Annotated in this window: 45 protein-coding genes; 33 read left to right on the forward strand and 12 right to left on the reverse strand. The window is 35.1% G+C overall.

What is annotated here, in order from left to right:
• Positions 1 to 229: 229 nt before the first annotated feature.
• Complete coding sequence (locus ACIQ1E_RS05190) at positions 230 to 466, forward strand: addiction module protein (protein WP_396169329.1); 237 nt, start codon at positions 230 to 232, stop codon at positions 464 to 466.
• Complete coding sequence (locus tag ACIQ1E_RS05195) at positions 463 to 762, forward strand: type II toxin-antitoxin system RelE/ParE family toxin (RefSeq protein ID WP_396169331.1); 300 nt, start codon at positions 463 to 465, stop codon at positions 760 to 762. The genes ACIQ1E_RS05190 and ACIQ1E_RS05195 overlap by 4 nt, the downstream gene beginning before the upstream one ends.
• Before the next feature lie 161 nt (positions 763 to 923).
• On the opposite strand, the gene pheT is transcribed toward ACIQ1E_RS05195, so the two are convergent.
• The 7 genes from pheT to recG form a co-directional block, all read right to left on the reverse strand.
• Entirely contained in the window at positions 924 to 3,344 is a 2,421-nt protein-coding gene (gene pheT, locus ACIQ1E_RS05200) for a phenylalanine--tRNA ligase subunit beta (protein WP_396169333.1), read from the reverse strand.
• A gap of 107 nt (positions 3,345 to 3,451) precedes the next feature.
• Entirely contained in the window at positions 3,452 to 3,973 is a 522-nt protein-coding gene (locus tag ACIQ1E_RS05205; protein ID WP_396169335.1) for a MepB family protein, read from the reverse strand.
• The gene (locus ACIQ1E_RS05210) at positions 3,973 to 4,836 is read right to left on the reverse strand and encodes a bestrophin family protein (RefSeq protein WP_396169337.1); all 864 of its coding nucleotides are present in this window, start codon (positions 4,834 to 4,836) and stop codon (positions 3,973 to 3,975) included. The genes ACIQ1E_RS05205 and ACIQ1E_RS05210 overlap by 1 nt, the downstream gene beginning before the upstream one ends.
• 24 nt (positions 4,837 to 4,860) lie before the next feature.
• A complete protein-coding gene (locus tag ACIQ1E_RS05215) occupies positions 4,861 to 6,171 on the reverse strand; it encodes a TolC family protein (protein WP_396169339.1) in 1,311 nt (436 codons plus the stop codon).
• Positions 6,172 to 6,312: 141 nt separating this feature from the next.
• Entirely contained in the window at positions 6,313 to 9,411 is a 3,099-nt protein-coding gene (locus tag ACIQ1E_RS05220; protein WP_396169340.1) for an efflux RND transporter permease subunit, read from the reverse strand.
• Between the two features lie 73 nt (positions 9,412 to 9,484).
• Positions 9,485 to 10,543, reverse strand: a complete 1,059-nt coding sequence (locus tag ACIQ1E_RS05225) for an efflux RND transporter periplasmic adaptor subunit (protein ID WP_396169342.1) — start codon at positions 10,541 to 10,543, stop codon at positions 9,485 to 9,487.
• Between the two features lie 218 nt (positions 10,544 to 10,761).
• A complete protein-coding gene (recG, locus tag ACIQ1E_RS05230; protein WP_396169344.1) occupies positions 10,762 to 12,897 on the reverse strand; it encodes an ATP-dependent DNA helicase RecG in 2,136 nt (711 codons plus the stop codon).
• Between the two features lie 182 nt (positions 12,898 to 13,079).
• On the opposite strand from recG, the gene ACIQ1E_RS05235 reads away from it, so the two are divergent.
• A complete protein-coding gene (locus tag ACIQ1E_RS05235) occupies positions 13,080 to 13,631 on the forward strand; it encodes a DUF1697 domain-containing protein (RefSeq protein ID WP_396169346.1) in 552 nt (183 codons plus the stop codon).
• A gap of 25 nt (positions 13,632 to 13,656) precedes the next feature.
• Here the strand turns inward: ACIQ1E_RS05235 and ACIQ1E_RS05240 are convergent, their stop codons facing one another.
• On the reverse strand, positions 13,657 to 14,178 hold the full coding sequence (locus tag ACIQ1E_RS05240; RefSeq protein ID WP_396169348.1) for a hypothetical protein: 522 nt from the start codon (positions 14,176 to 14,178) through the stop codon (positions 13,657 to 13,659).
• A gap of 94 nt (positions 14,179 to 14,272) precedes the next feature.
• On the opposite strand from ACIQ1E_RS05240, the gene ACIQ1E_RS05245 reads away from it, so the two are divergent.
• Both ACIQ1E_RS05245 and ACIQ1E_RS05250 read left to right on the forward strand, forming a co-directional pair.
• Positions 14,273 to 15,079 carry a sulfite exporter TauE/SafE family protein gene (locus ACIQ1E_RS05245; RefSeq protein WP_396169349.1) on the forward strand — a complete coding sequence of 269 codons (807 nt, stop codon included), beginning with the start codon at positions 14,273 to 14,275 and terminating at the stop codon, positions 15,077 to 15,079.
• A 31-nt stretch (positions 15,080 to 15,110) separates the two neighbouring features.
• Positions 15,111 to 16,316: a carboxypeptidase-like regulatory domain-containing protein gene (locus ACIQ1E_RS05250; protein WP_396169351.1), complete on the forward strand. Its 1,206-nt coding sequence runs from the start codon at positions 15,111 to 15,113 to the stop codon at positions 16,314 to 16,316.
• Between the two features lie 134 nt (positions 16,317 to 16,450).
• Here the strand turns inward: ACIQ1E_RS05250 and ACIQ1E_RS05255 are convergent, their stop codons facing one another.
• From ACIQ1E_RS05255 to ACIQ1E_RS05270, 4 genes are all read right to left on the reverse strand, one after another.
• Positions 16,451 to 16,825, reverse strand: a complete 375-nt coding sequence (locus ACIQ1E_RS05255; RefSeq protein WP_396169352.1) for a DUF4258 domain-containing protein — start codon at positions 16,823 to 16,825, stop codon at positions 16,451 to 16,453.
• Positions 16,826 to 16,861: 36 nt separating this feature from the next.
• Positions 16,862 to 18,055 (reverse strand): alanine dehydrogenase, encoded by a 1,194-nt coding sequence (locus ACIQ1E_RS05260; protein ID WP_396169354.1) that lies wholly within the window; start codon positions 18,053 to 18,055, stop codon positions 16,862 to 16,864.
• Positions 18,056 to 18,118: 63 nt separating this feature from the next.
• Positions 18,119 to 18,526 carry a tRNA (adenosine(37)-N6)-threonylcarbamoyltransferase complex ATPase subunit type 1 TsaE gene (tsaE, locus tag ACIQ1E_RS05265; protein ID WP_396169356.1) on the reverse strand — a complete coding sequence of 136 codons (408 nt, stop codon included), beginning with the start codon at positions 18,524 to 18,526 and terminating at the stop codon, positions 18,119 to 18,121.
• 72 nt (positions 18,527 to 18,598) lie between these two features.
• On the reverse strand, positions 18,599 to 20,209 hold the full coding sequence (locus ACIQ1E_RS05270; RefSeq protein WP_396169358.1) for a response regulator: 1,611 nt from the start codon (positions 20,207 to 20,209) through the stop codon (positions 18,599 to 18,601).
• A gap of 202 nt (positions 20,210 to 20,411) precedes the next feature.
• Between ACIQ1E_RS05270 and ACIQ1E_RS05275 the strand changes: the two genes are divergently transcribed.
• From ACIQ1E_RS05275 to ACIQ1E_RS05410, 28 genes are all read left to right on the forward strand, one after another.
• Positions 20,412 to 20,798, forward strand: a complete 387-nt coding sequence (locus tag ACIQ1E_RS05275) for a hypothetical protein (protein WP_396169360.1) — start codon at positions 20,412 to 20,414, stop codon at positions 20,796 to 20,798.
• Positions 20,773 to 20,997, forward strand: coding sequence for a hypothetical protein (locus tag ACIQ1E_RS05280; protein WP_396169361.1), 225 nt, complete (start codon positions 20,773 to 20,775; stop codon positions 20,995 to 20,997). The genes ACIQ1E_RS05275 and ACIQ1E_RS05280 overlap by 26 nt, the downstream gene beginning before the upstream one ends.
• 12 nt (positions 20,998 to 21,009) lie before the next feature.
• On the forward strand, positions 21,010 to 21,450 hold the full coding sequence (locus ACIQ1E_RS05285) for a DUF2147 domain-containing protein (protein WP_396169363.1): 441 nt from the start codon (positions 21,010 to 21,012) through the stop codon (positions 21,448 to 21,450).
• A 351-nt stretch (positions 21,451 to 21,801) separates the two neighbouring features.
• Positions 21,802 to 22,239 (forward strand): VOC family protein, encoded by a 438-nt coding sequence (locus ACIQ1E_RS05290; protein ID WP_396169365.1) that lies wholly within the window; start codon positions 21,802 to 21,804, stop codon positions 22,237 to 22,239.
• A 230-nt stretch (positions 22,240 to 22,469) separates the two neighbouring features.
• Positions 22,470 to 23,042 (forward strand): Crp/Fnr family transcriptional regulator, encoded by a 573-nt coding sequence (locus ACIQ1E_RS05295; protein WP_396169366.1) that lies wholly within the window; start codon positions 22,470 to 22,472, stop codon positions 23,040 to 23,042.
• Between the two features lie 74 nt (positions 23,043 to 23,116).
• Entirely contained in the window at positions 23,117 to 23,884 is a 768-nt protein-coding gene (locus ACIQ1E_RS05300; RefSeq protein ID WP_396169367.1) for an MBL fold metallo-hydrolase, read from the forward strand.
• Positions 23,885 to 24,054: 170 nt separating this feature from the next.
• Positions 24,055 to 24,630 (forward strand): Crp/Fnr family transcriptional regulator, encoded by a 576-nt coding sequence (locus ACIQ1E_RS05305; RefSeq protein WP_396169369.1) that lies wholly within the window; start codon positions 24,055 to 24,057, stop codon positions 24,628 to 24,630.
• Between the two features lie 76 nt (positions 24,631 to 24,706).
• Positions 24,707 to 25,315, forward strand: a complete 609-nt coding sequence (locus tag ACIQ1E_RS05310) for a short chain dehydrogenase (RefSeq protein ID WP_153209445.1) — start codon at positions 24,707 to 24,709, stop codon at positions 25,313 to 25,315.
• 77 nt (positions 25,316 to 25,392) lie between these two features.
• A complete protein-coding gene (locus tag ACIQ1E_RS05315) occupies positions 25,393 to 26,181 on the forward strand; it encodes a PhzF family phenazine biosynthesis protein (RefSeq protein WP_086455204.1) in 789 nt (262 codons plus the stop codon).
• A gap of 55 nt (positions 26,182 to 26,236) precedes the next feature.
• A complete protein-coding gene (locus tag ACIQ1E_RS05320) occupies positions 26,237 to 26,809 on the forward strand; it encodes a DUF1349 domain-containing protein (RefSeq protein ID WP_396169372.1) in 573 nt (190 codons plus the stop codon).
• Between the two features lie 72 nt (positions 26,810 to 26,881).
• Positions 26,882 to 27,403 carry a GNAT family N-acetyltransferase gene (locus ACIQ1E_RS05325; protein ID WP_396169374.1) on the forward strand — a complete coding sequence of 174 codons (522 nt, stop codon included), beginning with the start codon at positions 26,882 to 26,884 and terminating at the stop codon, positions 27,401 to 27,403.
• Positions 27,404 to 27,711: 308 nt separating this feature from the next.
• Entirely contained in the window at positions 27,712 to 28,941 is a 1,230-nt protein-coding gene (locus ACIQ1E_RS05330; RefSeq protein ID WP_396169375.1) for an HD domain-containing protein, read from the forward strand.
• Between the two features lie 131 nt (positions 28,942 to 29,072).
• Complete coding sequence (gene lpxD / locus ACIQ1E_RS05335; protein ID WP_396169377.1) at positions 29,073 to 30,119, forward strand: UDP-3-O-(3-hydroxymyristoyl)glucosamine N-acyltransferase; 1,047 nt, start codon at positions 29,073 to 29,075, stop codon at positions 30,117 to 30,119.
• A complete protein-coding gene (locus ACIQ1E_RS05340; protein ID WP_396169379.1) occupies positions 30,112 to 31,500 on the forward strand; it encodes a bifunctional UDP-3-O-[3-hydroxymyristoyl] N-acetylglucosamine deacetylase/3-hydroxyacyl-ACP dehydratase in 1,389 nt (462 codons plus the stop codon). Before lpxD ends, ACIQ1E_RS05340 begins: the two co-directional genes overlap by 8 nt.
• A 24-nt stretch (positions 31,501 to 31,524) precedes the next feature.
• The gene (gene lpxA, locus ACIQ1E_RS05345; protein ID WP_396169381.1) at positions 31,525 to 32,310 is read left to right on the forward strand and encodes an acyl-ACP--UDP-N-acetylglucosamine O-acyltransferase; all 786 of its coding nucleotides are present in this window, start codon (positions 31,525 to 31,527) and stop codon (positions 32,308 to 32,310) included.
• 87 nt (positions 32,311 to 32,397) lie between these two features.
• Positions 32,398 to 32,964, forward strand: coding sequence for an elongation factor P (efp, locus tag ACIQ1E_RS05350; protein WP_396169383.1), 567 nt, complete (start codon positions 32,398 to 32,400; stop codon positions 32,962 to 32,964).
• 97 nt (positions 32,965 to 33,061) lie between these two features.
• Positions 33,062 to 33,997 carry a UDP-3-O-(3-hydroxymyristoyl)glucosamine N-acyltransferase gene (locus tag ACIQ1E_RS05355; RefSeq protein ID WP_396169385.1) on the forward strand — a complete coding sequence of 312 codons (936 nt, stop codon included), beginning with the start codon at positions 33,062 to 33,064 and terminating at the stop codon, positions 33,995 to 33,997.
• Between the two features lie 76 nt (positions 33,998 to 34,073).
• On the forward strand, positions 34,074 to 34,436 hold the full coding sequence (locus ACIQ1E_RS05360; protein ID WP_396169387.1) for a nuclear transport factor 2 family protein: 363 nt from the start codon (positions 34,074 to 34,076) through the stop codon (positions 34,434 to 34,436).
• A gap of 74 nt (positions 34,437 to 34,510) precedes the next feature.
• Entirely contained in the window at positions 34,511 to 35,383 is an 873-nt protein-coding gene (sucD, locus tag ACIQ1E_RS05365) for a succinate--CoA ligase subunit alpha (RefSeq protein ID WP_396169389.1), read from the forward strand.
• Between the two features lie 118 nt (positions 35,384 to 35,501).
• Positions 35,502 to 35,930, forward strand: a complete 429-nt coding sequence (locus ACIQ1E_RS05370; RefSeq protein WP_396169391.1) for a hypothetical protein — start codon at positions 35,502 to 35,504, stop codon at positions 35,928 to 35,930.
• Positions 35,931 to 36,045: 115 nt separating this feature from the next.
• Positions 36,046 to 36,792, forward strand: a complete 747-nt coding sequence (gene fabG, locus ACIQ1E_RS05375) for a 3-oxoacyl-[acyl-carrier-protein] reductase (RefSeq protein WP_396169393.1) — start codon at positions 36,046 to 36,048, stop codon at positions 36,790 to 36,792.
• Between the two features lie 99 nt (positions 36,793 to 36,891).
• Entirely contained in the window at positions 36,892 to 38,934 is a 2,043-nt protein-coding gene (locus ACIQ1E_RS05380) for a hypothetical protein (protein ID WP_396169395.1), read from the forward strand.
• Positions 38,935 to 39,076: 142 nt separating this feature from the next.
• Positions 39,077 to 39,514: a thioredoxin family protein gene (locus tag ACIQ1E_RS05385; RefSeq protein WP_396169397.1), complete on the forward strand. Its 438-nt coding sequence runs from the start codon at positions 39,077 to 39,079 to the stop codon at positions 39,512 to 39,514.
• Positions 39,511 to 40,494 carry an FAD:protein FMN transferase gene (locus ACIQ1E_RS05390; RefSeq protein ID WP_396169399.1) on the forward strand — a complete coding sequence of 328 codons (984 nt, stop codon included), beginning with the start codon at positions 39,511 to 39,513 and terminating at the stop codon, positions 40,492 to 40,494. Before ACIQ1E_RS05385 ends, ACIQ1E_RS05390 begins: the two co-directional genes overlap by 4 nt.
• 1 nt (position 40,495) lies before the next feature.
• Positions 40,496 to 40,708 carry a DUF4266 domain-containing protein gene (locus tag ACIQ1E_RS05395; RefSeq protein ID WP_396169401.1) on the forward strand — a complete coding sequence of 71 codons (213 nt, stop codon included), beginning with the start codon at positions 40,496 to 40,498 and terminating at the stop codon, positions 40,706 to 40,708.
• 47 nt (positions 40,709 to 40,755) lie between these two features.
• A complete protein-coding gene (locus tag ACIQ1E_RS05400) occupies positions 40,756 to 42,117 on the forward strand; it encodes a DUF3570 domain-containing protein (protein ID WP_396169403.1) in 1,362 nt (453 codons plus the stop codon).
• Positions 42,118 to 42,119: 2 nt separating this feature from the next.
• Entirely contained in the window at positions 42,120 to 42,788 is a 669-nt protein-coding gene (locus tag ACIQ1E_RS05405; protein WP_396169405.1) for a response regulator transcription factor, read from the forward strand.
• 4 nt (positions 42,789 to 42,792) lie between these two features.
• The gene (locus ACIQ1E_RS05410) at positions 42,793 to 44,172 is read left to right on the forward strand and encodes a sensor histidine kinase (RefSeq protein ID WP_396169407.1); all 1,380 of its coding nucleotides are present in this window, start codon (positions 42,793 to 42,795) and stop codon (positions 44,170 to 44,172) included.
• Positions 44,173 to 44,354: the final 182 nt, after the last annotated feature.

Raw genomic sequence — 44,354 nt, forward strand, 5'->3', positions numbered from 1 at the left:
ACAAAATATAAAAAGATTCACCTAATAAATCCAATGACTATGTGGCATGAATTCGAATTTTATTTCACGTCATTTTGACATGAAATAAAATCCCTATATTTGAGACTGATTAGTTACAATTTTTTCTATGTGGTTTAAAATTTTAACTCTTACTTCAACAGAAAAGCTGTAGAACCATTTTTGTTATTGATAGTACTTATTTTTGTACTTTTGTTTAAAATCAGATAATATGAAAGCTATAAAACAAATTATTGATGTTGAAAATCATACGTTTAGCGTTGTACTTCCAAAAGATTTTACTGCAAAAAGAGTAGAAGTCATCATTTTGCCTTCAAATCCGGAAGATGATATTCCGCAATGGCACAAAGAGATTATAGATAAAAGACTGAAAGACTACAAACAAAATCCAGACGATGTTACTGATTTTGATGTTTTTTGTGATGAGCTGGAAAAAGAAAATCTATGAAGTTTAAATCTGTAATTCAAAATACTGCGAAGAACGATTTGAGAGAAGCTGTAAAATGGTACAATATTCAGAAAAAAGGATTAGGAAATGAGTTTTTAAGTACTGTTAAACAAACTATTTCTAGATTACGATCGTATCCAAATCTGGCTCAAATTAGATATTTTGAAGTTCATACAGCAGTGATGGAAACTTTTCCTTATCTGATTCATTATTATATCGATTCGAATAAAAAAGAAATTATTGTAATAGGTATTTTGCACACCTCAAAAAATCCTGAAAATTGGTATGAGAGATAAAAATATTTCGATAAAGAAAAAGATTTTTTTCAATTCCTAATTAGCCGAAAAAACGAGAAGATTATATTAAAATAAAAATGCCAATCCTAAATTCAGGATTGGCATTTTACATTTATAACGATTTTAAAGTCTGACTTAAATGACTTATATGGTTAATTAAATTACCTTAAACTAGCACCCAATTCGGTTTCTAGATTCTTTTGTAATTTGCCCATAATTTTGTCAATTTGAACATCGGTCAAGGTTTTGGTATTGTCTTGAATCGTGAAACTTACTGCATAGGATTTCTTGCCTTCAGGAAGATTTTTGCCTTGGTACACATCGAATAAATTGATGTCTTTCAACAATGATTTCTCGGTTTGTCTGGCCAAATTATAAATAGTATCGAAAGAAATGTTTTCATCCAATAACAAAGACAAATCTCTGCGAACCTCAGGATATTTAGGGATTTCGGTGAATTTGATTTTATTCGAAAGCAGTTTCAAAATCAACGCCCAATTGAAATCGGCGAATAAAACTTCTTGCTTGATGTCAAAATGTTTTAGAATTGATTTTTTCACCACTCCATATTCTACCAAAATATCATTACCCAAACCAATAGCAATTCCTTCTGAAAATACATCCGAAGTCATCGGTAGGTTTTGAGTTTTATTAATTCCCAATCGTTCCAAAACAGCATTCACATAGCCTTTGAATAAGAAGAAATCGGTTGGTTTTTGTACGTTGGTCCAGCTTTCTTGATTGCGATTTCCGGTGATGAACATCGTTAAATGTTTGTGTTCTTCGTAACCGGATTCGAATTTGTGGTAGGTTTTTCCGAATTCAAAGAATTTCAAATCTGAATTTCTACGGTTGATGTTATACGATAAAGCTTCAAGTCCAGAAAACAATAAAGATTGACGCATCGCTGCCAAATCACTACTCAATGGATTTAACATCATCACATTGTGTTCCTCTTTCAACATATCCGACAATTGAACGTAAGATGAAGTTGTCAAGGAATTGGCCATCATTTCGTGAAAACCTTGAGAGTTCAATTGCGCTGCCACAACGTTTTGCACTTTATAATCTTCGGTTCGGGGTGCGTTAGAAACCGTAGCATTCAATTTATCCGAAAATTTGATATTGTTGTAGCCATAAACACGAAGAATTTCCTCGATAACATCTATTTCTCTTTGCACATCCACACGATAGGAGGGAATCACTAGACCTAAACCAGCATCAGAAACACTGTTAACTTTGATTTCTAATGAAGCCAAAATGTTTTTTATGATTTCTTTTGGCAATTCTTGTCCAATAATTCTTTTAACATTATTAAAGTTCAAGACCACAGGAAAGTCCTCAATTTTCTTTGGATACAAATCAACAATATCCGAAGTGATTTCACCACCAGCCACTTCTTGAATCAACAAAGCGGCACGTTTCAAGGCATATGCGGTTATACTTGGATCGATTCCTCTTTCGAAACGGAAAGAAGCATCTGTATTCAATTGGTGTCTTTTGGCACTTTTGCGTATGCTTACCGGATTAAAATAAGCACTTTCTAGGAAAATAGCAGTCGTGTTTTCGTTAACACCAGAACCTTTGCCTCCAAAAACTCCCGCAATGCATAAAGGTTCGTCACCATCACAAATCATCAAATCTTCCTCGTGTAAGGTTCTTTCGATGTCATCAAGGGTTGTGAATTTGGTTCCAGAAGGAAGTGTTTTTACGTTTATTTTTCCATTGATCTTAGCCGCATCAAAAGCATGAAGCGGTTGACCTAATTCGTGCAAAACATAATTAGTAACATCGACAATATTATTTTTAGGATTTATACCAATCGCTTTCAAACGGTCTTTCAACCATCTCGGTGATTCTTTAACTTTGACACCCGAAATGGTAACTCCACAATATCTTGGGGCTAATTTACCATCTTTGACAACAACGTCTATTTTCAATGTTCTTTTATCCACTCTAAAGTTACTTACTGAAGGGGTAATAAATTCAACATTAATACCGGTTTGCATCAAACCTGCTCTCAAATCACGAGCTGTTCCAAGATGACTCATTGCATCTGCACGGTTTGGTGTCAATCCGATTTCGAATACCTCGTCGTTTTCTACATTGAAAAGTCCAGCGGCTTTTATCCCAGCATTTACGGCATTGTCTAAAACCATAATGCCATCATGGCTATTACCAAGTCCTAATTCGTCTTCGGCACAAATCATTCCGTGGCTTTCCTGGCCTCTTATTTTTCCTTTTTTTATTTGAAAAGCTTCACCGTCTTTATCGTACAAAGTAGTTCCAATAGTTGCCACCAATACTTTTTGGCCTGCTGCAACATTAGGTGCGCCGCAAACAATCTGAAGCGGAACACCATCGCCTAAATCTACAGTGGTCACTTTTAATCGGTCGGCATCAGGATGTTGAACGCAAGTTAGAACCTTGCCTACGACGATTCCTTCTAATCCGCCTTTTATCGATTGGTACTTTTCGACCATCTCAACTTCTAAACCTAAGTCTGTTAGTAAAGCCGCTGTTTCTTCGGATTGCCAATCTATTTTGATGAATTGTTTTAACCAGTTGTATGATATTTTCATGTTGTGTAAAGTAAATTTTCAAAGACGCAAATATAAGGATTGCAGATTGGACAAAGAAACAAATGAATGGGTTTTTTGAATAGAATTTACTTATTTAAAGTAGCGTTCTATTGGTTCGATTGTAATAATTTCTTAGCCAAAAACAGATTGGTCGAATCGTCTTCTTTAATAGTCAAAAAATAATTGAGTTGCCAATTTTGGGTTCTCTCGGCTTGTTTGCTGTTGGGAATCTCCCAAGGTGGATAAATTCGAATGCCTCGTTTTCCTATTTTGCCCTTTTGTGTTATAATTTCTTTGTTGGCTAAAACACTTTTTGGGAAAATAAATTGTCCAAAGTGTTCGCCACTTCTTGCAGTAATAATAATAAAATCTATTTCGTCTTGGACACCAAAAGGCTCGGTTATTCCATTTTTATTTCTTTTCCAAATGCTCACAAATTGACCGTTTTTAGTAGGAGTTATTTTAGCGTTGCGATACAGAATTTTGGAGCCGTGAAGTTCAAATGTGCAAGCTCCATATTCCTGACTTTCAGTTTCCCATTGAAGATTAGTAAATTCGAAAGCACAGGCGTCATAAACCTTTGCTTTGGCTATATGCAAGTCGTCGTGAAAGCTCGTGATATTGCTCATTAAATCAATTCCTCCACGTGTTTTTTGATGTTTTCCGCGATTTTTTTGGTTGGCAAATCGTTGTCATCTGTACCAAATGGGTCCTCGATTTCCTCTGCTATCAACTCTAAACTTGCCAGTACATAAAAGATGAAAACCACTACCGGAATTACGAAATAGCCTAGAATAAATACATAAGCAAAAGGCAATGTCAGCACGTATATAAAAATGAATTTCTTGATAAATGCACTGTAGGAGTAGGGAATAGGGGTGTTCTTGATTCGTTCGCAAGCGCCACAAATATCAGTGAAAGATTGTAGTTCATTATTCAAAATAATAAGTTGGTCACCCGTGATTTTATTTGAAGTATATAAGTCACTTATTTTTTGAAATAGTATTTTGGCCACTTGGTTGGGTCTGTGTTTGTGGTGGTCAAATTCCAAATCGACATCGTCAAACAATTGTTTTGCAGTATCGCTGTCGCTCAAATGTTTCTGCAAGATGGAGGCATAACCCGGAATCATTTTCCTGAAATAGGTACGATCACTTTCGTCCTTTAAAATCACCGATAATTTTATGGCTAAATTTCGGCTGCTGTTAACCAATCCGCCCCACATTCTTCGTCCTTCCCACCAGCGATCATAAGCCGTATTAGTTCGATAAGCTAATAATAATGAAATTACGAAACCCAACAAACTGTGCATGACAGAGATGTTCTTAACATAACTATCTTCTGGTAAATGCCAATAAATCATTTCCAAATAGCCAATAATTCCAGAATAAATCCCGATAATGATCATCATTGGAATTAATTTTTGAAAAGTATCTGCTTTACTTGCACTAAAAATAAAGCTGATCCATTCTTTTGGGTTATAGGAAGTCATTTTTAATTTTTTAACAAAAGTATATTAAAAACTCATATTTCCTGCCAATTCTCGAAGAGCAATTTCAGATAATTTGGCTTGAAATTGGGCATTGCTGTACCGCACTTTGGCATTGATGTAATTTAGTTGTGCAGCTCTAAATTCTAAGGTAGTTATGGTTCCAATTCGGAATTTATCCACGGTGATGTTTAAGTTTTGTTTGGCTATTGCTTCGTTCGTTTCTTCCAAATCAATCAATTCTAAATTGGTCAAATAGGTCTGAAAAGCAATGGATAATTCTGATGTTAACAAAAGACTTTGCTGTTCGATAGCAATTTTAGAATTATCCAATTGGATTTTTGCGATTTTTTCGTTTCTATTTTGTGCAAAACCGTCAAATACATTCAAGGATGCCCTAAGTCCATAATTGAATCCACGGGCTGAAAATGCAGCGGTAAAACCTAAACTCGATTCGGTATCTAAAAAGTTGTAACCAGTGGTCAAGTTGATTCGCGGGTAGCGATCTCCTTTGATTTGTTTCAATTGTAATTCAGCAACTCTTTTGTTGATAATTTCGGATTCTAATTGTGGATTTTGTTTTTCTGCCAATGCAATTAATTCTGCCAGAATTAATTTGTCGTCCACCTTTACATTATCCACAACTTTAAAATCTACTTTCGAATCTCTGGCAAGAATTTGGTTTAGAACAATTTTTCGGTTTGCATAGGATTCTTTCTGTCTTAGCAGCGCTACTTTGTCAGTGTTTAAATCTACCTGCGCATTCAAAACTTCTAATTTGGAAGCTTTCCCAATTTTAAATCTATTTTGAGCCAATTCTAATCGTTTGGTCGAAATCATTATGGTGGTATCTAAAGCTGTTAATTGTTGCTGCTGCTGCACCAAATCGAAATAAACCGCATTGACCTCGCTAATTTTTAGTATTATCGTTCGTTTTAATTGAGCTTCACCTAATTTCTGTAGTTCTTTCAGTTGATCTAATCTGGCAAACATTTTGAACCCATCAAAAACAGTCCAATCGAGTCCTACACCGTAATTCAAAGAATTATTTTTGGCGTTATCGAGTGTGTTAACTGTCCCGTTTTGTAGCGTTTGGGTGCTGTTTTCAATCCTATTGGCATCGACAAGGCTTGCTGTTACCCTAGGCAGCATTCCTGCATTTCCAGTAGAAACATTCGTTTTGTCAATATCTAAATTGTTGGAAGCAATTTTTATTTCAAAATTATTTTCCAATGCAATTTTCATTGCGTCTTTGATGGTCAATACTTCTTGGGCACTAGTTTTAGCTGCGCATAGCAAGAATAAAATTAGACTACGGATTATTATTTTAGTGTGCATTTTTTATTGTTTTTTACCACCAATTTACTTAAAAATTTAACCACAAATCACTCAAATTATCACAAATTTTTCTTCTAAAAAATGTAGAAGTTCCTATTTTAATGCGTGCTAATTTGTGCAATTTGCGGTAAAAAAAAATATTTATTTACTTTCTTTTTCATATTCTTCAATATGATCAAATTCTGGATAGTGCTTTCTAGCTTTCGACCACAGCAAATACAATGCTGGGATGACGAATAAGGTTAATACCAAAGAAAAAATAGTACCTCCAACAATGACAACTCCCATTCCAATTCTACTTTTTGAGGCGGCTCCAATCGACAAGGCGATTGGTAAAGCTCCTAGTGCAATGGTTAAGCTTGTCATTAAAATAGGGCGAAGTCGTGACTCAGATGCTTGTAGAATGGCATCCAATTTTGATTTCCCTTGCTCACGCAATTGATTGGCAAACTCCACTATTAGAATTCCGTTTTTAGTAACGAGACCAATTAGCATTATGGTTCCAATTTGACTAAAAATATTCCAAGTTTGATCAAACAACCAAAGTGAAAATAAAGCACCTGCCACTGCCATTGGTACAGTTAAGATAATGATAAATGGGTCGATAAAACTTTCGAATTGTGCTGCTAGAATCAAAAATATCAACAGCAAAGCCAAGCCAAATGCGAAAGAAGTATTCGAACTACTTTCGACAAAATCTCGCGATTCACCACCCAAATCAGTTGTAAAAGTATCATCCAAAACTTTGTCTTTGATTTCATTCATAGCATTAATTCCATCTTCTATACTTTTGCCAGGAGCCAGACCTGCCGAAACGGTTGCAGACATGTATCGATTGTTGTGATACAATTGTGGCGGATTGCTTTTCTCATCAATGCGCACTACATTGTCCATTTGAATAAGCTCTCCTTTATTGTTTTTGACAAACATAGAAGTAAGGTCTAAAGGTTTCGAACGGTCCTCCTGTTCAAACTGTCCTATCACTTGGTATTGTCTTCCGTTTTTCATAAAATAGCCAAATCGCTGACCGCTTAAGGAAAGTTGCAAGGTTTGAGCAATATCAATTACTGAAATTCCTAGACTTTCTGCTTTCTCTCGATCGATAGTAACATTGATTTCGGGTTTGTTGAATTTTAGATTCACATCGGTGGTTGAAAAAGTATCGTTGTTTGCTGCTTGTTCCATAAACAAGGGAATCTTTTCTTGTAGTTTTTCGAAATTTTCAGACTGGATAATATACTGAACGGGCAGTCCTCCACGACGGCTAACTGCAATAGTTGGCTGCTGTGTAACTGAAGTTTTCGCATTGGGATATTTCTTTACAATCTTAGACATTTGATCGGCAATTTCCATTTGAGATCGAGATCTATCACTTGGTTCTTTCAGTGATATTCTAATAAAACCGCTATTGACAGAACCACTACCGCTAAATCCAGGAGAAGTATACACAAGACTCACTTTCTTTTCGGGTATTGAATCGTCTACTAATTTGGATATTTCTTGCATAAAACGATCGGTATATTCGTAGCTGGAACCTTCCGGTGTTGACATTCTCATTATAAATCCGCTGCGGTCGTCTAGTGGTGACGTTTCCTTTTGAATAATACTAAAAAATAAATAAATAAATCCGAAACAAGCTAAAATGATTGGGAAACTTAACCATTTACGGGCCATAAACTTTTCTAAATAAAAAGCATAGGTTGCATTTAATTCTTGAAAGTAAGGCTCCGTTTTAATATAAAATTTCGATTTAGTTTGCTCTCCACTTTTCATTAAATAGGCATTCAACATTGGAGTTAAAGTCAATGACACAAAGGCCGATACCAAAACGGCTGCTCCAATGACGACTCCAAATTCCCGAAACAATCTGCCTACAAATCCTTCAAGGAAAATTACGGGAAGAAATACAGCTGCCAAAGTGATGGAAATAGAAATTACGGCAAAAAATATTTCGTTCGAGCCCTTAATCGCGGCTTCAATGGGCGTCATTCCTTCTTCCACTTTTTTGAAAATATTCTCCGTGACTACAATTCCATCGTCGACCACTAATCCGGTGGCGAGCACAATAGCCAATAGTGTCAAAACATTAATTGAAAATCCGAAAAGCCACATTATGAAGAATGTTGCAATCAATGAAACAGGAATATCTATCAATGGGCGAAAGGCTATAGCCCAATCTCTGAAAAACAAGTAGATGATTAGTATCACTAAAAGTATCGAAATACCCAAGGTTTCCGCAACTTCTGTTATCGATTTCCGCACAAAAACCGTATTATCAATAACAATGTTTAGCTTGATATCTTTGGGTAAATCTTTCTTGAATTTTTCGAACTCTTTATAAAATTTATTTGAAATATCGATATAATTGGCTCCAGGAAGAGGCACAATAGCGACAGCTACCATCGGCCTTCCAGACTGACTCATATTGCTTTCGATATTTTCTGTATCCAGCGTGGCTCGACCAATATCATTCAGTCTGACGATTCTATCGCCATCTGTTCGAATAATAATATTGTTGAAATCGGCTGCCGAAGATAAATTCCCAATGGTTTTTACAGTCAGTTCGGTATTGCTTCCAGTTATTTTTCCTGAAGGCAATTCTACATTTTGTTTGTTTAAGGCCGCTCGGACTTCGGATACGGTAATGCTATAGGAGGCTAATTTTTTAGGATCGAGCCACAACCGCATAGCATAGCGCTTTTCGCCCCAAATTTGAACGCCACTCACTCCTGGAATGGTCTCTAATCGTTGACCAATAACATTCTCAGCAAAATCTGTTAATTCCAATTGACTTCGAGAATCACTTTGAACGGTCATCGAAATGATAGATTCACTGTTCGCATCTGCTTTAGAAACGATGGGTTGTGAATCGATATCTTCTGGTAATTCACGGATGGTTCGAGAAACTTTATCCCGTACATCGTTCGCAGCGGCTTCTAAATCTTTATCCAAATTAAATTCCACTGTAATCGAACTAGATCCTTGACTACTTGATGAAGTGATATTTCTGATTCCATCGATAGAATTTATTGCTTTCTCAAGCGGTTCGGTGATTTGCGATTCGATGATATCTGCGTTCGCACCGGTATAATTAGTTCGAATAGAAATTTGTGCCGGATCTATCGAAGGAAATTCTCTTATTCCTAAAAAAGTATAACCAATAATTCCAAACAAAACGATAGTCAAGTTGAGAACAATAGTTAATACGGGTCTTTTTATGCTGATCGTGGATAAACTCATTGAGATTGCAGATTTTAGATTTTAGATTGCAGATTTTAGATTTCACTGAACACTCAAAACTGAACACTGAACACTATTTAAGTTTTACTTTCACAGCATCATCTTCTTTCAAAGACATTACTCCGCCAGTGATAAGCGTATCTCCCGCTTTGATACCTGATAAAACCAAAACTGACGCGTCTGTTCTGGTAGTCGTTTCTATCATTGTTTCTTTGGCTTTTCCCTCTTTCATTATAAAGACTTTTTTACCATTTTGCACAGGTACAATAGCTTCCGACGGAATGACAACCGCATCTTTGATGATAGCTAATGGCAATTCGACATTAGCAAAAGTGCCTGGCAACAATTTCCCATCTCTATTTTCGGCAATGGCACGAACTTGTAATGTTCTTGTTGCAATTTCCACTTCAGGTTCAATGGCATAAATTGTAGCCGTATATTTTTTGGTTGAACCAGCAACTGTAAAACTCAAATCGGTATTTGATTTTATCTGATTGGCATATTTTTCAGGAATAGAAAATGAGATTTTCAATTGATTGATGTTGACTAATTTGGCAACCAAAAGGCTAGGAGTGATGTAAGTTCCCTGCGAAATAGAACGCAAGCCAATCGTTCCAGAAAATGGAGCTCGTACGGAAGTCTTGCCAATTTGCGCTTGAATTAACTGAGTTTGTGCTTTTGCGAGTTTGAAATCAGCTTTTGCTACATCATACTCTTCCTGACTGATGGCTTCTTTCTCAAGCAATAATTTTGCTCTTCTCTCATTTTCCGAAGCCAATCCCTCTTTTGTTTTGGCTTGAGCCAATTGTGCTCTTAATTCCACATCGTTTACTTTGAAAAGTAATTGACCTTTAGATACGGTAGTACCTTCTCTAAAATTGATGCTTTCCACAATTCCAGAAACTTCGGAACGAATTTCAACTTGCTCATTGGCTTCGATTGAACCTGAAAGTGATAGATTATTGTCGAAAGTTTGGGTTTGTACAACAATCCCACTGAGAGTCATTACTTTGTTTTTGCCGTCTTTTCCTTTTGAATCGTTATTTTTATTTTTGTTGGAAACAATTCTATAGGTAATAAATGCTCCAAATGCTATAATTAATACAGTAAAAACAAGGTGTTTAAGTTTCATAATTGATAAAAAAATGAGATTAGATTGGTCCTATTTAGGGTAAGGACAAATTTAGTATTTGGAAAAAAGAGATTTTAATCAATTATTTAGTGATTTATAAATAGAAAATAATTATCAAAAGAAAGAAAAAAACTTTAGGAACCGGCACTAAACTATAGGTCAAATTAGTAAAGAAAAAACTGTAAAATTGGTGTTACCTTCGTTCCAATCGATTTGTTTTAGCTTATATAATTCCAAATATTCTTTTTCTTGGTCAATTCGATATAAGTGGCTCTCAAGATTCTATTTTCTGGTTGTTGTATAGACGGGTCTTCTTTTAGTATTTTTAGCGCATAATTGCGTGCCATCTGCAAAATATCTTTGTCTTTAACAATATCAGCAATTTGAAGATTCAAAACCCCACTTTGTTGGGTTCCCATCAAATCACCTGGTCCCCGAAGTTTAAGATCTACTTCTGCAATTTCGAATCCATCATTTGTGCCCACCATAGTTTCCATTCGCGTTTTGCTGTCGGCACTCAATTTATGACTGGTCATCAAAATGCAATAACTTTGTTCCGCGCCGCGACCCACACGACCTCGAAGCTGATGGAGTTGTGACAATCCAAAACGTTCCGCACTTTCGATAATCATCACGCTGGCGTTTGGAATATTTACACCGACTTCAATCACGGTCGTAGCGACCATGAAGTTGGTTTTTCCCTCAGCGAAACGTTTCATTTCTGCGTCCTTATCCGCGGGTTTCATTTTTCCGTGAAGAATAGAAATAGCGTATTGTGGTAATGGAAAATCCCGAGAAATACTTTCGTAGCCATCCATTAAATCTTTGAAATCCATAGTTTTCGATTCTTCAATCAACGGATAGACAATGTAAATCTGTCGGCCCAAAGCAATTTCATCCCGAATGAATTTCCAAACTTTCAACCTATTGCTGTCAAAACGATGCACGGTTTGAATGGGTTTTCGGCCTGGTGGCAATTCGTCAATCACAGAAATATCCAAGTCACCATACAAACTCATCGCCAAAGTTCGTGGAATAGGAGTGGCGGTCATTACCAAAACGTGGGGTGGAATAGCCCCACCAACCTCCCCAGAAGGGAGGCTTCCTTTCTTCCACAATTTCGAGCGTTGTTCTACACCAAAACGATGTTGCTCGTCAATAACGGCTAAGCCCAAGTTGTGGAATTTTACCTTGTCTTCCAACAAAGCGTGTGTACCAATCAGAATGTGTAAACTGCCGTTTTCGAGTTCTTCGTGGATGATTTTTCTAGCTGTAGTTTTGGTTGAACCAGTTAGTATTTTTATGTTGATTTTTAAATCTTTGGCTAATTCTGATAATCCGTTAAAATGCTGGTTGGCCAAAATTTCTGTTGGCGCCATCAAGCAGGATTGAAAGCCGTTGTCTAAAGCGATAAGCATACTCATCAAAGCGACGATTGTTTTTCCGGAACCCACATCGCCTTGCAGTAATCGGTTCATTTGGGCGTTACTTCCCATATCGATTCGGATTTCCTTGATAACTCTTTTTTGCGCATTAGTGAGTTCGAAAGGCAAATGGTTTTGGTAAAAATCATTAAAAAAAGCGCCAACTTTGGTAAACGGATGTCCTTTGATTTTGTGCTTTCGAATCAAATTTTGTGTAATGAGTTGTACTTGAATATAGAATAATTCTTCAAACTTCAATCGGAATTGGGCTTTCGCCAAAGCTTCGGCGCTTTTAGGAAAATGAATATTGAATAAAGCCGCATTTTTAGGAATCAATTTTAATTCGGCAATTAAATAATCCGGCAAGGTTTCAGCGAATTTGGCTTGGGTTTCCAAGAACAATTGCTGCATCATTTTGTTGATGGCACGATTCGAAACACCGCGATTGGCCAAAGTTTCAGTCGAGGGATAAACGGGCTGCATCGCCGAACGCAGACTTTGTTCGTGTTCTTTCAGCAGCTCAATTTCAGGATGCGCCATGTTGAATACATTCGCGAAGGAAGTACATTTTCCGAAAACCACACACATTTCATTGAGTTTCAAACTTTCTCGAATCCATTTATGACCCTGAAACCAAACCAATTCCATTTGTCCGGTATCATCTACGAAAGTAGCCACCAATCTTTTTTGGTTTTTGCCAAATTCAACCGTTTTGATATTGATGATTTTGCCAATGATTTGAACTTCGGCCACATTGTTTTGTAATTCGTTGATTTTATAATAACGCGTCCGATCAATGTAGCGATTGGGAAAAAAATTGAGCAAATGTCCGTACTTATGAATTCCCAATTCCTTGCGCAGTAGTGCACCGCGGTTAGGTCCGACGCCTTTGAGGTATTCGATTTGGGTTTCTAATAGGTTTTGCTGCATAGTTTTTAAATAGAAAATAGAATAAAGAGAATAGAATATAGATTTTCCGAGTCTTTACTCTTTATTCTATGCTCTTTTCTCTATTTAAAGCGAAGATAGTTTTTTGTTTGGAAAATAGGAAATAGAATTGTTTGGTATTGGATTAGGAAAAAGTATATTTGAATTCTTAAAAATACCGCAAAATGATAACTCATCTCGCATTGCTTCGTGGCATCAACGTTTCTGGTCACAATATGATAAAAATGGAGGCTTTGAAAACTACTTTGGAAGCTGTGGGTTTTCAAAATGTGGAAACGTATATTCAATCGGGAAATGTTTTTGTGGATACAGAAGAAGAAAATGCAGCTGCCGTTGGTTTCAAAATCAAGCAAGAAATCTTCAAGGCTTTTGGTCACGAAGTACCGGTTGTGGTCATTTGCAAAACCGATTTAGAAGCTTGTTTAAAAAATAATCCTTTTTTTAAAGAGGCAGCAGCTGATACTAAAAAACTCTATGTTGCTTTTGTTTCTAGCACTTTGAGAAGCGACAGTATCAATGATTTGAAAATGAGTCAGGTAAAGCCAGACGAAGCCAGTATTGACTCCAATAGAATTTACATTAAATATGCGGTAGGAGCAGGAAAAACCAGATTTGACCAAAAATACATTGAGAAAAAATTAAACGTTACTGCAACGATTCGAAATTGGAATACCGTAACGCAATTGTTGAAAATGTATGAGGATAAATCTGTTTAATCTGTGCAATCTGTGGCAAAAAAATCTACCACAACTCGCTCACTTCATTTTTTAAAAAAGAAAGGGCTGAACTGCTTGGTGAGGCTTTTTCTAATAAATCGCGTAAAATCACTTCTCTTAACTGATTGGCATCGAAAATAGTTTCGTTTTTTGTTGCCACTAAAATCATTTGAATGGTCGCGTTTTTTGCAGTAGTAATCGTCGACCAACATTCATCAGAAACGTAAATTTGTTGCGACAAATTATGTTCGTATTCTTGCTCGATTTGTGCAATTACAAAGTTTTGATAATCTATTTTATTTTCTGAGATCGGTGTAATTCGAACCAACAATTGCGATGGATTAATGCGTTCCAAAAATAAGGTCATACGTTCGTATGCCTGCAAACGGATGGATAAAGTATCAGGTTTTGTGTCTTTTTTTAACAAATACATGCGTTTCGCATTCTCGTTTTTGGTGTAAAGCTCATAAAAACTGTAGGCTACAAAAGCCATAATTAATGTTGGCAGAGAGTAGCTGATCAATTCTATAATTTGGGTGTTCTCCATTTGAAATTTGAAAAAATAATAATTTTTAATTGTCGATGACAAATTAACGAATAAACCAATAAACTTAAAGTGTACTTTTGGAAAAATTTTTGCAATGGAAACCTACATCATCATTTTGCTTTGTTTAGCCTCTTTTGTGGCTGGATTTATTGATGCTATAGTCGGAGGAGGAGGGTTGATTCAAACGCCTGTTGGATTGGTGTTATTGCCTAATTTACCGGTCTCTACAGTTATTGGATCGCTCAAAATCCCTGCTTTCAGCGGAACCTCTTTCGCCGCCTACCAATACCTAAAGAAAGTAGATATGAACTGGCGTTTGCTTGGTATTATGATGCTTTTGGCCTTTCCATCTGCCTTTTTAGGCTCGACCTTATTGACCTATGTGAGCAATGATTTTATGAAACCTTTATTGCTAGTGGTGCTGTCGTTATTGGTAGTTTATACGTATACGCAAAAGAATTTTGGTCAACACATAGTTAAATCGCATTCAGCCCGAACGCAGATTTTTTACGCTGTGCTTATTAGTTTTGTGGTAGGTTTTTATGATGGATTTATTGGACCCGGAACCGGAAGTTTTTTGGTTTTAGCCTTTATTGCCTTGATGGGATTCGATTTTTTGCACGCTTCGGCCAATGCCAAAATGGTCAATCTGGCAACTAATTTTGGTTCAATTTGTTTGTTTATGCTCAAAGGAAAAATCATTTGGGCCATTGCGATTCCAATGGCTTTTAGTAATGCATTTGGTGGCTGGTTGGGTGCTAAATTAGCGATCAACAAAGGCAATAAGTTCATCCGAATATTCTTTTTGGTCGTGGTTATCGGTACTTTGATTCGGTTTGCTTATGATGTGTTTGTAGGAAAAAAAAATATTTTGTGTTTTTATTGTATTTTTTTTATCTAAAATATTATATTTGTTTATTAATATAGTAGGTATGAAAATTTTTTTCGCTCCATTTCTTCTTTTCTTTTGTTTTTCAACTTTTGCGCAACAAATAGATATTCGAGGCATACTAAAAGATGTCACTACAAAAGAATCTATTATCAGTGCTTCTGTTGGAATAAAAAACTCGGCCGTTGGTACAATTACAAATGAAGAAGGTGTTTTTCAATTGACGGTTTCGAACACGGCAGAAATCATTATTTCTTGTCTCGGTTATAAATCTTTAGTCCTTAATGTTAGTGATTTTTCGGACGAATCAAAGGTTGTATTTATGGAACCTAATGTGGAAGTTTTGGAAGAAGTCATCGTAAGCACAACTCCGATACCTCAAATTTTAGAAGAAATCATTCTTGTATCTAAAGCAAGATTTGACAAACCTATCGTATTGAATACCTATTATCGTGAATTTGTTAAAGCCAACGGAAAACATATTCGATTTTCAGACGGTTTATTAGATTATCATATTAGTGGTAATTCCCAGAAAACAAAATCAGATTTGATAGTCAAGCAAAATCGATCTGTTTTACTACCGATTTCTAAGGATGAAGAAGATGTTTTTGAACTGGGATCTGTTCTAGATATTCAAAAAAGCTATGGCTATAGTTTTGGTGCTATAAGCGAATATATTATTGACGATAGGAAGTATGAAGATTATGATTTCGCTCTGAAATCAAAGAAAACTGAAGATGGCACATCACTTTTAATCATCACTATCGATCCTAAAACTGATATTGAAAAGGCATTGTTTAAAGGTACAATTGCGTACGACCCTCAGACCAAGTTGATTTACGATTATGATTTATTCTATGCGCCCTCGCACTTAAAATACGCCAAAGAGATAAATTTACTGATAGCTCGATTATCTCTTTTGGATATTAAGTTGAAAGCTTCATACAAGATGCTCAACGATATTTATGTGGTTTCGAGCACTAATCGCTATGTTAAATTTAAAGTTTGGACTAAAAAACATAACGTATTATCAGAATCTAAAAGCGATTTGATAGTGACTGATTTCAAAAAAGATGATTTGACATATAATAAAAAAGAAGTGTATGATAAGAAATATCTTTTTAAGAAGGCAAGTCAATACAATGACAAATTTTGGCAAAAAAATAATGCGATTGTTTTAACTGTTGAGGAAGAAAAAATCATCGATGATTTAGAAAAAGAAAACAAAGCCTTACCAAAAAGCGATTAAGTATTAAAAAGGATTGTAAGTCTTTTTTTTTGATCTAAAAATTAATTCGTTTCCTGATTCATAAACCTTTATTATTGCTTTCAACAGAAATTTTTGATGTAGAAATAAGTCGCACTTAGCAATAAATCAAAACGCTATTGCTTAATAATTTTATCCAGCACAGCTTTATCAGGATAATTGATGACTTGAAGAGTGATTTTTTGTTTCTGAACAGTTTGTCCTTCAATTACATAGGTTTTTCCGTTTCCTTTTTTAATATTGCTGTTATCAAAATCTACATCTCCATATTTCAGGGTATTTTTGATGTCAATAGTATCTATCCATTTCTCCGCTAGAACTTGTGAAGCTGCATCGGAATAATGAAATGGTTTGGTTCGTAAATCATTCAAAACTCGGGCATTTGGAAAATAATTGCAACGCGTATCTTTTCCGCTGTAAATGGCTGCAACCACAAAAGATCCCATTATCAATCCTAGTAAATAGTAAGCAAAACGATGAGCAAACTTCATAAATTAAATTTTCGGCAAAGATAAAATAAAGTTTAGTTAAAATACGATTAAATTAATATCGCTGTACGGAAGGTCAAACCAATCACTAATGGCATTGTTTGTAAGGATTCCGTGGTACAGATAGACTCCATTTTTTAGACCGTGATTGCATCGGATGGCACTTTCGATGCCGCCATCTTCGGCGATTTGCAATAAATAAGGAGTGATGATATTGCTAATAGAAAGGGATGCGGTTTTAGAATATCGAGAAGGTATATTGGGCACACAATAATGCAAAACATCATTTTTGATAAAGGTCGGTTTTTCGTGCGAAGTCACTTCCGAAGTTTCAAAACAACCTCCGGTATCGATACTAACATCGACAATTACAGCGCCTTTTTTCATATGTTCGACCATCGTTTCGGTTACAATAACAGGGCAACGTTCCTTACCTCGCATGGCACCAATAGCCACATCACATCTTCTCAAGGCCTTCAATAAGGACTTGGGTTGAATGGTAGACGTAAAAATCCGTTGATTCAAGTTGTTTTGCAAACGGCGTAGTTTCCGAATCGAATTGTCAAAAACTTTGACATTGGCGCCCAGGCCAATAGCCGTTTTTGCAGCAAATTCTCCCACAGTTCCAGCACCTAGAATAACAACATCGGTAGGAGGAACCCCAGTGATATTGCCTAATAAGAGACCTTTTCCAAATTCATTGGTAATCATTAATTCGGCAGCAATCAAAACGGATGCTGTTCCTGCAATCTCGCTCAGGGATTTCACAGCAGGGTAGGAGCCATCTTCATCTTTGATGTATTCCAAAGCAAAAGCGGTAATTTTTTTCTTGGCTAAAGCTTCAAAATAGGTCTTCTTCCTAGTTTTGAGTTGAATTGCAGAAATGATTATAGATTTTGGGCTAATCATTTCGATTTCTGCAAGACTAGGCGGTTCTACTTTCAAAATCATCGGACAACCAAATACTTTCTTGGTGTCATTCGTGATTTCGGCTCCTGCATTGGCGTATTCTTTATCCGAATAACTTGCACTTTCTCCGGCACCGGCTTCAATCATAACACGATGGCCTTGGTAGGTCAACGAATTCACTGCATCAGGGGTTAAACAGATGCGACGTTCTTGGTAACTAGTTTCCTTCGGGATACCAATGAAAAGTTCGCTTTTGTGTCTGGCTATTTCCAACTTCTCTTCTTGAGGAAGTAACTGTTGCTTGGTAAATGGGGATGTCGACATTATTTGAATAAATTAGAGGTACAATTTACGGAAAAAGTTTGAGATATAGTTATGCTACTGAATTTACGACAAGCTTAAGTGGCGCTTTCCATCTGGAAGTAAACTGATTCTAATTACAGAATGGGGTTCTGGAACAAGATTAGGTATTTTTTCGGCCCATTCAATAAAGCAATAATGACCAGAATAAAAATACTCATCAGCGCCCATATCCAAGGCTTCTGTTTCAATTTTTAATCTATAAAAATCAAAATGGTAAACTATTTTATTGTCATTAGTTTGGTATTCATTAACTAAAGAGAAAGTTGGACTACTTGTCGCGCCATCAACCCCTAGGTTTTTTGCCAAAGCTTTAATTAATGTAGTTTTTCCAACGCCCATTTCTCCGTGAAAAAGGATTACTTTATGGGGTTTTTGTTTTATGATTTGCTCTGCAACAGCATTGATTTCATCTAATGAAAAAGTGATTTCCATTGTTTAAATTTGTTTAAAGTTTAAAGTTTAAGGTTCTTCCCTGCAAACTGAAAACTGAGACTGAATACTATTTTATTTCGGGTTAAAAATCATAAACGGAATAATCATTTCTTCGAGCGAAATTCCTCCGTGCTGATAGGTATTTTTATAATAACTAACGTAATGATTGTAATTGTTGACATAAGCCAAAAATAAATCATTTTTTGCAAAAATATAAGAACTACTCATATTTATTGTAGGTAAACCAATATTTTTAGGCTCCTTTACGGCATAAACATCTTTAGTTTCATAAGACAAACTTCGCCCCGTTTTATAGCGAAGATTCAAGCTTGTATTTTTGTCTCCTATCACTTTCGAAGGATTTTTCACATTGATGGTGCCGTGGTCAGTGGTCAAAATCAATTTGAAACCTAACCTTTGGGCTTGCTGAATGATTTCTAAAAGAGGGGAATTCTTGAACCAACTCAAAGTCAACGAACGATACGCTTTATCATCTGAAGCAAGTTCTTTTACCACATCCATTTCAGTTTTGGCGTGCGAAAGCATATCTACGAAATTGTAAACGACTGTTACCAGATCGTTGTTTTTTAATGATCTGAAACTTTCAACTAGTTTTTTACCACCTGCAAGATTTGTGATTTTAAAATAATCTTGAACAATATTCAAACCCAATCGTTTGAGTTGGGCAGTCAAGAATTCAGCTTCGTACAAGTTTTTGCCGCCTTCTTCGGGGTCATTTTTCCAATATTTAGGAAACTGTTTTTCCATTTCGAGTGGCGTCAAACCCGAGAATATGGCATTTCTTGCATACTGAGTTGCTGTTGGCAAAATAGAGTAGTAGGGAACTTCTTTCTCTAATTTGTAATGATTTCCAATCACGCTTTCAAATACTTTCCATTGGTCGTAACGCAAGTTGTCGATAACAACAAATAAAATTGGTTTAGCTTTGTTCTGTTCGGCTCCGCCTCGGGTGTCTTTTTTGACAATTTCAGGAACCACCAATTCTCGGAATAAATTATGCGACAGTGTTGGACTATCGATTGCAGATTTGCTAGAGCCTTTTTGAGAAGGAGCGGCGAACCAATCTTCGTAATTACGCTCGATAAACTTCCCGAATTGCGAATTGGCTTCTGCTTTCTGCGATTCCAGAATTTCAATCATCGCTTGATCGTCGATGTTTTCGAGTTCTAGTTCCCAGAAAATCAATTTTTTGTAAAACTCTATCCAATCTTCGTGGGAATTCACCATCGCCATTTCCATCGAAATTTTGCGAAATTCTTTCTGATAATCCAAGGTTGTTTTTTGTGAAATCAATCTCGAGTGATCCAAATTCTTTTTTAAGCTCAATAAAATCTGATTCGGATTGACTGGTTTTATCAAATAATCGGCAATTTTGGAGCCAATGGCCTCCTCCATAATGTACTCTTCTTCGCTCTTGGTAATCATAATCATCGGAATCGAAGATTTCTTTTCTTTCATTTCCGCAAGAGTTTCTAACCCACTCATACCAGGCATATTTTCGTCCAGAAAAACAATGTCAAAATTGTTATTTTCAAAAATATCAATAGCGTCACGGCCGTTGTTGCAGGTGGTGACACTATAATTTTTCTTTTCGAGAAATAAAATATGCGGTTTCAAATAGTCGATTTCGTCATCGACCCAAAGTATTTTGATCTTATCCATAATTATATAAGTAAATAGCAAATGTAATAAATCAATTGACCAAATTACTACTTTTCGACCTGCTTATATGCTAATATTATGATAATTTTTCGTGCAATATTTATAAATATACATTTAAGATTTAGGCTTTAGATTACTAAAAAAAATATATAGCTATTGTTTTCTTTTTTTACTATTTTTAAAAACTAAAAATTAATAAAATATGAAGTCATTAGTTCAATTTGTAAAAACATCCATTAAGGGTGGAGTTTTTATGTTTCTTCCTTTATTCTTTACTTTTTACTTACTGAAAAAAGTATTTGATATGTTAATTAAAGTAGCAAAACCTTTTATGAAATGGTTAAAAATTGATACCCTACTTGGTGAAGTTGGATTGAGTTTGTTAATTATTTTTATGCTGCTTTTTTTGTGTTTCCTTGGAGGAGTTTTGATGCGTTTTCGATTTTTCAAATCATTTAATGAAAAAGCAGAATCGATTATATCGACCATTTTTCCGCAGTACGATGTAATCAAAGGTAAAGTTGATGAAAAGATTCAAACTATAAATGAGGATCCTAAAAAGTTTGTTAAAGATAAAATTCATAAATAATTGTAGTAAAAAGTTCATCTGCTTTTTCTCAGATTTTGGGATACCCTTAGGAGTGGCTTTTGGTTTAGGGATGAAGAATATGGGTCTTTTGAGTATTGGCTTGCCCATAGGAATGGGCGTTGGCGCTGGTTTTGGCTCCTATCTTGATATAAAAGCTTTGAATGACGGCCGACAATTGAATGTTGAAATAAAATATTAAAACAAGTATATTATGGAAAAAATCAATATAACCCTGATGGTTTTCTGCGTTTCGTTTTTAATGCAAGCACAAAACAAAAGTATAAGTGGCATTTGGTGGAACCAAGAAAAAACCAGTCGAGTAGAAGTTTTCGAAGAAAACAATAAAATTTTCGGAAAAATAGTTTGGTTAGCCGACAATAAAAATAAAGATGGCAGCACACCACGTACAGACTATAATAATCCTAAACCAGAACTGCAGAAAAATAAACTTATTGGTACACGTATTCTTAAAAATTTAACTTGGAATGCTGACGAGGCGGAGTGGAGCAAAGGTGAAATTTATGATCCAAAATCAGGTAAAACATATAGTTGCTATGCCGTAATACAAAAAGACGGCAAACTCTTTATCAAAGGCTTTGTTTTAGGAATGACATTTATAGGTAAAAGCACTTTGTGGACAAGATATCAATAAAATTTAATTCTTACTTTGAGTATAGATTTTTTCGCGACTAGTTCAAGATAATACTACCATAAAACACCTTTTGTTAGTACACAAATTGTATAATAGAAACCACCAAAAAATAGTAATACTATAGAGGTGCGGACTGAATCGTGCCTCGCTCGGCAAAGTCTCCGACTTTGAGGATATGTTTGTCAGTCTCTGACTGACTTAAAAATAAAATCATTTACACCAAAATCGGTTAAAAATCGAAAATTGTTAACTCAAGGCAGGAGACTTTATGGGCGGGGCATTAAAGTTGGTTTTGTATCTTTGATATTAGAGTAAACCTTTTAGTTATAAGCAATATAAGTTAAAATAGTTATGGCACTTATCAATCCTCACATTAACTTCAACGGAAATGCCGAAGAAGCTTTTACCTTTTACAAATCCGTTTTTGGCGGAGAATTCGCAAAAGTTATGCGTTTCAAAGACTTGTCTAGCCCCGAATTTCCTGTAGCAGAAAAGGAAGCCAATAAAATAATGCACATTGCTTTGCCTATTGGTAAAAACATTTTGATGGGCAATGATGTTCCCGAATTTATGGGACAAGTAAACGAAAACGAAAACAGATCCAAAATAGCAATTAGCGCAGAAACTCGTGAAGAGGCCGAAAAACTATTTAATGGGCTTTCTGAAGGCGGAAATATCGAAATGCCTTTCGAAGACAGCCCTTGGGGCTCCTATTTTGGAATGTTTAGAGATAAATTTGGTATCGAATGGATGGTAGATTTTGATCCAAAATATAAAGGGCAAATTTAAATATATACCAATTTTTTATATAATCGCCCCCCCCCCCTAGTTCTCGTTTGCGACGATTTCCTACTTAGATTAATAGCCAAATTGGAGTGTTTACAACGCGGTTTATCACACAGTACCTCTCGGGTGTCTAATCCGAAAATACGGCTTAATTTGGTTCCAAACCAGTTGTAGTACTAGAACTTTGGTGGCAATTTCTAGAAACGAAACACATAATCAACCTTAAAATAAAAATGAAAGAAGCAGACAAATTATATTTATTTTTTAGCAATGAATTTCCTTTTAATAAAGAAGGTTTAGAAGAATTTGTAAATACTTTTGTTATTAAATCATACAAAAAAGGGCAAATCATTTTAGAAAATGGAGCTATAGAAAATGAACTTCGTTTTTTAGATCAAGGCATTATTAGGGAATATTATGCAACTAACGACAGGGAAAAAAATATTAATTTTTACACTAGTTCAGGTTTTATAACCGACTTTTCTTCGTTTACTCATTCCACAGTAACAAGAAAGTATCAAGAATGTTTGACCGATGTAGATTTGAGAATTTTATCCAAAGAAAAATTCTTGACTTTTACTAACCAATACAAATGTGGCAAACTATTTATTGAAACTATTTTCCAAAGAATAGTTGTTAAAAAGGAAAGTGAAGAGTTTAACCATTTTGTAAATACTGCTGAAGAATTATATCTCGATATTATGAAGACAAAACCTGACTGGTTACTGCAAATTCCACAATATCATATTGCTTCTTATTTGGGAATTACGCCCGAAACATTGAGCAGAATTAGAAAAAGAATTTAATTTCTTGATTTCAATCAATGGAATCTATTTTAACATTGGGCAACTTTGTACTTTCAATTTAAAACTATTTAATAATGAAAGTACATCATTTAAGAAACGCCACTTTAGTCATAGAATCTGGAGCTAATTTTATATTAGTAGACCCAATGCTTGGAAAAAAAGGAACAGCAGGACCAACTTTTACACTTTTCCGATTCAAGCCACAACGAAATCCTATTGTAGATTTACCAAGCAATGCAATGGATATCGTTGAAAAAACTACACATTGTTTACTAACGCATTTGCATCCAGACCATTTGGACAAGGAAGCCGAACATTTTCTTCGCACAAAACAAATTCCTGTTATTTGTAGTATAAAAGATGAAGCGACATTAAGAAAAAAAGGATTAAACGTTTCCCAAACAGTTGATTATTGGAAAGAAAGCCCTTTTTTAGGTGGAAAAATTCAGGGTATCCCAGCAGTACACGGTTACGGATTTGTTGCCAAACCAATGGGAAATGTAATGGGTTTTTACATTGAATTACCAAATGAAAAATCGATTTATTTAAGTGCAGATACCATTTATACTGATGATGTTCACAAAGTTTTGACACAATTAAAACCTGAAATTTCAGTTGTGGCTTGTGGAACGGCTCAATTAGATATTTTTCAACCTTTATTAATGCGAATGGATGATGTTTTAAAATTCGTAAAAAACGCACCAAATCAAGTAATCGCAAATCATCTAGAAGCTGTAAATCATTGCCCTACAACCAGAAATCAATTAAAAGTAGAAGTTTCAAAAATTGGACTTTCTGACAAGGTTTTTATTCCAAATGATGGAGAAAGTAAAGTCTTTTAATAAACTAAGTACAAATGATTTTATAGAAAAACAGCCAGTAAATCAATGTCATATTTTTTATATCATCAATGATTTGAAAGGGATTTAAAATTCTACACTTGTAATTGCTAACTTTGCAAAGCAGCAAAATATAAATACGAATTATAGAATTAAAGCTTAAAACAAGTACTATGTTTAAGAAAAATCAACTGTTGGAATACTTAAAACAATACAATTTATTTACAGATAGTGAAATAAATGAATTTATAAGTTTAGCGACTATTTCTACGATAAAAAAAGGAGATTTTTTCATTAAACAAGATGAAATGTGTACCACGCTTTCCTTCGTGAATTTTGGTATTTTTCGATCATTCTATTATTCTAATAATGACGAAGAAATAACATATTGTTTTACCTTTCCCAATACATTATTAGTGGCTTATTCTTCATTTATTACACAGAATAAATCAGAAGAAAATTTACAAGCTTTAACCGATTCTGAAATAATTTCAATTTCAAAAAAAGAATTAGAAAACCTTGTGGAATCAAACAATAAATGGTTGAATTTTTTAAAAATAATTGCTGAAAAAGAATATGTTGAACTCGAAAAATGGATATTTAATCATCAAAAATCCAACGCCCAAAAACGATATGTAGATTTGATAAACAACTATCCACAATTTGTGCAACAAATTCCACTTCACTACATAGCTTCCTATCTTGGAATTACTCAAAGACATTTAAGTAGAATAAGAGCATCGATTTAATTTTTAGACAAATGTCCTACGTGCTTAGTAGGGCAGGAGTGTAATTTTGCACTTCAAATTAAAAATAATTAAATATATGAAAACAGTAATTTTAATAGGTGCTAATGGGAAAATGGGAAAAGCAGCACTTACAGGTTTAGGAAAACACAAAGTGATTACAGCTGGTCGTTCAAAAGACGGTTGCGACTACCAAGTTGACATTACCAGTGAAGAATCTTTGAGAAAATTATTCAAGGAGGTTGGTCACTTTGATGCAGTTGTGAATACAGTTGGCGTATGTGAATATGCAACCTTCGAGGAAATGACTGAAGCGCAATGGATGACTACAGTAATGAGTAAAATGATGGGGCAAATCAATATTGTTAGAATTGGTCAGGAATACATTGCTGATAAAGGTTCTTTTACGCTTATTACAGGTATTCTAAACTTAAAACCTATTCCTTTTGCTATTGCAGATGCAACTACAAGTGGTGCCATTGATACCTTTGTAAAATGTGTAGCCTTCGAAATGCCAAGAGGTATTCGTGTAAATTCAGTAAATCCAACAGTTTTAGCGGAGGCTTGGGACGTTTATGGCGATATGATGCCAGGATTTCAACCTGTACCAAGTGCATTGGTTGGTAAAGCGTTTGAGCGCTCGGTTGATGGATTTATTACTGGTCAAGTGATACTTGTTGATGCATAATTAACAAAAATTACAGCATATAGTCTTTTCAAAAAAGAAATTGACTATATGCTGTTTATTATAAAATAAAAAGAAAAATGGAATTAAAACTTTACCAAATTGACGCATTTACAGATACCATTTTTGGTGGAAATCCTGCTTGTGTGGTGCCTCTTGACAATTGGTTATCAGACGACATTTTGTTGAAAATAACTAAAGAAAATGCCGTTGCAGAAACTGCTTTTTTTGTAGATAAAGGAGAAAAAATCCATTTGCGATGGTTTACGCCAGAAATTGAAATGGATTTGTGCGGTCACGCCACACTTGCAACAGCACATTGCTTAAAGACAATTTTAGATTACAAAAAAGATGAAATTGTTTTCGAAACATTAAGTGGCGACTTAATTGTTAAAGTTGAAGATGGACTATACAAAATGGACTTCCCATCAAGAATGCCTATTGCAGATACTTTACCCGAGACAATTTCAAAATCTTTAAATATCCAACCTAGGGAAATTTTAAAATCAAGAGACTATGTTTTGGTTTATGAAAACGAAACAGCAATTAGAAATATTAAAATTGACCGACAATTGTTTGACCAAATCAACCTTGATCCAGGCGGAATAATTGTAACAGCAATTGGAGATGACTGTGATTTCGTTTCTCGTTTTTTCACACCACAAGCATCCATCTTAGAAGATCCTGTAACAGGTTCTGCTCATTGTTCTTTGGTGCCATTTTGGTCAAAAAGACTTGATAAAAAAGTACTTTATGGGCAACAAGTTTCGGAACGAATGGGCAAACTATATTGTGAAGACAAAGGTGACCGAGTTATTATTAGCGGAACAGCAAAAACCTATTCTGTTGGGAACTTTTGGATAGAATAATAAAAATTATTGCAAAAAGATATAACCATCAAAGAACAAAAATTAAATAAAAGATATGAAATATACTTTTAACAACAGTTTGAATGCTTGCAAGATAAGTGATACTGACTCCGGATTTCGTCTTGTAGCAAATGCTAAAACTGACTTCATTTGCAAATACAAAGAAGCTATAATTGATGATGCTTCTTTTTTTTATACCGAAAAAACTGGTGATTTTACCATCAAAGCGGAAGTTGAAACAAAAGGAAACTTTAGCTACGACGCCGCTTTCTTGATGGTGAGAGAAACGGAAACCCGATGGATAAAATTAGCAGTTGAACTAGGCGTTGACACAACGTACAATGTGGTTTCTGTAATCACAGACAATTGGTCGGATGATGCCAATGGTGAATTACTCCCATCCAATAAATGTTGGTTGCGTATAACTCGTAAAGGTGATTTTTTGGGACTTCATTATTCACTCAATGGTCAAAAATGGCGATTTGTTCGTTGTTTTGGATTAGACCTTTCTTCCACTGTAAAAGTTGGATTTGGAATACAAGCACCTTTAGGAGATAAATGCGAAGGAAAATTGGATTTTATTACCATATCCAACGAAAGTGTTAAAAACTTTAGAGATGGTAATTAAAACAGTCACAAAGTAAACATAGGCAATCATCTATTAAATTAGTTTATTTGCCCTAATAATTCAAAATCAAAAATGAACTTTCAAATACAAAATAGCAACAGTAACGACACAGACGAAATTTTCCGTTTATATAAAATCGCGACCGATTTTCAGAAGACAAGATTTACCAGCCATTGGCCAGAATTTGATAGAGAACTTATTGAAACTGAAATTTCAGAAAACAGACAATGGAAAATAGTTTCAGAGGGTAAAATTGCTTGTGTGTGGGCGACAACATTTAATGATCCTCAAATTTGGGAAGAACGTAACGAAGAACCAGCTGTTTACATTCACCGTATAGCAACAAATCCTGATTTTCGAGGACAAAATTTAGTTGGCCAAATTGTAGAATGGGCAAAGAATTATGCCAAAGAAAATCAAAAACAATTCATAAGAATGGATACAGTTGGCGATAATTCAGGGTTAATTAATCACTACACAAGATGTGGCTTTGAGTTTTTAGGTTTATTGAAACTTAGAAACACTGAAGGACTTCCAGCACATTATGACAACGCAACAGTAAGTTTATTTCAAATGACAATCATCTCTAAATAAGAAAAAAACAGAGGTCAAAACAACTCCATATCAAAGCCCCATATACTCCCCATATAGAGTATGAAAAGTATTTGTGGCAATTGTCCCCACTTTTAGACCTTTTTTCAGTCAATTATCAAACATAAAAAAAGTGCAAGTAAATAGAAGAAAATGACCAAAAAAAGACTCAAATCAATACCCAAACGAATCTTCGATTTACACCAATAGATTAATAAGCAACCTTCCCATTGGACTTAAATAATCAAATACTTAAATTTTCATACCCTCTTAGATTTCCTTATATTTGTTCCTCAAAAGAAATCAATACTGTGAGCAAAATCAATAAACTGAAGATATTTAATGATCCCATTTATGGGTTTATTACCATCCCCAACGCCTTAATTTACGATTTAATTCAGCATCCTTATTTCCAGCGATTGCGACGTATTTCACAAATGGGATTGTCGTATTTGGTCTATCCTGGCGCGAATCACACCCGATTTCATCACGCTTTGGGCTGCATGCATATTATGCAAAAAGCGGTCGAAACGCTTCGTTTCAAAGCCGTTTCCATTTCTAAAGAAGAAGAGAATGCCTTGTATATCGCCATTTTGTTGCACGACATTGGTCACGGTCCTTTTTCACACGCAATGGAAAGCAGCATCGTCGAGGATGTACATCACGAAGCTATTTCGTTGTTGTTTATGCAGCAATTGAATGTGGAGTTTGAAGGGCAGTTGAGTTTGGCTATCAAGGTTTTTAAAGGCGATTATCACCGAAAGTTTATGTTGCAACTCATTTCGAGTCAGCTCGATATGGACCGAATGGATTACCTGAAACGCGATAGCTTTTATTCGGGTGTAGCAGAGGGAAATGTCAATTCCGAACGCTTGATTCAGATGATGAACGTAGTTGACGATGTTTTGGTCATAGAAGAAAAAGGCATTTATTCGGTCGAGAAATTCCTGATGTCAAGGCGATTGATGTATTGGCAAGCCTATTTGCACAAAACTAGTTTGGTAGCCGAGTTAATTTTGACGAAAGTCCTAAAACGCGCCAAAGAATTAACCGAAAAAGGAGTGGTTTTACCCTGTAGTGAGCCTTTATTATTTTTTATGGAAAACAAAATTACGATGGAGACCTTTGATAGTGAAACCTTGGATTTGTTTTCGCAACTAGATGATTTTGATATTATTAGTGCATTGAAATCTTGGCAGAAACAAGACGATTTTATATTGTCATCCTTGAGTAAAATGATTATCAATAGGGATTTATTGAAGATTAAATTGAGTGAAGAAAAAGTACCAAGTGAAGCATTGCATCAGCTGAAAGAACGCTTTGCTTTGGAAAATAATATTACTTTAGCCGAGACCAATTATTTCATATTTAAAGGTAAAATTAAGAATCAAGCCTATAGCAAAGAAGCGGAACCCATTCGGATTCTGAAAAAAGACCGTACTATCGAAGATGTTGTCGAAGCTTCTGACCAACTGAATTTGAAGTCATTGTCTAAATTTGTGACCAAATATTATCTATGTTTTCCAAAACAACTTGTTTAAAAACCTATATATAAAATCTATTTTTTATATTTTTGTCGAGATGAAACAAAACCAGACATTTTTTTTGAATTTAAGTAGGACATTGAACAGAGCGTTTTATCTTATTCCTATAAAAATTATAATTTGATAAGATGAAATTTACAGCAGAGCAAATAGCCGGTGTTTTGGGTGGAGAAGTCGTAGGTAATCCAAAAGCCGAAGTTTATAAATTGTCCAAAATAGAGGAGGGTTCCGAGGGATCTATTAGCTTTTTGGCAAATCCAAAATATTTACCTTTTATATATACTACTCAGGCGACTATTACGATAGTAAATAATACTTTTATACCAGAAGGTGAATTACATACTACTTTAATAAAAGTGGAAGATGCCTACATGTCTTTTACAAAATTATTAGAATTTTACGATCAGGCAAAAAAGGGAGACAAAACAGGAATTGAACAACCATCATTTATTTCCGAAAGTGGCCAACAGGGTACCAATTTATATGTAGGATGCTTTAGTTATATTGGAGAGAATGTTGTTTTGGGTAATGATGTAAAGATATATCCCAATTGTTTTATTGGCGAAAGTGTGAAAATTGGGAATAATGTTACTATTTTTGCGGGCGCCAAAATACATTCGGAAACAGTCATTGGCAATAACTGTGTGATTTATTCTGGGGCTATCATTGGAGCAGATGGTTTTGGTTTTGCACCAAACGAAGACGGAACCTATACTAAAATTCCTCAAATAGGAAATGTAGTTATCGAAGATAATGTTGATATTGGTGCCAATACTACGATAGATAAAGCCACGATGGGTTCGACAATTATCCGTAAAGGAGTGAAGTTGGACAATCAAATTCAGATTGGACATAATGTAGAAGTCGGAGAGAATACGGTGATTGCGGCGCAAACTGGTATTGCAGGGTCAACCAAAATTGGTAAAAGCTGCATGATTGGGGGACAAGTTGGCATTGTAGGACATCTGACAATTGGAAACAATGTCAAAATTCAAGCCCAATCAGGTGTTGCAAGAAGTATCAAAGACGACGAGGTTTTGCAGGGTAGTCCAACATTTGGATATAATGACTTTAGTAAGTCCTATGTACATTTCAAGAATTTACCAAAAATCGTTACTGAACTAGAAGAATTAAAAAAAGAAATATTAAACCAAAAAAACGCAAGCAATGGTTAAACAAAAGACTATCGAAGCTGAAATTTCACTAACCGGAGTTGGATTACACACAGGAAAAGAAGTGACTATGACTTTCAAACCTGCTCCAATTAATAATGGGATTACTTTCGTTCGTAAGGATTTAGAGGGACAACCTATAATTGAAGCAGATGCCAACTATGTAGTAAATACGCAAAGAGGAACTAATTTAGAAAAATTAGGAGTAAAAATACAAACTCCTGAACATGTTTTGGCGGCTATTGTTGGTTGTGATGTTGATAATATAATAATTGAATTAGATGCTTCTGAACTTCCTATAATGGACGGTTCTTCGAAATATTTTGTCGAAGCTATTGAAAAGGCAGGAATCCAAGAACAAGAAGCAAAAAGAAATATTTATGTTGTAAAAGAAATTATTTCTTTTACAGATGAAGAATCGGGTAGCGAAATAATAATTATGCCCCACGATAACTACTGTGTTACTGCAATGGTCGATTTTGGCACCAAAGTTTTAGGAACTCAGAATGCTACCATGAAATCTATTTCTGAATTTAAAACTGAAATAGCCGATTCGAGAACCTTTAGCTTCCTACATGAATTAGAATTTTTGCTAGAAGAAGGGTTAATCAAAGGAGGAGATTTGAATAATGCCATTGTGTATGTCGATAAGGAAATTTCCGAAAAAACAATGAACAATCTTAAAGTGGCTTTCGGGAAAGAGGAACTTACAGTAAAACCAAATGGAATCTTAGACAATTTAACCTTGCATTATCCAAACGAAGCGGCAAGACATAAACTACTTGATGTAGTAGGGGATTTATCATTAATAGGTACCAGAATACAAGGAAAAGTGATTGCAAACAAACCCGGTCATTTTGTAAATACTCAGTTTGCCAAAAAGTTAGCCAAAATCATTAAAATAGAGCAACGTAATTATGTTCCAGTTTATGATTTGAATTTGGAGCCCTTGATGGATATTCACAAAATTATGTCGGTTCTTCCTCATAGACCTCCATTTTTGTTTATTGATAGAATATTAGAAATGTCCGATAGTCATATTGTTGGGATGAAAAATGTAACTATGAACGAGAGTTTCTTTGTAGGACATTTCCCTGGAGCTCCGGTAATGCCTGGTGTTATTATCGTTGAAGCGATGGCGCAAACAGGAGGGATACTAGTATTAAGTACCGTTCCGGATCCAGAGAATTATTTGACCTATTTTATGAAAATAGACAATGTAAAATTCAAACAAAAAGTATTACCTGGAGATACACTGACTTTCAAATGTGATTTGATTACTCCTATAAGAAGAGGGATTTGTCATATGCAAGCCAATGCTTATGCCAACGGAAGATTGGTAGCTGAAGCTGAATTGATGGCGCAAATAGCAAAAAAACAATAAACTCCAAACCACAAACCAAAGGATATGAATCAACCCTTAGCATATGTTCACCCAGGCGCAAAAATCGCCAAAAATGTTGTTATAGAGCCTTTTACAACAATTCATAATAATGTTGTTATTGGAGATGGAACATGGATAGGTTCAAATGTAACCATAATGGAAGGCGCCAGAATAGGAAAAAATTGTAATATTTTTCCAGGAGCAGTAATTTCTGCAATTCCACAAGATTTAAAGTTTGGCGGAGAAGATTCTTTGGCTATAATTGGAGATAATTGTACCATTAGAGAATGTGTTACTATCAATAGAGGAACTATTGCTTCAGGTCAAACCGTAGTTGGTAATAATTGCTTGATTATGGCTGCCGCACACATTGCCCACGATTGTCATATTGGTGATAATGCCATTATTGTTAATGGAGTACTTTTAGGCGGACACGTAACAATAGGTAAATATGCAATTATCGGCGGACTTTCTGCTGTGCATCAATTTATTAGTGTAGGTGATCACGCAATGATTTCTGGAGGTTCATTGTTACGAAAAGATGTTCCCCCTTTTACAAAAGCGGCAAAAGAACCACTATCTTATGTAGGAATTAATTCAGTTGGTTTGAGAAGACGCGGATTTACCTCAGAAAAGATAAAAGAGATACAAGAAATTTATAGAATTTTATATCAAAAAAATTATAACGTGACCCAAGCTTTAGGTATCATTGAAGCTGAAATGGAGGCAACACCTGAAAGAGATGAAATCATTGATTTTATTAGAAATTCATCAAGAGGAGTAATGAAAGGGTATTCAGGGAATTACTAGAAAACAGATTTTAGTTTACAGATTTCAGGTTAAAGTCAAGTTTGCAACAAACAATAAACAACAAACAATAAATAATAAACACATAAAATGGCATCAACATCAGATATTAGAAACGGATTGTGTATAAAATACAACAATGACATCTATAAAATTATTGAATTCCTTCACGTAAAACCAGGAAAAGGTCCTGCTTTTGTAAGAACAAAACTAAAAAGTTTATCAAACGGTAAAGTTTTGGATAATACTTTTTCAGCTGGTCATAAAATTGAAGAGGTTCGTGTTGAAAACCATAAATTTCAATACCTGTATCCAGAAGGTGATTTGTTTCACTTTATGAATGTAGAGTCTTTTGAACAAATTTCTTTGAACAAAAATGTATTGGATTCTCCTGATTTATTAAAAGAAGGTGAAAATGTAATGATTGCAATCAATACCGAGACTGATTTACCGCTTTCAGTCGATATGCCTGCTTCAGTGGTATTAGAAGTAACCTATGCAGAGCCGGGAATCAAAGGAAATACAGCTACAAATGCTACGAAATCAGCTACAGTAGAGACAGGTGCTACTGTCAACGTTCCATTATTTATCAATGAAGGTGACAAAATAAAAATTGACACTTCAAACGGTAATTATATGGAAAGAGTTAAAGAATAGTGTTCAGTCTGCAGTATCGAGTATTCAGTCAAATTGAATGTTCAATGCTAAAAAAACAATCACTGAGCACTAAAAACTGATCCCTGAGCACTATTTTATGAAATTCAACACAATACATACTTTAAAGGAGATTGCAACAATTATCAATAGCGAATTCGTTGGTGATGAAAATTTCCCAGTTTCTGGAATGAATGAAATTCATGTTGTAGAATTTGGTGATATTGTATTTGTTGACCATCCTAAATATTATGATAAAGCATTAAATTCTGCGGCTACCACTATTTTAATCAATAAAAAAGTGGATTGTCCTGAAGGAAAAGCTTTGCTCATTTCAGACGATCCTTTCCGTGATTTCAATACACTAACCAAACATTTTAGACCATTTCAGTTTTCTGCTGTGGCAATTGCTCCATCAGCCAAAATTGGAATTGGAACTGTGATGCAGCCTAATTGTTTTATAGGAAATCATGTGCAAATTGGGAAAAATTGTTTGATTCATGCGAATGTAACTATTTATGATCACACGATTATTGGAGACAATGTAATGATTCATGCTGGAACTATTCTCGGTGCCGATGCTTTTTATTATAAAAAACGTCCTGATGGTTTCGACCAATTGATTTCAGGAGGAAGAGTGGTAATTGAAGATAATGTTGGTATTGGGGCACTTTGTACTATCGATAAAGGCGTTACAGGCGATACTACTATTGGCGAAGGAACAAAATTAGACAATCAAGTACACGTTGGACACGATACCGTTATTGGTAAAAAATGTTTGATTGCTTCTCAAACGGGTATAGCAGGTTGTGTAATAATAGAAGATGAAGTTACCATTTGGGGACAAGTAGGAACTACAAGCGGAATCACAATAGGAGCGAAGGCTGTAATTATGGGACAGACTGGAGTTACAAAATCGGTTGAAGGTGGAAAAACGTACTTTGGAACACCCATTGAAGAATCTCGAGAAAAACTGAAACAACTGGCCAACATAAAAAAAATACCTGAAATACTGAGCAAGTTAAAAGAATTATAAAAAATCCAGATTCAAATTTGAAGTAATACCAAAGCGAATCTCAAAATTAGAATAACTCAAAAAAAGTTATAAATAGATGAAACCAAAAGATATTGTTCTCGATTTCTATAAATCTGATGTTTTATTAGATAGAAAAGCCGTTAGCGAATTTTTGCACCCAGAAGTGACTATAGATTGGAACACCAGTAAAGGATTTATTCAAATGAATTATGATGATATATTGTCACTTACCGATGAATTAGCCAAAGCTTATGTTCGTTCTAAAATAAGAATTAGTCATGTTATTCAAGAAAAAAATCTAGTTTCTTTGCGATTTTCCCACTTTGTAAAAACCATCGAAAATCCAAGAGAAGAAATGCTAATGGGGAATTTTTTCGTTATTTGGGAGGTTAAAGAGGGAAAATTATTCAGAGGTTATCAAATGAGTCATTTTTCTTAATTATTTTTTCAAAATATTAGTTGCAAAATCATACTTTTGCATCGTTATAATAAAAACCATATAAAAAATAGATCATGAGTGTTTTAGTTAATAAAGATTCAAAAATTATTGTTCAAGGATTTACAGGAAGCGAAGGAACATTCCACGCTACACAAATGATTGAATATGGAACCAATGTTGTTGGTGGAGTAACTCCTGGAAAAGGAGGGTCAACTCATTTAGACCGTCCAGTTTTCAATACTGTAAAAGATGCTGTAGAACAAGCAGGTGCTGATACAACAATCATTTTCGTACCGCCAGCTTTTGCTGCCGATGCTATTATGGAAGCCGCCGATGCAGGTATCAAAGTAATTATTGCGATTACTGAAGGAATTCCTGTAGCCGATATGATTAAAGCAAACAACTACATAAAAAGCAGAAATTGTAGATTAGTTGGTCCAAACTGTCCAGGTGTAATTACTCCAGGTGAAGCAAAAGTAGGTATTATGCCAGGTTTTGTTTTCAAAAAGGGAACAGTAGGAATCGTTTCTAAATCAGGAACTTTAACTTACGAAGCTGCTGACCAAGTAGTAAAACAAGGATTAGGAATCACTACTGCTATAGGTATTGGTGGAGATCCAATTATCGGAACTACCACAAAAGAAGCGATTGAATTATTTATGAACGATCCAGAAACCGAATGTATCGTTATGATTGGCGAAATTGGTGGTCAATTGGAAGCTGATGCAGCTAAATGGATCAAAGCGGATGGAAATCGCAAGCCAGTAGTTGGGTTTATTGCAGGTGAGACCGCTCCAAAAGGAAGAACAATGGGTCACGCTGGTGCCATCGTAGGTGGTGCAGATGATACAGCCGAAGCCAAAAAACGCATTATGAGAGAATGTGGTATTCACGTAGTAGATTCTCCTGCTGAAATTGGAAAAAAAGTAAAAGAAGTATTGGGATAATTTCCAAAAAACAAATTTCAAATAACAAAATAAAACTCCGTCTAGTTGAATAAACGAGATGGAGTTTTTTCATAAGTTGTGTTGCAAAAACAACCAACTATAAACAACAAACAATATAATGTATAAAGAATTAAAAAAAATCAAAGTCAAAAATCAATTCAATTTTTCTATTGAGGACAGTTTAGAAGAAGTTTGTAATGCACCTGAAAACGGTAGTGGTATTTTCTTGGTTTATGCTGTTGACGGAGAAGACAAAGAATTGATTATGGTAGGTTCTACCGGAACTATTCAGAATGACGGAACGCTGAAAATCAAGAACGGAGGTCTATTCGATAAAATAGTAAATGGACATCAATTTGCTAAAACTGGGAGAAAATATTCTTGGCCAGCTCAAATGAAACTAGAAAACATAACTAGATTAGAAGTGTATTGGTACGAAACGTTCAACGACAAAAATAAAGTAATTCCAACCTTCTTAGAAGGACAAATTTTACAAAACTTCTTGGACGAAAATGGAAAATTGCCAAGATGGAATGTAGCTTTCTAAACTACTAGTTTTCAAAAATAGTTAAGTGTCCACACATTCGTTGGGCATTTTTTTTGGCGCTCAATACATTATTCTTATATTTGAAACACAATACAAATTAAACATATAGTATAAAATGAAATTACTCGAAGGAAAAGTAGCAATAATTACTGGCGCAAGTCGCGGAATTGGGAAAGGAATCGCAGAAGTTTTTGCAAAAAACGGTGCTAATGTGGCATTTACCTACAGTTCGTCTGTAGAATCTGCTCAGGCTTTAGAAGCCGAATTGAATGCTTTAGGTATCAAAGCTAAGGGATATCAATCGAATGCTGCTGATTTTAACGAAGCCCAAACTTTTGTTAATGCCGTTTTAGCCGATTTTGGAACCGTAGATATTTTAATCAATAACGCTGGAATTACTAAAGACAATTTGTTGATGCGTATGTCAGAAGCAGATTTCGACCAAGTAATCAATGTGAATTTGAAATCGGTTTTCAATATGACTAAAGCTATTCAGAAAACATTTTTGAAACAACGTGCTGGGTCAATTATTAATATAAGCTCTGTTGTTGGAGTTTCTGGAAATGCAGGTCAAACCAATTATGCTGCATCTAAAGCAGGTGCCATTGGATTTACAAAATCCGTTGCATTAGAATTAGGTTCAAGAAACATCCGTTGTAATGCTATTGCTCCTGGATTTATCGAAACTGAAATGACTGCCAAACTAAGCGAAGATGTTGTAAAAGGCTGGAGAGAAGGTATTCCGTTGAAACGTGGAGGAAGCACCGAAGATGTGGCTAACGCCTGTCTTTTCTTGGCTTCAGATATGAGCGCCTATATCACAGGCCAAGTTTTGAACGTTTGTGGAGGAATGCTTACTTAGAAAAGTGTTCAGTGTTCAGATTTTTAGTATTCAGCGAATACGGAATATTGACCACTAGATAACTGACCACTAAAAACTGATCACTGATTACTATAAACAATGACTACAAACACGATTCTATTACTATTACTTTCGTTACTAATAGCAGGCGGTTTGTCATTTTTTCAATATTATTACAAAGCCAAAGCCAAGTCAAATCTGAACTTGGTTTTGGCTTTTTTACGTTTTTTATCGATTTTCGGAATTTTACTGTTGTTGATTAATCCGATAATGAGTAGAAAAGCTTTCGAAACCATCAAAACTCCTTTGCCGATAGTTGTGGATAATTCGAGTTCAATAATCGATTTGAAAGCGAATCAAACTGCTTTAGATTTACATACGAAGCTATTTCAAAGCAAAGAATTACAGGATAAATTTGATGTTCAATCCTATCAGTTCGACACTGAGTTTCAAACGACGGAAGTCCCGATAGCTAACGGGATTAATTTCAAAGGAACTCAGACTAATATTGATGAAGTTGCTAAAAACTTGAAAAGCATCTACAAGAACACGAGTTTTCCAACGCTTTTAATCACGGACGGAAACCAAACTTCAGGGAACGATTATGTATTTTCATTTGACGCGATTAACAAGGTTTTTCCGTTAGTTGTTGGAGATACTGCAAAATCTTTGGATTTAAAAGTAGGCCAACTTAATGTCAATAAATATGCTTTTCAAAAGAATAAATTTCCGGTAGAGGTTTTTTTAAATTATGCAGGAAACAAAACTACAACCGCTGAGTTCAAAATCACCCAAGGAAATTCAGTTTTATCAAAGCAAAGTGTTACTTTTTCGGCATCTAAAAAGTCGGTAGTTTTGAATGTACTGCTGCCTGCTGACAAAGTTGGAGTGCAAGTTTTTAGAGCAACTATTTCCTCCAATCAAAGAGAAAAGAACACCTATAATAACAGCAAAAATTTCGCTGTCGAAGTTATCGATCAAAAGACGAATGTTGCCATTATTTCAAACCTAAACCATCCTGATATTGGTGCTTTGAAACGCGCCATAGAATCTAATGCGCAACGAAAAGTAACAGTTGTTAAACCAAATTCAGTCAGTTCGTTACAAGATTACAATATTTTGATATTGTACCAACCAACAGGAGAATTTAAATCTGTTTTTGAAAAGAATAAACTAGCTGGAATTAATATATTTATTGTTACAGGTAATAACACCGATTTCAATTTTTTGAACCAGCAACAAACTAATTTTGCCTTCAAAATGAGCGGTCAAAAAGAAGATTATTTGGCTGGATTTAATGAGCAATTCAACCTTTTTGCAATAGATAATTTAGGTTTCGAAAATTTCCCGCCTTTACAAAACCCATTTGGTACAGTAACGACCAGCGGAGCTATTAGTACTTTACTTTCTTCGAAAATTAGAAATATCGAAACCAATGCTCCTCTCTTAGCCTTTGCCGAAAATCAAGGAAAACGTTCGGCTTTTTTGTTAGGAGAAAATATCTGGAAATGGCGATTGCAAAGTCACGTCGATAATCAATCCTTCGAAAAATTCGATGTTTTCGTGGATAAAATTATTCAATTTTTGGTGTCGAATGATTCCAAGAAATCATTAGTCGTTAACCACGAAAGTTTTTATAATTCGGGGGAAACAATTGAAATTTCGGCTCAGTATTTCAATAAAAATTACGAATTCGACGAAAAAGCACGTTTGACCATTTCGGTGACCAATAGTAAAACAAAGCAAACTAAAAACTATGATTTACTAAAAGGAAATAATTTCTATAAAGTCAATCTGGACGGACTTTCGGCTGGGACTTACAATTTTTCAGTTAGAGAGTTGAATTCTCAAACAGCATATTCAAGTCGTTTTGAAATTCTGGATTTTGACATCGAAAAGCAATTCGTCAATCCTGATGTAGAAAAGTTAACTCAATTGGCTGCACAAACCCAAGGTAAGCTGTATCATCCGAATCAAGTCGATGCCTTAATCAAATCACTTTTGGAAGATGAAAGTTATAAAGCGGTTCAAAAAGAAATTGTGACCAAAACTCCTCTAATTGATTGGGTGTGGTTGCTGATTTTGATTGCGATCTCCCTTGCTTCAGAATGGTTTTTGCGGAAATATAATGGGATGCTCTGATTTTTTCAATTTGTATTAGAAACTTAATATTGACTTAATATCCTTTTGTTTTGATATTTTGAAGCACTTAATGCAATATTTTTACGTTCTGAAATTATACAACACTTTATTGTGGAATAGAATTTCTTAAGTAAAAATCAAAATGGAAAAACGAATAATCATCCTACTACTTTTTATCAGCTCTTGGAGTTATTCTCAAAATTGGAAAACTAATTTTGAAGAAGCCAAACAAGAAGCCTCTAAGCAAAATAAAAACATTCTTTTGGTATTTGCCGGCTCAGATTGGTGCGGCCCTTGTATCAAATTAGACAATGTGGTTTGGAAATCAGAAGCATTCAAATTGGAGTCTGAGAAAAGGTGGGTCATTTACAAAGCAGATTTCCCAAAGAAAAAAGCCAATCAATTGTCAGCAGAACTTACCGAGAGCAATAATAAATTGGCCGAAAAGTACAATAGGAATGGCAGTTTTCCCCTCGTTGTTCTTCTGGATAAAAATGGAAAAGTCATTGGGATGACTGGCTTCAAGAACATTCCGGCAAACGAATACATCGATTTGATTCATTCATTAGAGAAAAAATGAAATATCTAGCTTTCGTATTATTTTTAGTTGTGGCGACTAGTTCTTTTGGACAAATTACACACAAAAGAAAATTAGCAATGCTTGGCAGTCCTTTTGAGATGACTGTTGTGGCAAAAGATACTATTCAGGGAAATCAATACATCGATTTAGCCGTAGCAGAAGTTAAACGCATAGAAAATTTAATTTCCGATTGGATTCCTAGCACGCAAATTTCGCAAGTCAACAAAAATGCTGGAATTATGCCTGTGAAGGTTGATAAAGAAGTGTATGACCTGGTGGAGCGAGCTATTAAGGTGTCTCAAATCACTTCGGGTGCATTTGATATTTCGTATGCTTCGATGGATAAAATTTGGAAATTCGACGGAAGTATGAAAGCAATGCCGACCGTAGAAGCTATCAAAAATTCGGTTTCTAAAATTGGATACAAAAACATTATTCTTGACCCTAAAGAACAAACCATTTTCCTTAAAATACAAGGAATGAAGCTTGGTCTTGGCGGAATTGGTCAAGGATATATTGCGGACAAAGTCAAAGATTTGCTCAAGAGTAAAGGTTGTGCTTCTGGAATTGTCAATGTGTCGGGAGACATTAATGCTTGGGGGACACAAATTGACGGAAAACCTTGGACGGTTGCCATTGTTAACCCAATGAACAAAAATAAAGTATTTGCCACTTTTCCCCTCGAAAACAGTGCTGTGGAAACTTCGGGCAGTTATGAAAAATTTGTGACCTTCAATGGTATACGATACGCTCACATCATCGATCCAAGAACAGGTTATCCGGCGCAAGGTGTAGTAAGTGTTTCTGTTTTTGCCAAACAAACCGAAATTGCCGATGCTCTCGCCACTGGTATTTTTGTCTTGGGAGTAGAAGTAGGGCTCGATTTAGTAAATCAAATGAAAGGAATTGAGTGCATTATCGTAGACGATAAAGGCAAAGTGCATTCTTCGAAAGGAATAGACATTAAAAAACAGGAATAATATGATACGGAGAATAATTTTGGGAATGTTGCTTGGTTTAGTTCTTCAATCGTGCAACGCAGTAAAAGAATATGAAAAAGTGGCCATTAATGATCCCGATATGAAGCTTACGGCCCGAACAACGGAACGATACGAAACCGCCTTTCAAGTGTATCGAGAAGCTGCGGCTGGAGCCAATGGAGGAAAATCGGGTGGAGGTTGTGGTTGCAACTAAACATTCAATAGCAAAGAATCCAAAATTCATTTTACCAAACATTGTCAATGAAAACAATAATCACATTTCTTTTAATACTCCTCGGATTTTCTGTGTTTTCTCAGGAAGCCAAGGACAGCATTCAGTTCAAGAAAAGAGTCTTAGAAAGTACCGAAGTGGATTTTCTATTGAGTTATTATAAGCAAGACGGATCTATGTCAGCTGTTTCAGGAGGAATAGGATCTGAAGAACTAACTGATATCGCTTCTAATATTGTGTTCGCAATGCCTTTGAATGATGATGCTGTATTAACAGTCGATTTGGGTATTTCGGCCTATTCGTCGGCTTCATCAAGCAATATTAATCCTTTTGATAATGGTGGCAAACCAACACCTTGGCAAGCGTCTTCTGGAGCTTCTCAAAGTGACCAACTGAAGTCTGTGACTGCAAATTATGCCCACAGTAGTGATTCTCGTGATTTCATTTGGAACGCCGATGTTTCATTTTCCAGTGAATACGATTATACTTCTGTTGGTTTTGGGGGAGGGGTCGCTTATCTATTTAATGACAAAAATTCTGAAATCAGTTTCAAAGGAAACGCATATTTGGATCAATGGAGGCCGATTTATCCAAAAGAACTAAATGATTTCGCTATATATGGCGCAAATACAAATAATGGAACGATTTTCGATCAAAACGGAAAGGTCACCTCTAGCTATGCGCCAACAGCATTTCAAACGATAAGTTCCGTGAATAGAAATTCGTATTCGGCATCGGTTGGTTTCTCCCAAGTATTTTCTAAAAAATTGCAAGTATCTTTTTTCTTCGATATTCTGCAGCAACAAGGATTACTATCGACACCCTACCACCGAATTTATTTTGCTGACAAAGCCAATTATTACATTGGTCAACCAGAATATATTCCGAATTACGAAAGCGAAAGCAATGCAGGAGTTTATAAATTGGCCGACGATATCGAACGGTTGCCCGACAGCCGATTCAAATTACCAATTGGTGCAAGACTAAACTATTACATCAATGAGCGGTTTGTTTTGAGAACGTATTACCGCTATTATTCAGATAATTGGGATATTCAATCGCATACCGTTAATGTCGAATTACCGGTAAAAGTATCCGATCGTTTTACCGTTTTTCCGATGTATCGTTTTTACACCCAAACCCAATCCAAATATTATGCGCCTTATGAAACGCATTTATCTACCGAAAAATATTATACATCTGATGCTGATTTAAGTACCTTTGATGCCAATCAATATGGTTTTGGGGTCAATTATACAGACATTTTCACCGGAGCTAAAATTTGGAAATTTGGATTAAAAAATGTTGACTTCCGCTATAATCATTACCAGCGAAGTAACAATCTAACTGCGGATATTGTCACCTTAGGATTTAAGTTTATATTTCAATAAAAATGAAAATTTTAATTGTTGAAGACGAAATAGGAATAGCCAATTTTCTCCAACAAGGCTTGGAAGAAGAAGGATATGAAGTTGTAGTGGCCAACGATGGAAAGAAAGGTCTAGAGTTAGCTATTAGTCAGAAAGTAAATATCATTCTTTTAGATTGGATTTTACCAAAAATGACTGGGATTGAAGTTTGCAAATCCATACGTAAGACTGACACGACAACTCCCATTATTTTCTTAACAGCCAAAGATACTGTTCAAGAAACCATTGACGGACTGCGAGCAGGAGCCAATGATTACATCAAAAAACCATTTAGTTTTGATGAATTGGTTGAACGAATTAAAATTCATTTCAGAACTCAAACAGAACCTGAAATTTTAAAATTGGGCGCTATTGAAATTCAACTTGCCAAGCACCTTGTTTTCGTTGACGGGACGGAAGTGAATTTAACGCAACGTGAATTCGAATTGCTATGTTACTTAATTCGGAATAAAGGAAATGTATGTACTCGAACTCAAATAATTGAAGATGTTTGGGATATTCATTTCGATTATGACACGGGTGTTATTGATGTTTTTATGAATGCTATTCGCAAAAAACTAAATCTCAATAAAGAGGAAGATTTAATCAAAACTATTCGTGGAGTTGGTTATATTGCAAATGAATTAAGCTAATCCTATGTTTTCATTTTCTTTTAAAAACAGAATCGCTTTTCATTATATCATAAGCACCGGTTTATTGATTTCGGTTGTGTTTTTCGTGATTTATAATATCATTAATCACAGCGTAAACGCACAAATCAATGATGATATAATGGATGAAGTGGCAAAACATTTAAAAGAGATCGAAATTGATCATAATAATACGTATTTGATTCAGGTGGATCAATGGCGAGCCCGCGAGCACAATGCAGTTAACGTGAATCCAGTTTTTGTCCAGTTTTTTGACATTAACAACCAATTGATAGACAAATCTCCCAATCTAAAAGGCCTGCAACTCAAAAAGTATGATGCTACTTTAAACAATAAATTCATCGATACCTACTTGAATAAAAAACCAATCCGACAAATTCAAGTTCCTCTTTTGGACAAAAATAAAGTTATAGGATTTTTGTTTATAGCTATGTCTTTAGATGATGCGACGATGATTTTAAAGAATTTACAAGACACATTCCTGATTGCATTACCGCTAATATTGTTTGTTCTTTTCTTAATTGCTCGATTGATAGCAGGACGAAGTATCAAGCCCGTGACCCTTATTACGGAAACTTCAAGCAGAATTACAAAAGATAATCTTAAAGAACGTATCGCTTTGCCACAAAATAAAGACGAATTGTATGTGCTTTCTAAAACCATCAATGATTTATTGGATCGCATTGAAAATGCTGTTGAACGAGAAAAACAATTCACTTCCGATGCTTCTCATGAGCTAAGAACTCCACTGACTGTTTTGAAAGGAACTCTGGAAGTCTTGATTCGGAAACCGAGAACTCAATCGGAATATGAAGACAAAATAAAATATGGCATTTCCGAAGTGAATCGCTTGAATAATTTGGTAGATCAGTTGCTGTTGTTGGCTCGTTTCGAAAATCAAATTCAAAGTTTGAAAACCGAAAAAGTATATTTGAATGCTCTGATTTTGGATATTCTCACACGCTATTCCTTGAAAATGAACGCCAAAAAAATTAGCGTTAATCATCTTTTTATGAAAGAGTATTATGTTGCTTCGGATAATTATTTGGTTTCCATCATCATTAGCAATATTATTAGCAACGCCATTAAATATTCGAATGAAAATGGGATGATTTCCATCACGCTTTCGCAAAATGAAAACAATACAATTTGCACTATTTCGGATAGCGGAATTGGTATTCCCAAAGAAGATTTAGACAAAATTATGAATCCTTTTTATCGTTCCAACCCAACACAGCATCCCGACATAAAAGGTTCTGGATTAGGACTTTCCATCGTCAAAAGATTGGCGGAATTGCTAGGCATACATTTCGAAATTCAAAGCGAAATCGACAAAGGCACTGCGGTGGTTTTGAGTTTTCGTTAAGCGGAATTTAAGCCAGTCTTAAGTGTTTTTTGCCCCTATTTCATACTATCTTTGTACGTAACTAATCAGTCTCAAATATAGGGATTTTATTTCATGTCAAAATGACGTGAAATAAAATTCGAATTCATGCCACATAGTCATTGGATTTATTAGGTGAATCTTTTTATATTTTGTACTTTCAT

This window comes from Flavobacterium sp., assembly GCF_044348915.1.
In the GTDB taxonomy this organism is placed as follows: Bacteria; Bacteroidota; Bacteroidia; order Flavobacteriales; family Flavobacteriaceae; genus Flavobacterium.

Excerpts from the sequence above, each read along its gene's own strand:
- ACIQ1E_RS05385 (WP_396169397.1), top strand. The coding sequence starts at position 39,077 with ATGGAAAAACGAATAATCATCCTACTACTTTTTATCAGCTCTTGGAGT.
- ACIQ1E_RS05370 (WP_396169391.1), top strand. The coding sequence starts at position 35,502 with ATGTATAAAGAATTAAAAAAAATCAAAGTCAAAAATCAATTCAATTTT.
- ACIQ1E_RS05390 (WP_396169399.1), top strand. The coding sequence starts at position 39,511 with ATGAAATATCTAGCTTTCGTATTATTTTTAGTTGTGGCGACTAGTTCT.
- ACIQ1E_RS05215 (WP_396169339.1), bottom strand. The coding sequence starts at position 6,171 with ATGCACACTAAAATAATAATCCGTAGTCTAATTTTATTCTTGCTATGC.
- ACIQ1E_RS05360 (WP_396169387.1), top strand. The coding sequence starts at position 34,074 with ATGAAACCAAAAGATATTGTTCTCGATTTCTATAAATCTGATGTTTTA.
- ACIQ1E_RS05355 (WP_396169385.1), top strand. The coding sequence starts at position 33,062 with ATGAAATTCAACACAATACATACTTTAAAGGAGATTGCAACAATTATC.
- ACIQ1E_RS05305 (WP_396169369.1), top strand. The coding sequence starts at position 24,055 with ATGTTTAAGAAAAATCAACTGTTGGAATACTTAAAACAATACAATTTA.
- ACIQ1E_RS05205 (WP_396169335.1), bottom strand. The coding sequence starts at position 3,973 with ATGAGCAATATCACGAGCTTTCACGACGACTTGCATATAGCCAAAGCA.
- recG (WP_396169344.1), bottom strand. The coding sequence starts at position 12,897 with ATGCAGCAAAACCTATTAGAAACCCAAATCGAATACCTCAAAGGCGTC.
- sucD (WP_396169389.1), top strand. The coding sequence starts at position 34,511 with ATGAGTGTTTTAGTTAATAAAGATTCAAAAATTATTGTTCAAGGATTT.
- efp (WP_396169383.1), top strand. The coding sequence starts at position 32,398 with ATGGCATCAACATCAGATATTAGAAACGGATTGTGTATAAAATACAAC.
- tsaE (WP_396169356.1), bottom strand. The coding sequence starts at position 18,526 with ATGGAAATCACTTTTTCATTAGATGAAATCAATGCTGTTGCAGAGCAA.
- ACIQ1E_RS05240 (WP_396169348.1), bottom strand. The coding sequence starts at position 14,178 with ATGGAGAACACCCAAATTATAGAATTGATCAGCTACTCTCTGCCAACA.
- ACIQ1E_RS05320 (WP_396169372.1), top strand. The coding sequence starts at position 26,237 with ATGAAATATACTTTTAACAACAGTTTGAATGCTTGCAAGATAAGTGAT.
- ACIQ1E_RS05395 (WP_396169401.1), top strand. The coding sequence starts at position 40,496 with ATGATACGGAGAATAATTTTGGGAATGTTGCTTGGTTTAGTTCTTCAA.
- ACIQ1E_RS05220 (WP_396169340.1), bottom strand. The coding sequence starts at position 9,411 with ATGAGTTTATCCACGATCAGCATAAAAAGACCCGTATTAACTATTGTT.
- ACIQ1E_RS05405 (WP_396169405.1), top strand. The coding sequence starts at position 42,120 with ATGAAAATTTTAATTGTTGAAGACGAAATAGGAATAGCCAATTTTCTC.
- ACIQ1E_RS05275 (WP_396169360.1), top strand. The coding sequence starts at position 20,412 with ATGAAGTCATTAGTTCAATTTGTAAAAACATCCATTAAGGGTGGAGTT.
- ACIQ1E_RS05225 (WP_396169342.1), bottom strand. The coding sequence starts at position 10,543 with ATGAAACTTAAACACCTTGTTTTTACTGTATTAATTATAGCATTTGGA.
- ACIQ1E_RS05400 (WP_396169403.1), top strand. The coding sequence starts at position 40,756 with ATGAAAACAATAATCACATTTCTTTTAATACTCCTCGGATTTTCTGTG.
- ACIQ1E_RS05260 (WP_396169354.1), bottom strand. The coding sequence starts at position 18,055 with ATGTCGACATCCCCATTTACCAAGCAACAGTTACTTCCTCAAGAAGAG.
- ACIQ1E_RS05210 (WP_396169337.1), bottom strand. The coding sequence starts at position 4,836 with ATGACTTCCTATAACCCAAAAGAATGGATCAGCTTTATTTTTAGTGCA.
- ACIQ1E_RS05300 (WP_396169367.1), top strand. The coding sequence starts at position 23,117 with ATGAAAGTACATCATTTAAGAAACGCCACTTTAGTCATAGAATCTGGA.
- ACIQ1E_RS05290 (WP_396169365.1), top strand. The coding sequence starts at position 21,802 with ATGGCACTTATCAATCCTCACATTAACTTCAACGGAAATGCCGAAGAA.
- ACIQ1E_RS05190 (WP_396169329.1), top strand. The coding sequence starts at position 230 with ATGAAAGCTATAAAACAAATTATTGATGTTGAAAATCATACGTTTAGC.
- ACIQ1E_RS05285 (WP_396169363.1), top strand. The coding sequence starts at position 21,010 with ATGGAAAAAATCAATATAACCCTGATGGTTTTCTGCGTTTCGTTTTTA.
- lpxD (WP_396169377.1), top strand. The coding sequence starts at position 29,073 with ATGAAATTTACAGCAGAGCAAATAGCCGGTGTTTTGGGTGGAGAAGTC.
- fabG (WP_396169393.1), top strand. The coding sequence starts at position 36,046 with ATGAAATTACTCGAAGGAAAAGTAGCAATAATTACTGGCGCAAGTCGC.
- lpxA (WP_396169381.1), top strand. The coding sequence starts at position 31,525 with ATGAATCAACCCTTAGCATATGTTCACCCAGGCGCAAAAATCGCCAAA.
- ACIQ1E_RS05325 (WP_396169374.1), top strand. The coding sequence starts at position 26,882 with ATGAACTTTCAAATACAAAATAGCAACAGTAACGACACAGACGAAATT.
- ACIQ1E_RS05380 (WP_396169395.1), top strand. The coding sequence starts at position 36,892 with ATGACTACAAACACGATTCTATTACTATTACTTTCGTTACTAATAGCA.
- ACIQ1E_RS05410 (WP_396169407.1), top strand. The coding sequence starts at position 42,793 with ATGTTTTCATTTTCTTTTAAAAACAGAATCGCTTTTCATTATATCATA.
- ACIQ1E_RS05245 (WP_396169349.1), top strand. The coding sequence starts at position 14,273 with ATGGAAACCTACATCATCATTTTGCTTTGTTTAGCCTCTTTTGTGGCT.
- pheT (WP_396169333.1), bottom strand. The coding sequence starts at position 3,344 with ATGAAAATATCATACAACTGGTTAAAACAATTCATCAAAATAGATTGG.
- ACIQ1E_RS05250 (WP_396169351.1), top strand. The coding sequence starts at position 15,111 with ATGAAAATTTTTTTCGCTCCATTTCTTCTTTTCTTTTGTTTTTCAACT.
- ACIQ1E_RS05310 (WP_153209445.1), top strand. The coding sequence starts at position 24,707 with ATGAAAACAGTAATTTTAATAGGTGCTAATGGGAAAATGGGAAAAGCA.
- ACIQ1E_RS05340 (WP_396169379.1), top strand. The coding sequence starts at position 30,112 with ATGGTTAAACAAAAGACTATCGAAGCTGAAATTTCACTAACCGGAGTT.
- ACIQ1E_RS05255 (WP_396169352.1), bottom strand. The coding sequence starts at position 16,825 with ATGAAGTTTGCTCATCGTTTTGCTTACTATTTACTAGGATTGATAATG.
- ACIQ1E_RS05270 (WP_396169358.1), bottom strand. The coding sequence starts at position 20,209 with ATGGATAAGATCAAAATACTTTGGGTCGATGACGAAATCGACTATTTG.
- ACIQ1E_RS05295 (WP_396169366.1), top strand. The coding sequence starts at position 22,470 with ATGAAAGAAGCAGACAAATTATATTTATTTTTTAGCAATGAATTTCCT.
- ACIQ1E_RS05235 (WP_396169346.1), top strand. The coding sequence starts at position 13,080 with ATGATAACTCATCTCGCATTGCTTCGTGGCATCAACGTTTCTGGTCAC.
- ACIQ1E_RS05195 (WP_396169331.1), top strand. The coding sequence starts at position 463 with ATGAAGTTTAAATCTGTAATTCAAAATACTGCGAAGAACGATTTGAGA.
- ACIQ1E_RS05315 (WP_086455204.1), top strand. The coding sequence starts at position 25,393 with ATGGAATTAAAACTTTACCAAATTGACGCATTTACAGATACCATTTTT.